75 protein-coding genes (1 of these 75 cut by a window edge) are annotated in these 50,911 nt (G+C 41.9%); 18 read left to right on the top strand and 57 right to left on the bottom strand.

Annotated elements, in window-relative coordinates:
• Both ACRHOZ_RS20065 and ACRHOZ_RS20060 read right to left on the bottom strand, forming a co-directional pair.
• On the bottom strand, positions 1-1,792 hold the 5' portion of the coding sequence (locus ACRHOZ_RS20065) for a hypothetical protein (protein ID WP_431129779.1). It extends 182 nt beyond the left edge of the window; 1,792 of the gene's 1,974 nt are visible here — the first part of the coding sequence; the start codon lies at positions 1,790-1,792; its stop codon lies off the left edge, out of view.
• 163 nt (positions 1,793-1,955) lie between these two features.
• Positions 1,956-2,291 (bottom strand): hypothetical protein, encoded by a 336-nt coding sequence (locus ACRHOZ_RS20060; RefSeq protein WP_431129776.1) that lies wholly within the window; start codon positions 2,289-2,291, stop codon positions 1,956-1,958.
• A gap of 78 nt (positions 2,292-2,369) precedes the next feature.
• Between ACRHOZ_RS20060 and ACRHOZ_RS20055 the strand changes: the two genes are divergently transcribed.
• The gene (locus ACRHOZ_RS20055; protein ID WP_431129773.1) at positions 2,370-2,612 is read left to right on the top strand and encodes a hypothetical protein; all 243 of its coding nucleotides are present in this window, start codon (positions 2,370-2,372) and stop codon (positions 2,610-2,612) included.
• Here ACRHOZ_RS20055 and ACRHOZ_RS20050 read toward each other — a convergent pair.
• The 13 genes from ACRHOZ_RS20050 to ACRHOZ_RS19990 form a co-directional block, all read right to left on the bottom strand.
• Entirely contained in the window at positions 2,559-4,697 is a 2,139-nt protein-coding gene (locus ACRHOZ_RS20050) for a hypothetical protein (protein WP_431129770.1), read from the bottom strand. The genes ACRHOZ_RS20055 and ACRHOZ_RS20050 overlap by 54 nt on opposite strands.
• Entirely contained in the window at positions 4,694-6,910 is a 2,217-nt protein-coding gene (locus ACRHOZ_RS20045) for a hypothetical protein (RefSeq protein ID WP_431129767.1), read from the bottom strand. Before ACRHOZ_RS20045 ends, ACRHOZ_RS20050 begins: the two co-directional genes overlap by 4 nt.
• Entirely contained in the window at positions 6,910-9,663 is a 2,754-nt protein-coding gene (locus ACRHOZ_RS20040) for a hypothetical protein (protein ID WP_431129764.1), read from the bottom strand. Before ACRHOZ_RS20040 ends, ACRHOZ_RS20045 begins: the two co-directional genes overlap by 1 nt.
• On the bottom strand, positions 9,653-10,228 hold the full coding sequence (locus tag ACRHOZ_RS20035) for a hypothetical protein (protein WP_431129761.1): 576 nt from the start codon (positions 10,226-10,228) through the stop codon (positions 9,653-9,655). Before ACRHOZ_RS20035 ends, ACRHOZ_RS20040 begins: the two co-directional genes overlap by 11 nt.
• The gene (locus ACRHOZ_RS20030) at positions 10,225-10,686 is read right to left on the bottom strand and encodes a hypothetical protein (protein ID WP_431129758.1); all 462 of its coding nucleotides are present in this window, start codon (positions 10,684-10,686) and stop codon (positions 10,225-10,227) included. The genes ACRHOZ_RS20035 and ACRHOZ_RS20030 overlap by 4 nt, the downstream gene beginning before the upstream one ends.
• A 132-nt stretch (positions 10,687-10,818) precedes the next feature.
• Complete coding sequence (locus ACRHOZ_RS20025; protein WP_431129756.1) at positions 10,819-11,712, bottom strand: hypothetical protein; 894 nt, start codon at positions 11,710-11,712, stop codon at positions 10,819-10,821.
• A 10-nt stretch (positions 11,713-11,722) separates the two neighbouring features.
• Complete coding sequence (locus tag ACRHOZ_RS20020; protein ID WP_431129753.1) at positions 11,723-12,241, bottom strand: hypothetical protein; 519 nt, start codon at positions 12,239-12,241, stop codon at positions 11,723-11,725.
• Positions 12,238-12,828: a hypothetical protein gene (locus tag ACRHOZ_RS20015; protein WP_431129750.1), complete on the bottom strand. Its 591-nt coding sequence runs from the start codon at positions 12,826-12,828 to the stop codon at positions 12,238-12,240. The genes ACRHOZ_RS20020 and ACRHOZ_RS20015 overlap by 4 nt, the downstream gene beginning before the upstream one ends.
• Complete coding sequence (locus ACRHOZ_RS20010; RefSeq protein ID WP_431129747.1) at positions 12,828-13,856, bottom strand: hypothetical protein; 1,029 nt, start codon at positions 13,854-13,856, stop codon at positions 12,828-12,830. Before ACRHOZ_RS20010 ends, ACRHOZ_RS20015 begins: the two co-directional genes overlap by 1 nt.
• Before the next feature lie 101 nt (positions 13,857-13,957).
• The gene (locus ACRHOZ_RS20005) at positions 13,958-14,770 is read right to left on the bottom strand and encodes a hypothetical protein (protein WP_431129744.1); all 813 of its coding nucleotides are present in this window, start codon (positions 14,768-14,770) and stop codon (positions 13,958-13,960) included.
• Between the two features lie 3 nt (positions 14,771-14,773).
• Complete coding sequence (locus ACRHOZ_RS20000) at positions 14,774-15,031, bottom strand: hypothetical protein (protein WP_431129741.1); 258 nt, start codon at positions 15,029-15,031, stop codon at positions 14,774-14,776.
• Positions 14,976-16,703 carry a hypothetical protein gene (locus ACRHOZ_RS19995; protein WP_431129739.1) on the bottom strand — a complete coding sequence of 576 codons (1,728 nt, stop codon included), beginning with the start codon at positions 16,701-16,703 and terminating at the stop codon, positions 14,976-14,978. Before ACRHOZ_RS19995 ends, ACRHOZ_RS20000 begins: the two co-directional genes overlap by 56 nt.
• A gap of 158 nt (positions 16,704-16,861) precedes the next feature.
• Positions 16,862-17,041: a hypothetical protein gene (locus tag ACRHOZ_RS19990; protein ID WP_431129736.1), complete on the bottom strand. Its 180-nt coding sequence runs from the start codon at positions 17,039-17,041 to the stop codon at positions 16,862-16,864.
• Between the two features lie 84 nt (positions 17,042-17,125).
• Here ACRHOZ_RS19990 and ACRHOZ_RS19985 point away from each other — a divergent pair, with 84 nt between their 5' ends.
• Entirely contained in the window at positions 17,126-17,578 is a 453-nt protein-coding gene (locus ACRHOZ_RS19985) for a hypothetical protein (RefSeq protein WP_431129733.1), read from the top strand.
• Here ACRHOZ_RS19985 and ACRHOZ_RS19980 read toward each other — a convergent pair whose 3' ends face one another.
• The 15 genes from ACRHOZ_RS19980 to ACRHOZ_RS19910 all read right to left on the bottom strand — a co-directional run bounded on the left by ACRHOZ_RS19980 (position 17,579) and on the right by ACRHOZ_RS19910 (position 24,733).
• A complete protein-coding gene (locus ACRHOZ_RS19980; protein ID WP_431129730.1) occupies positions 17,579-19,066 on the bottom strand; it encodes a terminase large subunit domain-containing protein in 1,488 nt (495 codons plus the stop codon). It abuts the gene before it with no gap.
• A complete protein-coding gene (locus ACRHOZ_RS19975) occupies positions 19,050-19,580 on the bottom strand; it encodes a terminase small subunit (protein ID WP_431129727.1) in 531 nt (176 codons plus the stop codon). Before ACRHOZ_RS19975 ends, ACRHOZ_RS19980 begins: the two co-directional genes overlap by 17 nt.
• 227 nt (positions 19,581-19,807) lie before the next feature.
• A complete protein-coding gene (locus tag ACRHOZ_RS19970) occupies positions 19,808-20,092 on the bottom strand; it encodes a hypothetical protein (RefSeq protein ID WP_431129724.1) in 285 nt (94 codons plus the stop codon).
• Between the two features lie 33 nt (positions 20,093-20,125).
• Positions 20,126-20,458 (bottom strand): YegP family protein, encoded by a 333-nt coding sequence (locus ACRHOZ_RS19965; RefSeq protein ID WP_431129721.1) that lies wholly within the window; start codon positions 20,456-20,458, stop codon positions 20,126-20,128.
• A 35-nt stretch (positions 20,459-20,493) separates the two neighbouring features.
• A complete protein-coding gene (locus ACRHOZ_RS19960) occupies positions 20,494-20,697 on the bottom strand; it encodes a hypothetical protein (protein WP_431129718.1) in 204 nt (67 codons plus the stop codon).
• Between the two features lie 4 nt (positions 20,698-20,701).
• Positions 20,702-20,953 carry a hypothetical protein gene (locus tag ACRHOZ_RS19955; protein ID WP_431129715.1) on the bottom strand — a complete coding sequence of 84 codons (252 nt, stop codon included), beginning with the start codon at positions 20,951-20,953 and terminating at the stop codon, positions 20,702-20,704.
• Between the two features lie 11 nt (positions 20,954-20,964).
• Positions 20,965-21,114, bottom strand: a complete 150-nt coding sequence (locus ACRHOZ_RS19950) for a hypothetical protein (protein WP_431129712.1) — start codon at positions 21,112-21,114, stop codon at positions 20,965-20,967.
• Positions 21,115-21,446: 332 nt separating this feature from the next.
• Positions 21,447-21,800 (bottom strand): hypothetical protein, encoded by a 354-nt coding sequence (locus ACRHOZ_RS19945; RefSeq protein WP_431129709.1) that lies wholly within the window; start codon positions 21,798-21,800, stop codon positions 21,447-21,449.
• A 245-nt stretch (positions 21,801-22,045) separates the two neighbouring features.
• A complete protein-coding gene (locus ACRHOZ_RS19940; protein ID WP_431129706.1) occupies positions 22,046-22,318 on the bottom strand; it encodes a hypothetical protein in 273 nt (90 codons plus the stop codon).
• A 184-nt stretch (positions 22,319-22,502) separates the two neighbouring features.
• Complete coding sequence (locus ACRHOZ_RS19935; protein ID WP_431129703.1) at positions 22,503-22,883, bottom strand: hypothetical protein; 381 nt, start codon at positions 22,881-22,883, stop codon at positions 22,503-22,505.
• 200 nt (positions 22,884-23,083) lie between these two features.
• Positions 23,084-23,377 (bottom strand): hypothetical protein, encoded by a 294-nt coding sequence (locus ACRHOZ_RS19930; protein WP_431129700.1) that lies wholly within the window; start codon positions 23,375-23,377, stop codon positions 23,084-23,086.
• On the bottom strand, positions 23,352-23,564 hold the full coding sequence (locus ACRHOZ_RS19925) for a hypothetical protein (RefSeq protein ID WP_431129697.1): 213 nt from the start codon (positions 23,562-23,564) through the stop codon (positions 23,352-23,354). The genes ACRHOZ_RS19930 and ACRHOZ_RS19925 overlap by 26 nt, the downstream gene beginning before the upstream one ends.
• Positions 23,557-23,853 (bottom strand): hypothetical protein, encoded by a 297-nt coding sequence (locus ACRHOZ_RS19920; protein ID WP_431129694.1) that lies wholly within the window; start codon positions 23,851-23,853, stop codon positions 23,557-23,559. The genes ACRHOZ_RS19925 and ACRHOZ_RS19920 overlap by 8 nt, the downstream gene beginning before the upstream one ends.
• Positions 23,854-23,926: 73 nt before the next feature.
• Positions 23,927-24,226, bottom strand: coding sequence for a hypothetical protein (locus ACRHOZ_RS19915; protein WP_431129691.1), 300 nt, complete (start codon positions 24,224-24,226; stop codon positions 23,927-23,929).
• 63 nt (positions 24,227-24,289) lie between these two features.
• The gene (locus ACRHOZ_RS19910) at positions 24,290-24,733 is read right to left on the bottom strand and encodes a hypothetical protein (RefSeq protein ID WP_431129688.1); all 444 of its coding nucleotides are present in this window, start codon (positions 24,731-24,733) and stop codon (positions 24,290-24,292) included.
• A gap of 55 nt (positions 24,734-24,788) precedes the next feature.
• Here ACRHOZ_RS19910 and ACRHOZ_RS19905 point away from each other — a divergent pair, with 55 nt between their 5' ends.
• On the top strand, positions 24,789-24,917 hold the full coding sequence (locus tag ACRHOZ_RS19905; RefSeq protein WP_431129685.1) for a hypothetical protein: 129 nt from the start codon (positions 24,789-24,791) through the stop codon (positions 24,915-24,917).
• A 40-nt stretch (positions 24,918-24,957) separates the two neighbouring features.
• Here the strand turns inward: ACRHOZ_RS19905 and ACRHOZ_RS19900 are convergent, their stop codons facing one another.
• From ACRHOZ_RS19900 to ACRHOZ_RS19815, 18 genes are all read right to left on the bottom strand, one after another.
• Positions 24,958-25,245 (bottom strand): hypothetical protein, encoded by a 288-nt coding sequence (locus ACRHOZ_RS19900; RefSeq protein WP_431129683.1) that lies wholly within the window; start codon positions 25,243-25,245, stop codon positions 24,958-24,960.
• 113 nt (positions 25,246-25,358) lie between these two features.
• On the bottom strand, positions 25,359-25,649 hold the full coding sequence (locus tag ACRHOZ_RS19895; RefSeq protein WP_431129680.1) for a hypothetical protein: 291 nt from the start codon (positions 25,647-25,649) through the stop codon (positions 25,359-25,361).
• Between the two features lie 18 nt (positions 25,650-25,667).
• Positions 25,668-25,829, bottom strand: a complete 162-nt coding sequence (locus ACRHOZ_RS19890; protein ID WP_431129677.1) for a hypothetical protein — start codon at positions 25,827-25,829, stop codon at positions 25,668-25,670.
• Complete coding sequence (locus ACRHOZ_RS19885; RefSeq protein ID WP_431129674.1) at positions 25,826-26,461, bottom strand: hypothetical protein; 636 nt, start codon at positions 26,459-26,461, stop codon at positions 25,826-25,828. Before ACRHOZ_RS19885 ends, ACRHOZ_RS19890 begins: the two co-directional genes overlap by 4 nt.
• The gene (locus tag ACRHOZ_RS19880; RefSeq protein ID WP_431129671.1) at positions 26,442-26,750 is read right to left on the bottom strand and encodes a hypothetical protein; all 309 of its coding nucleotides are present in this window, start codon (positions 26,748-26,750) and stop codon (positions 26,442-26,444) included. Before ACRHOZ_RS19880 ends, ACRHOZ_RS19885 begins: the two co-directional genes overlap by 20 nt.
• Positions 26,747-26,947, bottom strand: coding sequence for a hypothetical protein (locus ACRHOZ_RS19875; protein ID WP_431129668.1), 201 nt, complete (start codon positions 26,945-26,947; stop codon positions 26,747-26,749). Before ACRHOZ_RS19875 ends, ACRHOZ_RS19880 begins: the two co-directional genes overlap by 4 nt.
• Positions 26,944-27,252, bottom strand: a complete 309-nt coding sequence (locus ACRHOZ_RS19870; RefSeq protein WP_431129665.1) for a hypothetical protein — start codon at positions 27,250-27,252, stop codon at positions 26,944-26,946. The genes ACRHOZ_RS19875 and ACRHOZ_RS19870 overlap by 4 nt, the downstream gene beginning before the upstream one ends.
• A complete protein-coding gene (locus ACRHOZ_RS19865) occupies positions 27,252-27,887 on the bottom strand; it encodes a DNA cytosine methyltransferase (protein WP_431129662.1) in 636 nt (211 codons plus the stop codon). Before ACRHOZ_RS19865 ends, ACRHOZ_RS19870 begins: the two co-directional genes overlap by 1 nt.
• Complete coding sequence (locus ACRHOZ_RS19860) at positions 27,884-28,426, bottom strand: hypothetical protein (RefSeq protein ID WP_431129659.1); 543 nt, start codon at positions 28,424-28,426, stop codon at positions 27,884-27,886. Before ACRHOZ_RS19860 ends, ACRHOZ_RS19865 begins: the two co-directional genes overlap by 4 nt.
• Entirely contained in the window at positions 28,411-29,034 is a 624-nt protein-coding gene (locus ACRHOZ_RS19855; protein WP_431129656.1) for a recombination protein NinG, read from the bottom strand. The genes ACRHOZ_RS19860 and ACRHOZ_RS19855 overlap by 16 nt, the downstream gene beginning before the upstream one ends.
• 3 nt (positions 29,035-29,037) lie before the next feature.
• Complete coding sequence (locus ACRHOZ_RS19850) at positions 29,038-29,409, bottom strand: DUF3127 domain-containing protein (RefSeq protein ID WP_431129653.1); 372 nt, start codon at positions 29,407-29,409, stop codon at positions 29,038-29,040.
• Positions 29,409-29,723 carry a hypothetical protein gene (locus tag ACRHOZ_RS19845; protein ID WP_431129650.1) on the bottom strand — a complete coding sequence of 105 codons (315 nt, stop codon included), beginning with the start codon at positions 29,721-29,723 and terminating at the stop codon, positions 29,409-29,411. The genes ACRHOZ_RS19850 and ACRHOZ_RS19845 overlap by 1 nt, the downstream gene beginning before the upstream one ends.
• Positions 29,723-30,349, bottom strand: a complete 627-nt coding sequence (locus tag ACRHOZ_RS19840; RefSeq protein WP_431129647.1) for a YqaJ viral recombinase family protein — start codon at positions 30,347-30,349, stop codon at positions 29,723-29,725. The genes ACRHOZ_RS19845 and ACRHOZ_RS19840 overlap by 1 nt, the downstream gene beginning before the upstream one ends.
• Positions 30,346-30,837, bottom strand: a complete 492-nt coding sequence (locus tag ACRHOZ_RS19835; RefSeq protein WP_431129645.1) for a hypothetical protein — start codon at positions 30,835-30,837, stop codon at positions 30,346-30,348. Before ACRHOZ_RS19835 ends, ACRHOZ_RS19840 begins: the two co-directional genes overlap by 4 nt.
• A 299-nt stretch (positions 30,838-31,136) precedes the next feature.
• The gene (locus tag ACRHOZ_RS19830; protein WP_431129642.1) at positions 31,137-31,427 is read right to left on the bottom strand and encodes a hypothetical protein; all 291 of its coding nucleotides are present in this window, start codon (positions 31,425-31,427) and stop codon (positions 31,137-31,139) included.
• The gene (locus ACRHOZ_RS19825; RefSeq protein WP_431129640.1) at positions 31,388-31,525 is read right to left on the bottom strand and encodes a hypothetical protein; all 138 of its coding nucleotides are present in this window, start codon (positions 31,523-31,525) and stop codon (positions 31,388-31,390) included. The genes ACRHOZ_RS19830 and ACRHOZ_RS19825 overlap by 40 nt, the downstream gene beginning before the upstream one ends.
• Positions 31,522-31,734 carry a hypothetical protein gene (locus tag ACRHOZ_RS19820; protein ID WP_431129637.1) on the bottom strand — a complete coding sequence of 71 codons (213 nt, stop codon included), beginning with the start codon at positions 31,732-31,734 and terminating at the stop codon, positions 31,522-31,524. The genes ACRHOZ_RS19825 and ACRHOZ_RS19820 overlap by 4 nt, the downstream gene beginning before the upstream one ends.
• The gene (locus ACRHOZ_RS19815) at positions 31,734-32,048 is read right to left on the bottom strand and encodes a hypothetical protein (RefSeq protein ID WP_431129634.1); all 315 of its coding nucleotides are present in this window, start codon (positions 32,046-32,048) and stop codon (positions 31,734-31,736) included. Before ACRHOZ_RS19815 ends, ACRHOZ_RS19820 begins: the two co-directional genes overlap by 1 nt.
• Positions 32,049-32,149: 101 nt before the next feature.
• Between ACRHOZ_RS19815 and ACRHOZ_RS19810 the strand changes: the two genes are divergently transcribed.
• Entirely contained in the window at positions 32,150-32,614 is a 465-nt protein-coding gene (locus ACRHOZ_RS19810; RefSeq protein WP_431129631.1) for a helix-turn-helix domain-containing protein, read from the top strand.
• On the opposite strand, the gene ACRHOZ_RS19805 is transcribed toward ACRHOZ_RS19810, so the two are convergent.
• The 3 genes from ACRHOZ_RS19805 to ACRHOZ_RS19795 all read right to left on the bottom strand — a co-directional run bounded on the left by ACRHOZ_RS19805 (position 32,611) and on the right by ACRHOZ_RS19795 (position 34,052).
• A complete protein-coding gene (locus tag ACRHOZ_RS19805; protein WP_431129628.1) occupies positions 32,611-32,889 on the bottom strand; it encodes a hypothetical protein in 279 nt (92 codons plus the stop codon). The two genes, ACRHOZ_RS19810 and ACRHOZ_RS19805, sit on opposite strands and share 4 nt — an antisense overlap.
• Positions 32,861-33,505, bottom strand: a complete 645-nt coding sequence (locus ACRHOZ_RS19800) for a hypothetical protein (protein ID WP_431129625.1) — start codon at positions 33,503-33,505, stop codon at positions 32,861-32,863. Before ACRHOZ_RS19800 ends, ACRHOZ_RS19805 begins: the two co-directional genes overlap by 29 nt.
• A gap of 301 nt (positions 33,506-33,806) precedes the next feature.
• The gene (locus ACRHOZ_RS19795) at positions 33,807-34,052 is read right to left on the bottom strand and encodes a hypothetical protein (protein ID WP_431129623.1); all 246 of its coding nucleotides are present in this window, start codon (positions 34,050-34,052) and stop codon (positions 33,807-33,809) included.
• 314 nt (positions 34,053-34,366) lie between these two features.
• On the opposite strand from ACRHOZ_RS19795, the gene ACRHOZ_RS19790 reads away from it, so the two are divergent.
• Together ACRHOZ_RS19790 and ACRHOZ_RS19785 are read left to right on the top strand one after the other, a co-directional pair.
• Positions 34,367-34,516 (top strand): hypothetical protein, encoded by a 150-nt coding sequence (locus ACRHOZ_RS19790; RefSeq protein WP_431129620.1) that lies wholly within the window; start codon positions 34,367-34,369, stop codon positions 34,514-34,516.
• Entirely contained in the window at positions 34,517-34,768 is a 252-nt protein-coding gene (locus ACRHOZ_RS19785) for a hypothetical protein (RefSeq protein WP_431129618.1), read from the top strand.
• Positions 34,769-34,799: 31 nt separating this feature from the next.
• Here ACRHOZ_RS19785 and ACRHOZ_RS19780 read toward each other — a convergent pair whose 3' ends face one another.
• On the bottom strand, positions 34,800-35,267 hold the full coding sequence (locus ACRHOZ_RS19780; protein ID WP_431129615.1) for a GIY-YIG nuclease family protein: 468 nt from the start codon (positions 35,265-35,267) through the stop codon (positions 34,800-34,802).
• An 829-nt stretch (positions 35,268-36,096) separates the two neighbouring features.
• Between ACRHOZ_RS19780 and ACRHOZ_RS19775 the strand changes: the two genes are divergently transcribed.
• The 6 genes from ACRHOZ_RS19775 to ACRHOZ_RS19750 all read left to right on the top strand — a co-directional run bounded on the left by ACRHOZ_RS19775 (position 36,097) and on the right by ACRHOZ_RS19750 (position 38,520).
• Positions 36,097-36,240, top strand: coding sequence for a hypothetical protein (locus ACRHOZ_RS19775; RefSeq protein WP_431129612.1), 144 nt, complete (start codon positions 36,097-36,099; stop codon positions 36,238-36,240).
• 11 nt (positions 36,241-36,251) lie between these two features.
• Positions 36,252-36,395: a hypothetical protein gene (locus ACRHOZ_RS19770; protein WP_431129611.1), complete on the top strand. Its 144-nt coding sequence runs from the start codon at positions 36,252-36,254 to the stop codon at positions 36,393-36,395.
• A 414-nt stretch (positions 36,396-36,809) separates the two neighbouring features.
• Positions 36,810-37,151 carry a hypothetical protein gene (locus tag ACRHOZ_RS19765; protein WP_431129609.1) on the top strand — a complete coding sequence of 114 codons (342 nt, stop codon included), beginning with the start codon at positions 36,810-36,812 and terminating at the stop codon, positions 37,149-37,151.
• A 12-nt stretch (positions 37,152-37,163) separates the two neighbouring features.
• Positions 37,164-37,442 (top strand): hypothetical protein, encoded by a 279-nt coding sequence (locus ACRHOZ_RS19760; RefSeq protein ID WP_431129606.1) that lies wholly within the window; start codon positions 37,164-37,166, stop codon positions 37,440-37,442.
• A gap of 156 nt (positions 37,443-37,598) precedes the next feature.
• The gene (locus ACRHOZ_RS19755) at positions 37,599-38,099 is read left to right on the top strand and encodes a hypothetical protein (RefSeq protein ID WP_431129604.1); all 501 of its coding nucleotides are present in this window, start codon (positions 37,599-37,601) and stop codon (positions 38,097-38,099) included.
• 1 nt (position 38,100) lies between these two features.
• Complete coding sequence (locus ACRHOZ_RS19750) at positions 38,101-38,520, top strand: phosphohydrolase (protein ID WP_431129601.1); 420 nt, start codon at positions 38,101-38,103, stop codon at positions 38,518-38,520.
• A gap of 414 nt (positions 38,521-38,934) precedes the next feature.
• On the opposite strand, the gene ACRHOZ_RS19745 is transcribed toward ACRHOZ_RS19750, so the two are convergent.
• Positions 38,935-40,083, bottom strand: a complete 1,149-nt coding sequence (locus ACRHOZ_RS19745; protein WP_431129598.1) for a hypothetical protein — start codon at positions 40,081-40,083, stop codon at positions 38,935-38,937.
• A 243-nt stretch (positions 40,084-40,326) separates the two neighbouring features.
• Here ACRHOZ_RS19745 and ACRHOZ_RS19740 point away from each other — a divergent pair, with 243 nt between their 5' ends.
• Genes ACRHOZ_RS19740 through ACRHOZ_RS19725 form a run of 4 tightly spaced genes read left to right on the top strand, consistent with a single transcriptional unit; the run spans position 40,327 to position 42,242 of the window.
• Positions 40,327-40,845, top strand: a complete 519-nt coding sequence (locus ACRHOZ_RS19740) for a DUF6452 family protein (RefSeq protein WP_431129595.1) — start codon at positions 40,327-40,329, stop codon at positions 40,843-40,845.
• Positions 40,826-41,584 carry a DUF6048 family protein gene (locus ACRHOZ_RS19735; RefSeq protein WP_431129592.1) on the top strand — a complete coding sequence of 253 codons (759 nt, stop codon included), beginning with the start codon at positions 40,826-40,828 and terminating at the stop codon, positions 41,582-41,584. Before ACRHOZ_RS19740 ends, ACRHOZ_RS19735 begins: the two co-directional genes overlap by 20 nt.
• Before the next feature lie 11 nt (positions 41,585-41,595).
• On the top strand, positions 41,596-41,937 hold the full coding sequence (locus ACRHOZ_RS19730) for a VOC family protein (RefSeq protein ID WP_431129589.1): 342 nt from the start codon (positions 41,596-41,598) through the stop codon (positions 41,935-41,937).
• An 8-nt stretch (positions 41,938-41,945) separates the two neighbouring features.
• Complete coding sequence (locus ACRHOZ_RS19725) at positions 41,946-42,242, top strand: antibiotic biosynthesis monooxygenase family protein (protein ID WP_431129586.1); 297 nt, start codon at positions 41,946-41,948, stop codon at positions 42,240-42,242.
• A 25-nt stretch (positions 42,243-42,267) separates the two neighbouring features.
• Here the strand turns inward: ACRHOZ_RS19725 and ACRHOZ_RS19720 are convergent, their stop codons facing one another.
• Positions 42,268-43,425: a THUMP domain-containing class I SAM-dependent RNA methyltransferase gene (locus ACRHOZ_RS19720; RefSeq protein WP_431129583.1), complete on the bottom strand. Its 1,158-nt coding sequence runs from the start codon at positions 43,423-43,425 to the stop codon at positions 42,268-42,270.
• A 56-nt stretch (positions 43,426-43,481) separates the two neighbouring features.
• On the opposite strand from ACRHOZ_RS19720, the gene ACRHOZ_RS19715 reads away from it, so the two are divergent.
• Together ACRHOZ_RS19715 and ACRHOZ_RS19710 are read left to right on the top strand one after the other, a co-directional pair.
• Positions 43,482-44,171, top strand: a complete 690-nt coding sequence (locus ACRHOZ_RS19715) for a ZIP family metal transporter (protein ID WP_431129581.1) — start codon at positions 43,482-43,484, stop codon at positions 44,169-44,171.
• Between the two features lie 144 nt (positions 44,172-44,315).
• Entirely contained in the window at positions 44,316-45,479 is a 1,164-nt protein-coding gene (locus tag ACRHOZ_RS19710; protein ID WP_431129578.1) for a hypothetical protein, read from the top strand.
• A 56-nt stretch (positions 45,480-45,535) separates the two neighbouring features.
• Here the strand turns inward: ACRHOZ_RS19710 and trhA are convergent, their stop codons facing one another.
• The 3 genes from trhA to ACRHOZ_RS19695 all read right to left on the bottom strand — a co-directional run bounded on the left by trhA (position 45,536) and on the right by ACRHOZ_RS19695 (position 50,703).
• Entirely contained in the window at positions 45,536-46,168 is a 633-nt protein-coding gene (trhA, locus tag ACRHOZ_RS19705) for a PAQR family membrane homeostasis protein TrhA (RefSeq protein ID WP_431129575.1), read from the bottom strand.
• Between the two features lie 3 nt (positions 46,169-46,171).
• Entirely contained in the window at positions 46,172-47,512 is a 1,341-nt protein-coding gene (locus ACRHOZ_RS19700; RefSeq protein ID WP_431129572.1) for an amidohydrolase family protein, read from the bottom strand.
• 62 nt (positions 47,513-47,574) lie between these two features.
• Entirely contained in the window at positions 47,575-50,703 is a 3,129-nt protein-coding gene (locus ACRHOZ_RS19695) for a TonB-dependent receptor domain-containing protein (RefSeq protein WP_431129569.1), read from the bottom strand.
• Between the last annotated feature and the right edge of the window lie 208 nt (positions 50,704-50,911).

Genomic DNA, 50,911 nt, shown 5'->3' with positions numbered 1-50,911 from the left:
GCTCGCCGTTCACGGTAAGGTTTGAAAATGTTATCGTAGCGGCATCATTGGCCCTATCGTCCTCCCTCTGGTTCCCGTTCGAGAAATCAATTGTCGCACCGCCCGCATCGGTCAATGGCGCACAATTGCTACAAAGAACAAACTGTCCAGCAGATGGGTCGCCGTCCGTTGTCAGTTGTGCCGCGGTCTGTTCCATCATTGCGGTTATGGCATTTCCGGTTCTTCCCGTAATCGTGCCAACTATATTATCGGGGTCTACACCATCTACTGTGGTTAAATCAACAGTATTTCCTGTCTCTATGGTAAGGTCTTTGTTCCCTGTTCCAGCCAATGATAGGGTCTGGTCGTCGGTTCCGGCACCTGTTTGGTCATCCACTAATTTGAATCCCCCTGTACCATCAAGAGCGATCAGTTTATCGGCTGCGGAAGTTCCAGAGTTTACGTCCAGCTTGCTTTCGGTAATGGAGCCGTCGCTTATCTTATTGGTATCTACGGAATTCGTGGCTAAGTCAATGGCCGCTATGGAACCGTCTTGGATTTCCGATGTGCCCACAGCACTTGCCGCAATCTTTGGGGCTGTTACAGCATCAGCGGCAATCTTGGCCTCTGTCACTGCCAAAGCGTCAAGTTTATCGGTTCCAACGGAATTTGATGCAAGATCACCAGACCCAATCGATGCGTCCTGGATGTTTCCTCCCGAAACCGTGTTTGCGGCAATATCACTTCCTAGGATCGTCCCGTTGACTATCTTGTTTGTGTTCACGGTATTGTCATTGAGTGCTGCCGTATTCCCGCTATTGCTGACCGTGAAAAGTCCAACATCCCTGTCCGAGCCAAGGCCGTCCGCGCTTCCCCCACTCAAAAGACTGGATCCGTTCCACAATACATCTGTAGGCGTAAAAGTCAAGTTTTGGTCTGTGGTAAGTCCTGAGAAATCCAGTCCAAGCCCAATTGCTTGGTCCACCCTCTTAAAATAAGCAATGTCCCCTGTCTTGAAACTGTAGCTGTTCTTTCCAACTGTTGACCCTATCGCATTGTCAGGTGTAAGCCTAACTTCATTGGCCCCGTTCAAATAACCTGAAAATGAAAAATTGGCTACGTTCCCGATATTGTCCGTATCGTCTATCGTGATACCACTTTCCTGTACGTTCTTGGAATTTGCACCGTCCGTCCGTAACAATCTTTCATCAGCGCTGAAGTTTCCGGCAGTTGCAGTTACGTCACCTGCCGATCCAGCAACAGCAGCATCCACATACTCTTTATCGGCCAAAGACTGTGGAACTGTCGGATCCCCTGAAAATTCCAACCTGTATGACCTATCCAACATGGTTCCTGGATCATGAACCCCAGATTCAAACTTCCTGAATATCATGTAATCTGCCCCCTCGATGACCTCGAACATTGTATCATCACCGTTCTGATCTAATTGGATAGAGTTGTTAAAAACAGTTCCTGAAGAGTTAAATGTTTTTACCCCTGTAATTGTCTGTAGACCGGAAAGGGTAACATCATCCGTCGAGTCCTCGTCAAGGTTGGCGGGCTTGTTGGTAATTGAGGGCCAATCGGCTGAGCCTGCTGAACCTGTATCCACCCAAATTGTTCCGTTGTACCACCATATAGTCCCAGTATCCGAATTCCTTACCTCTGCGCCAATGGCCAAACCTTGTGCAACCGTAATGGCGTTCATTTCCGCCGTTGTCTTTGGCTCTTTTACGATCATGTCAGCTCCTATCACCTGGGCGTTCATATACCCCGTGACCAAAACTGCAATTATCAATAATATCCTTTTCATGCCCTGCTGTTTCTTAATATTTCCGAATGCTCTTCGAGCGTTTTCTTCGTTTCTTCATTTGATTTCCTGTTCTTCCAATTGAACCTCAATGCCCATATCCCAACTCCAAAGGATATTCCCAAGCTGATAAAACTGATTATTAGGGATGCTGTTTCTGAGTTCATTAGAATACCTGATTGTTGACGTACCTGTCAAATTTTGTGTTGTCACTTAAATCCGTGGTTGGATTGAACGGTGTATTTGTCACCTGTCCAATGGTAAGTACCTTTCCAACCCCATCTATGTGCTGCACCTCATCCCCTGACTCCCATGCTGTAAAATCATTGTTGCCTGAAGCCTTTTTGTTCCTGTAACCGTTTATAATTGGGTAAAGCGAGTCAATAAGTGCGTGCCTTTGGGTTCCCGATAAAGCGTCTGGGGCCAATGTTCCTGCCAAAAAAGCGGCGAACTGTGTTTCAAGGTTCTGTATGCGTGCTAATTCTTCCGGGGTCGCTGCCATATCTCAAAATTAATTTATTTTAACTTAGTCTAATTCTAAATTACTGTTTCTTAGCCTCTTATTTATTACCTTTAATCCGTGATCGGACTAATTATCATTATCGCTTTTATGGCCCTTTTTGGGATAGCGGGATATCTCATTTTTGATGGGCTGTTCGGACTTTTTACAAAATCCCATCGTGATGACTATTACCCATCATCGGGCAAGTATGTTGACAAATCCGTTCACCATCACCACCATTACCATGATAACAGGAGCGTCACCTACTCAGACGGACACAAAATCACCTCCAACGGTGACGAATCCACCATCGATATTTAACCTTGTCTTGCCGTCATAACTTGGCAGGGCCGCTGGTTTGCCCGTGCTTCCACCTCCTACAACGCCCGTACTTGCATTCAATACCAATTCATCTGGCTGAATAGCGGCATTGTTGGCCCCAAGTGCATAATCACATTTTAAGGTGAAATAGTTGCTCTCGCCCAATGGCTCTACTTCCACCTGTCCGTTCTGTTTCAAGGATTCGCCATTTACCTTGAACCCGTCCGTCATACTTGCGACGATAAGCTGATAAACTTCCCTTGCCGTTAACCGTTCAAGCTCCAATCTATAGTGCTGGAAAAACTCTTGGTCTAACGTATATGCACGCGAATCCCCTTCCACTATCTCCGAGTTGTTGGGGAATATCGGCCTTAGCTTGCCCTTCATTCTTTTCTGGAACTTCACTCCGGACATAAATACAATGTCGCTCTTGTTCTTGCTGCTGCTCCATTGAATCAATAGGTCGTCGTCCTCGTTTTCCTTTACCTGTTGCAGTTCACTTACAAAAGGATCGCCAACAATTGTGGTGATGCCGTTATCGTTGAAACCCTTCTCTATTACTATCCTCGCCCTGTCCACATTTGAAAAGGGAACATAGCACTCAAATGTGTTGTATACCTGTACGTTCCATGTGACCTGGACAAGCGCGGATTCAGCCGTTGTAAGGGCAAAGGGGATCACGAAATACCCTCTTTCTAAAGTGGAATCATACCCCTGTTCCTCAATCGTAAAAGCCCCTTTACCGTCAATCGAAACAATCTGCCCCTCAACTGCCCACGATGGAAGGAACTGTGTGTACTCAGAGCTTCCCAAAACCGTTGTGGTATCTGGTTCGTATTCATTGCCGCCGTCAAAATAGACCCCTGTCTTTCCGTTTATCGGAAACAGTTGGCAATCCACTTTTTCCTTAGCACCCCTGTTGTTGGCAATCTCCACTATGGGAAGATCCTGTTTCGTACCATCGCTCTTGTGCAGAGTCACTACATGGAAGGGATAGCTTGATTTGAACTGTATAGGCTCAAAATCACTTGCATCCCAATACTGCACGACACTGTACCTTATTCCTGAAAGTTCGTTGAACGACAATGTGTTGTTGAAATTGGGCTTTATATCCTTGTCAAAGGATGTGCATTCGGAAAGGATTATGGAATTTCCCTTCATCACGGTAAAAAATCCCGGATTCTCCTCCTCACTGGCATCCTCCAGCTCCCTTACCTGTATAGTCTTGGTGATCTCACACCCGAACTTGTCCTTTACGAACAGTTCATAAAATCCAGGAAGCACCCCAGGAAAAACATTGTCGGTCTGATATGCCCCACCTGAAGTTGCGCCCTGTGCGTCCAATAAGTATTCGATTGGCGCAGTCCCGTTGACGGGATTGACCTCTTCAATGAGTATGTCGGACGAACCCACATATTGGGTTGCACGTATCTTGAATTCACCTGTCTTCAGTTTTCTAGGCACAATAAGTGTCACTTCGTCTAAAAGTGCGAGGCTTGGGGATGGCTCCCTTAATTGTATCAAGTGCTGTATCTCGTCGCGTGCAAGATTGACCTGCTGTGCCGATCCGTCCCAATTTGTATTGAGTACGTTGAGTCCGTTGCTGAGCCTCCATGGCGAACCGTCGCCCGTGGCCGTTATCTCGTATTGAACCGTATCACAGTCTCCCACTCCTGTAGCTGTAACACTCAGAACCGGGGTCTTGTTCACGGCCACATTGGTTATAAAGAAGGATACCCCCAGGACATCGCCCGTATATGTGGACTGCCCTACTGGGAAAGTCCCTGTCTGGGAGGTGATGGTGACCACGTTCCCAACGATGGTTACCGATAGGTTGTTCGTGCCGCCGACGTTCCTGTAATCACGGTAGAACGCCCCCCTGTATTCCAACGCCTGTAGGTCACTTTCAAGGGAAACCCCGTCCACATAGGGAACAAGGCTAAAAGTCCCGGACACGGACACCGTTCCCGTAAGTTCAAGGGGCAATGAAATATCCATATTGCCGTCATTGTACACAACAATTATAGAACCCCTGATTGCAGGGCCGTCCGGTAATCTATCTATTGTAATCTGTATACTGCTCATGTGTACGCCTCTACTAGTTTATGTTTGCCCTCTTTGTTCGTGTCTACTTTCACAAGTCTCATATATTCCACACCTCCACCAGTTTCCACCGCTACAAGCCCGAACCAATTCGGAATCCCGTTCGTGCTTCCGGTGATAAGTTCCTCCAGTTCGTCATCAACCTCCAAATCAAAATCAACGCTTGTGGGCCTTATCCTCGGTTTGTCCAGCCTTGAATGTGGGATTGGTGCGTCCTCTGCAAGTTCATCCTCGCCAACTTTTTTACTTATAAATGAACTGTTGCAGTTGCTTGAATTGAAGTACACTTTCTCGGTACTGTTATGGAAAAGTCCAACATTTATCTCGCTGCTATGGTTCAAAAAGAACTTGGCAGGGGTGAAATCCAAGTTGAAAGCAGTGTCCACACGGTAGACGTTCTTTGGCGGGTATTCAAAATTGAAATCGTCCAGTTTTTTGAGATAGTAGCCATTCCCTACGATTTTACAGTCCATGACTATTTTCCAATTGTCATATCGGGTATCGACATCTGGAAATTGGGTAAATGGCTTTCTTCTTGGTATTTCAAGGTCAATGTCACCTAGCGCATAAGGTGTCAATCTCTTGTATTCTGCTTTGTTCTTGTTGTTTATCGTTGACCAACTGGCCTTCCCAGAAATTGACTGAAGCCCCGCTACCTCTTCATAACCCTCTCCCCCAAGTTCACTTCCAAGGGTGATTGTTGAATAGAAATTGTCCTTCAGGGTCTTTCGTTTTACCTTGGAAGAAGGCTGTATGTAAATGACGCTTTTCCGTCCGTTCTCATCCTCATGGAAAGTGGCGTACTTGATGCCTATGAAATTCTGTTGGGTGTGTGTCAACAGTTCAATCCTAAGAATCTCTTTGTTTCCCTTTTTCTCCGTCCACCATGCTATGGGCTTGATTGCATATAGATGTGCCAAAAAGTCATTCAGTGAAGTAGTGAACTGTATCTTTCTCTCTTCATCCGTACCTTCTTGTATGATATCAGGGAATTCCCTTGCCCAAAAACCCTGGGTAACCACATGTCCCGCCCATAGACCGCCACTTTCAAACAAGGTGGAATCAATGCAATCACTTTCCCCTGTTATCTTGGCGACCAATCTTTCGCCCAATGTATTATAAGTGACCCCCAATACGTTTGATGCAGGGTAAGTGCTGTCCTCCCTTACCTCCAATTGGGTGTTGTGCCATTCGTACCACACTCCGTCATCTGTATCTGTGAGCACTCCGAACGCAACAGATTCACCCTTTTTTATTGGAAGTTCATAATCAACAAAGTCATAGGCGATTATGTTGTTCGGGATATTTGGGTCACCTGTTACTAATGTTTCATGGATATATGGGTCGCTCTGGTCAATTCCATTCTGGTACTTTACCACATCCAATGACAATGTTCCCGGATTTGCGTTGGCGGGACGTATACGAAGCTCAATCCTTCCGTTTATTTTAAGCACGGTGTCCAGGTCGGCGTTATAATACCAGGTATTTGATGTCTTGTCAAAAGATAGTGTCGCATAAGTGCCGCCCGCAGCACTCAGTTGGTCACCAAAATTTCCGTTGATGTGATCTGAATCGGAGTTTTCAATAATGTCGAATGGGGGTGTTCGCGCGTTAAGCCCGTCAACCCCGGTAACCACTGCTTTGGTAAGGGTTCCATCCTCGACCTTCATTTTGCTGATACGCAGGATATCCCTACCGTCAACAAGAACACTGACACGGTTCAACGCCCCGATATCGGCCCCATTGATGGCCGTGGTGTCCATTAGGTCGAACTCGTCCGATTTCTTGGTATCCAATATCTTGAAAAGCCCTCCTTGGGTGGCTTTCATTTTTGCTGTATGCTCATCGTACTGGAGTTCCCCTAGATCCAAGAAGGTTTCCGAGACCGTCTTCAAACGCTCATCTTTTCGATATGGGTCTTTTACCTTCTTCCTTAGAAAGATATCCTCTGAAAGTCCTTTTGCGGCTTTTTGAAGTATCAACCTATCCTTCCCCTCATTGTGGAATTCCAAATCATTGGATTTCGTCTTGAGGAACCCCTTGGAATCCTTGTCCCGCTCATAAATGTTCCCTATCCCCTTTTTATAATTGACAGGTTCGGGGATAACAAGGTCGTCCAATGCACCCGACTTGACCATCGACAACAAAGTGTCCGAGACCAGTTCGTATTCATGTGTATTTGAGTAACCTACCATTAGTATTGAGTGTAATTATCGGGTTGTTCTAACTTGATCGTTGCGTTCACAGGTCTGTTGGCGTATTTCATCATCACACGCTCCATTACCTTCTCAATGCCTTGAGTATCAATAGAAGCTGATTGTGTTTGGATGAATTTTACCCTTTCTTTCGTATCGGTATCCAGCCTTCTAGCTAACCTTTGGCTCACATCTGATTCAGGGTCTTTCAATTGCTTATCGAAAGTTGACATACTTGGCACGATGATATCATCCTTTCGTACATATAAGGGGGTTGTTTTGTTGGGGGATACCGTAATATTGCCTTGTTTATCAACCAATACCTCGCGCCTTCTTTCTCCCCATGTCGCCAACCCTTCGAAACTATCAGTAGCTTTTTTTCCTTTAAAGAACTGGGGGAGCGGCTGTGATGCCACAAAAGCGGCTTGTGCAAGTCCAAGAGCAACGATTGTTGGAATAACAGCAGGGGCAACAATGCCTGTTTGGGCCAGAACTTTGGCTACTGCCGCCGCTGTATCAATTCCAATTTGTATCAATACCGCATTCCGTTCAGCTTTGGCCTGTTTGGTTCTTATCTTTTTTTGTTCTTCATCAAATTTCTTTTGGGCAGCAGCCTTTTGCTCCTCGGTGGCCCTATCATCATTGAGAATTGCATTGAGCCTTTCTTGGTTGGCCACAATCTCATTCTCAAACCTTATTAGTGAAGATTCCAGAATAGCGCCTCCTATACTTTTGGACAGGTCGGCATAATCATCAAAACTTGCAGTCTTGCCTACAAGTAGTTTTTCAAATGCCTCCAGGTCAAGATTATAGTAACTCGCAAAAGTTGAGAAAAGCCCATTGTATATTCCTTTTAACTCCTCCGCTGATAACTCTGCTTCTTCCTTTACTTTGTCAAACCCCTTTGAAATATCATTTAAAGCAGCATTGATCTGATCTGTGGAGGGGGCAGTAATTACATTTTCAGAAGAAAAATCAAGCGTCTTTTTAAAAGCTTTGAATATATTTTTTGCTTTTTCAAATTCTTCTTCAAAAACGTTGGCAACCTTTTTCACTTGAGGGGTTAGGTCTTCTAAAGTGTCTCCTGTTTCGTTTGTGGTTTTCCTAATATCTTCAATACCCTCAATTTTCGGTGGTTCAAAATTGAGTGCCTTGTTGTACCCTTCGGAAAATGCCTGGGCAATATTTTTTCCCCCAAGAACAAACTCGTCCTTTGCGTTGGTGAAAAAAGTCTTGATGTTCTTGAAATTCTCGATTGGATTGAGACTGAAATCAATATCCCCGAACCTGGCCAATGTGCGTATAAAGTTTATAGCCTCGTCTTTTACCGCAACAAAGGCACTTCCTAATCCTGAAAGTACAGCTCCTAATTGAGTGAGGGCTTGGGCAAAAACAGTTATTCCTGGAGTTGTTATTGCCTCAAAGAAATCTCCTATAAAATCTATAGTGTCCTTAATGAACTTATTTAGCGTAGGGAATCTTTCCAATAACTGCCTTATAGGAGCAATGAAGTTATCAAGACCCCTTCTAACAGCACCTAAAGAAGCGGTAAAAGCTTTTATTCCGGTATCAATTTTATCTATCCTGGTGGATAGCGCACCGAAGAACCCAAGTCCGTTACTCTGCAATAATTGGCCAAAACTTTTCTTGGTGTTCTCTATTGAGGCATTGAAACGCTCTTGTGAGTTGGCGGCCTCATCAATAATACTACCAGCTTCAGCCACTTCCCTTTTTGCAACGTTGGCAACGGCTTCAACAAAATTTGGAGTCTTTTCAAGCTCAGAGTTCAAGTCTGAAGTGGAAATCCCAAGGTTGTCTATCCTTAATAGGGATTCTTTAGAAAGACCCTCTACCAATGAATCTTTCAACTTATCTATGCTCTGTCCGGTCTGGGTTGCCCTAACCGTAAGGAACTCAAATAATATTCCAGCTTGGTCAAGGCTGATGTTAAAATTGTCAAGCTCTACAAGTGAACGCTGAATATCTAAATCGGACAACAGTCCACGTGTCGCTTTCTTTACATCAGAAAATGCTTTGACCCCTACATCCCCAAGTCTACGGAAAGCGAACTCTATGCCTTTTGCCTCGCGGGCAAGCGCAAGAGACTCTTTTGTGATGTCGAGTGCAATCCTAACTCCCTCAAGCAATCCGAATACTCCGACCAACTGTCTTAAAACTCCAATTGCCGGTTTTAGGGCTGTAGGATAATTTCCAACGGTTCTACCAAACTGGCCTGAAATTGCATCAGCTCCTTTCAATCTTCTATCGAGGTTCTGAACCTCGACCGATGCCTTTCTGGTTGCGACCGCATTCTCACCTTGGGTAAGAACCAAATCCTTAAGCCTTCTCCTTGCTTTCGTCAGTTTTACACTGAGCTTTTCATAGGCAGTGGAAAATCGGGAAGTAAGTATTGCATTTTCTTTATTTGCCCTGTTGGCTCTTTGAGCCTCCAGTCGTTGTTTGGCCAACTCAACGGAAGTTTTGGATGTAACCTGGTTGTTTTTAGCCTCCTGTCTTTCAAGTGCTTTTAACAATCGGGTTCTTTCCTTTAACTCTGAATTCACCTTACCGTCCAATTCGGCCCGCTGCTTGACAATCTTATTCCCTCCAGAAGTGGTTGTGAACTTGGATGCTTCCTTTTTAAGCTGTACATAGGTGGCTAAAAATTCCTTCAGACGTTCGTTGGATTGTTTTATCTCTTCCTGAACGTCCGTTAAGAGTTCTTTTCCGGTAAGTGCGCCGTTAGCTGGCATTCTTCCTTGATTTTTCGATTAATACTTCGTTCCAAGCCTCATATTGTCCGTAGGTGAACGTGCTGTAGTCCGGTATGGTGGCCCCGTTCATTTCCATTGCGGCCAGTGATTTGTTAAGTTGTTTTATGGATAGTTTGTTGCTTGTGGTATTTTCCCTCCTTTCCTTGATCTCATCTTCCCGTTTTTTAAGTTTGGCCGTGTATATTTCAATCAACTGTTTGGATTTATCGACCTGTTTTTTAAGATGCTGCATCCTTTTTATCGGGTCTTCGATGTATGGGATTCCCGCCGCTTCAAAAAATTCCCGCTCTTCTCCTTCGTGGCCTATTAAAAAATTCAAGAGACAAATGTTCTTATTGAACTCTATGCTTTCCCGAAGCAGTTTTTTGTGTTCACGTATCAACTGCTTCAGTTCCACACTTGGGTTCCTCTCTTGATAATCCTCTTGCAGTTTTTCCCATAACTTGATATTGTCAACTTTGGTCGGCTGCCCCAACAGGTGGATGTTGCTATCATCTTCCATAATCAGAACAAGGTTCTTTATCGGGATCTCATCGAGTGTCATATCTTAAGGGTGCTTCTTATGTGTGTGAGCAGGGCCGGAACAATGATGTTCTTGATAGATAGTTTCAGGTTTTCGTCATCAAGCCCGAAAAGGTCGCCGTATTTCTGAACTAATAAAGGTGTCTTAGAGTCCTTGCTGTTCCATTCGGCTTGCCCATTGCTTATGTCCAGAAAGAAACCGTCCAAAAAATCGCCCTGGTCTTCGTAATTATAGGGTTGTCCTTCTATTTTTGGTTTTCTAGGTCTCGGCCCTTCTCCGAACCTATATTCAATCTCGGTCGCCCTGGAGTATGTGCCTGTTATATTTCCATGAACGTCCCTTCCTTCCCCTAACTGTTGTTTGTTAAGACTGAGAAGTGTTTTTTCATTCTTCCGAATTGTCTGGAACAGAATTTTTTCCAGATTTTTCGGCCTGTCCAGCTTTTGAAACCTTTCTTGAAGTTGGAATAGATTTGCCATGTAGTTTGCAATAGGTTTCCCTGGCCTCCTTTTTCGTGGTTCCGAACCTTGACCTCAGTTCGGATATAAACTTCTCCTCCGACATCGCTTTGAAATCAGAGGAGAGCCTATATTTTCCTATCTCATGTCCCATTATACACTGGCTCTAACCTGTTCAGAGACATAATTGATACTACTAACCTGTTGTACGCCATCAATGTCAACATCCGCTACCGTTTCCGCAGTAGTTATATCTACAGAGTACACTCCGGTACTTCCTGTTTCTGGCATTGTAATAGCCCCTCCAAAGGCTGCACCGTTGGCATCCAAGAACCTTACGTGGCTCGTGGTCAATCCGCTTAGTGGAGCATCACTGCAATCCTTGGTTGCGGTCAATGTAAATGTCAGGTTCGACCCGTTGGACGCTACCGAACTGATTGCAAACTCAGCGTTGAATATCTGGTCAACCTGACTGAACTCAAAATCAATGGAATCCTCGAAAATGTCCTTATCGTCGTCCACTGGGGTCTCATAAGTAACATCAATTGGGGTAAATGCAGGGGTCTCGGTGGTCGCGGCGGTCTTAAGCCCTACATCAAATTGCGTGGTCTTAAAGCCCCTAACCGTGCCGTCACTTTCAATCCTTGCCCTTAAATAACCATTGGAAGTCCTTACGAACAACCTTCCGTTCTGTCCATCAAAAGACAATAAGGCAGCGTGGGTACATGCGCACTCCACCAATCGGTACTGCCGCACCCGCTTGGCATTGGCGGTCTGTAGCCTTAGATTTCCGTTTGCGGACTCGTAAAAAGTAGGCTCCGTGTCGTTGGAATCAAATTCCTCGATCACCCCTATGTAGTACAAGTTCCCGGCAGCTACCGCTGTGTTCCATGCGGCTTGGCTTACTGCATCGGTCTTGTTCGAAAAGGAAAACGTGTTAGGAGACCAGAAAAGCTCCTGATCTGCACCCGCTTGGGATTTCCCGCTTCGCCCAGTACCTTTAAGCCTCCCCGCCGCTGCGGCATCACATACTGTTGAATAACTCATTTCTTATGTTTTAACAATTATTTTTAATCAAACTATACTCTATATTCATTTTAACCATGAACACGTGATAAGGGTGTATATCGGAATATTTGAAGTTGCCTTGAATGGAATCCTCCACTACTCTCTTTAGGTTCTCCATTCCGTATTCGAAACCGATGACCTTTGAAAGAAAATTGGTTGAAAGAGATGTCATGATTAATTCATGTGCTTCCTCATCTTTTCTGAACTCGTCAGAATCCAATTTCGCTATAACGACCATCCATAGGTCATTGGTAGCAGTTCCGGAAACGACATCTGGAGATGTTCCTTGTACAAAAAAGACCTTGTTGCCCTCGCTGAACAGGACTGGCTTATAATTACCATTGCCAGCGTAACGCTGCAATTCAACCCGTTCCTGTTTCTGGATTCGATAGACCCTTCCGTAAACATCGACATTTCCCCATGCAGTTTCCAAAGGGTCGTGAACAATATTCTGTATTCTGTCAATGACCTTATCTATTCCAACTGGGTCGGTCTTGGGGTGGATCATAGTAATATAGTTTCCGTATCGTTGTAATTAGGAAGCTTTAACGTGTCCACGTCCAATGCCCTGACCTGTTGTAATGAATCCCTTAACTTTTCGATTGCCGCCCCATACCTCGATTTTAAACCAACATAGTTGGGAAATTTAGGGTTGCCCTCGTTGCCGTTGACCTCAAAGAATGTTTTTTGCTGGAGTTCCTTATTGACCGTTTCGGTATGGTTCGAACGTGTGGAATTGATTATCAACTCCCCTACGTTTATCGCCATCCGCTTACCAATGGCATCATCAAAAATGTTCTCCCTTCCCGTCAAAATGTTGTCATCAATGTTCGAAACCTCGAAAACATCGCCAACAACTTGGAGGCAAACTGCTTTTGTAAGATTTTGCAAAAAGCTGTTCATGCCTGTGTCATCGGTTATTATTTCTTGGCTCGAAGTCTCAATGTTCTTTATCGTGACCACGGGATGCACATCTTGAAAATACCTTCCACTGTCTGTTTTGATAGTGGTGGAATCCAAGGTAAAAGTGGAGCTGGTGGGCTGTCTAAAGCCCACTCTGTCCACTAAAATATCTCTAAGCTCAACGTGCGTCATTATGCCGGAGTGTCTATAATTCCAACCTCGAAGATTGTAGTCTCGCCAGCAGCCGTCAACGGTGCCTTGTTGAAACTAAGGTCAACTGAGATTTCCCACTCTTGCACTTCGTCCTGGGTGTCACCACCACTGGCTGAAGTATCCGCTCTTTGTGCATAACTGTGAACGGCAAACGTCAACCCGGAAATCGGATCAACGATGGAACCGTAACCGCCCAACACAGAGTCAAAGTCGCCTTTGCCCTCCCTGTTCTGACGTGGAATCCAATCAACGACACCGATTGTCCCTTCGGGAACAAAATAACCTGCCCCGATAGGATAGTTCGCATCGGAAAGCCCAATGGCCTCCCAAATCTGAGCGCCCAAGGAAGCTTGGTATGCAGTGTTCACACTGTTACCGGAACCTTGGTTCAAATAATGCTCTGCCTCCAAGAAAAGGGCTGGGTCAAGAATCGCATCAGCGGAACCTGAGTAATAGTTCTGTCTCAACATGGACTTGCCATGCTGGATGAAACGTGCAATGTTCGCGGTTGCAATCTCGAACACATCGTTGGTAGCGTCAAAAACACCGTTCTTGGTAGCTCCGTTCACGGTGGTCTTGTTTGTCCCTAAATAGGTCAAGGCCGCGCCGTCAATACCTTCATAAATGTTCTTGAACATATTCTCCAACTCGTTTGCCAATATCTGCGCATCGGCAAAGACGTTGTTATCGCTTCTCTTTAAGGAAGTCTGTGCCTTGTCCCCATAGGTGGCCCAACTGAAAGCTACTTCAGTGGAATCCGCCACTGTTCCAGTATGGTCATAGGTTCTTGAAGTGATAACACTTCTTTTGGCACGGTTAAAGAAATACCCGTTTTCAGGTCGTTCTTCCTTGGTACGAAGGGAACCAACGTTGGGTATTGCAATGTCCGTGTTCTTACGGAACGCTCCAAATACGCCCGGAGACTTTAATCTTTTTTCGGGAGCTGCGAAACGTTCGGCTAGAATCAATTGTGCTTCTGCTAGTACGGAAGCTGCGTAATTCGCCATTTTGTCTACAATTTTTAATTAATAAATCTTGCATTGTCCTGCTGTTTACTCCCTTGCCTATATCTCGGCAAAAATTTAATCTTGTGGCCTATGGCCTATTTTTAAGCTGCCTTGGATTTGTTTCTCCATTCGGCATAATCTTTCTGATATTCCGGTGAACCAGTGGATTTTCCAGGGTTCTGGGACTTCCATTGGTCTTGGAAACTTTCCAGGTCTTTGGCGACATTGCCACCGCTACCGTAATCGTTTACTCCTCCCCTTCCGGACTGGCCTTTTGAATACCCCTCTTTCTCGATGTACTCATTGAATACATTTTGAAGCTCCAATGGACTCGCTGTCTTGGAATCCTTTAAGGTCTCACCGTTCTTTTTGACCACCAACACCCCTTCTTCCTCTTCAACTTGGTATTCACTTTTGAAAAGTGTCACAATTGCATCCGGTTTGATGGTCGTCTCTTTGGGCATGATCGATAAAAGGGTGTTCCTTACCGTTTCTCCCCTGTACTTTCCGGATAGTTCCGCCAACTGCGTTTTATATCCGGTAATCTCTTCCTCATAGGTTTCCTTTTGTTTGGATAGGTCTTTTTCAAGCTCCTCAACACGTGAATTGGAATCCTTTGAGTATTTTGTTTTCAACTGGCTATCGTGATGGGACATAAATGATTTTACGTCCTTTCCATCAAACTCATAACCATATTCTTTCTTAAGGTCTTTGACGAGCATTTCAGATCCCGCTTCCTTACCTTCCCTGTACTTTGATGAATCCCTTTTGGAAAGGTCGTCATCCGTAAAAAATTCTCCTTGAGGCTTTTCCAGTCCTTCCTCGTTCCCGCTTTCAATCTTTGCGGTAATATCCTCCGCTTTTACCCCTGTCAGTTCAGCGATCCAAGCAAGGGTTTCTTTATTGAGTGCCATTGTTTATTTTTTTTCTTCTTCTTGCTTTTTTGGTGCTTTTGGGTTTGGCTTTTTCTTACCTTTGTCCTGTGCAACTTTTGCAGCTTTGGTTGTTTCAATATAAACGGTCAAAGTGCCATCCTTTTTAGCTTCCTGGGCCTGTTCGCCATCGGTAACTAGATTGTCACCGATTGAATCGACAACAGCGATGATTTCACCCTTTTTTTCACTCTTGACCTTCCCCGCCTCCAGCGTTCTGGTCACCTTTTGTAGATACTTCATTTTCTTGTTTATTATTGTTCACAAATTCTTCAAAGTCTTTTTTTAGCTGTTCAAGTTCATTATCAAAATCAGCATCGCTGCTCCATTGACTGAACAAAATCTTGCCCTGCATCTGCTCTTGTGTGGCGACTCCCTTTAAATCAGAAACCGAGTAATGTACAAAAGGCTCCAGATTGAATTCCTTTACCTTTCTTTCCATCATGGTCAGGTCATTATGGTACTCTGCCATCAAAAACTGTTCGTACAAATAATCCAAGGTCGATACGGGAGCGTTCTTTTCCTTTGCGGTTATGTACTTTTCCCAAAGCACGTCCGGGGTCTCTATAAGGAACCGTTTGCCATATTTGATCTTTGATTCCTTAAATGATTCCGGGAACATGGCCTCTCCCATGAACTTAACAAGCTTGTTCTCCTTGTTCTCGGCAGTTTTGCTGATCTGGTTGAGCTTATCGGTAATTGGCTGGATGTTCAAATAGGCTTCGGTAGCAGTCTTTTCACGCCCTTGGTCTTCAACAATGCTCGTTCCCCAAAGCGAGAAGAACATATCCTTCTTCATTTCGTGCATTTCCTCCACTTGCATCTTCCATGTTTCGAGGTCTGGGGCAACAAACCCTGCTAGGTCGGGTGCAAGTTTTGGGTCTTCGCTGCTTGTAGGGATCGGTAGAGTGACACCATCCGATACATCCCTGGTGACCTTCAGTCTTTTTCCTTCACAAGTAGGACATTGGATTTTTGGTTCATTGTCCGCACTTATCGGCTGTCCCGAATCGTATCTGGGATTATTGATTTTGCCTTCTCCCGAGCAAGTGGTACACTTCATGGCGTACCTCCAAAAAATAGGGAACCCGTGTAGGAACTTGTAGATGCTGTGTACGGATGAATCCCTGAGATATTCCTTAAGGATCTCGTCTATTTTCTCGATCAAAGGCTTTTTGCCCCCGTTCTTGTTGACAATATCACTTGCAAGCACCGCGGGGACATAGCCTTTCTTATGGATGAAAATATGTGATTCGCCTACTTCGGTTTCAGTTCCCTCATCGCCATATTTCTTGAGTCGCTTATCCTTTACGTAATAGAGCGCGTCCTTTTCTTCGTCATAGACCCTATAAATCTGCACTTCCTCTTCATCTATCCTTACTTTTTTGTGCAGAAAGATGATGTACTCAAAATCATTCCATTTAAGGAGATAGTCATGTACCGTATTGATGGATTTATATGTGGGATAGCTTTTTATCTTGTCAGCAGAATTGTTCTCCGGTTCGCTTTCCACCAATAGAACCCCATTCGGGTCTGAGATATATGCCTCCAGCCAGTAGGTCTTCATCCAATCACGCATCGACATGCCCTCTGGCAATTCTTCAAGATGTTCAAAGAACTTTTTTTCGGCCGCTTCGGTTCCCAATTCGATTTCTTCATTGAAACCATTGGCACTGAATACCTTTTGTACGGGGTTCAGTAGATAGGAAAGTAGATCCTTTGTGCTTCTGGCAATCTTTTGCCGTAGCTTTTTCTGCTCATCGTTCTCGAAGTTCTTTACCTTTTCCAGTAAGGGAGCAACGTCCCCGCCATTGAGATAAATGTCGAGGGTGTTGTGCTGATCCTTCCATTCGGCAATCTGTCCGTTGGAAGGGGTTTCGATAAGCTCTAAAATCTTGTCTTCGTCAAGTACCATTAAAAAAACCCTCTACTTAAGGCCTTACGGTGCCAGGGAGGGTCTTTATCTTGTCCATAGAATAAAAAAGTCCATATCTGCCACCCTGTAAGGGAAAACATCTATGGACATTACAAATGTAAGTTATTTTTATTTAAACTAATTATAAATTGAAATGGTTACCGAAACTTTATCTTGTAGATTTTGTATTCCTTGTACTCATACGGGAAGGTGGATTTCTCCCGTAGGTAATAATAACTGAAGCCGAGGTTCTTTTCGCACATGTCCTTCACACTGCCATATACCCCTACTGGCTCCCCATTTTTCACAAGTACTATGACATTTTCCCTCTCAGGCATAATAAAGGTAGTATTATTTTAGAAATACTTCCAGTAAAACAGAACTTTTTATTATATTGTCCGTTCAACCAAAATCAATCAAATATGAAGAAAATTTTACTATTCCTCAGTTTAGTTGCAATGTCCTGTTCAACTGATAGTGAAGAAGGGAATTTAATGGAGAACGACCCAATTGTAGGTGATTGGGAAATAATAGAAAGTGGTGGGGCGTTGAGCAGCGGTGAGACATTTGTTGACACAGACCCATGCAGCAATACCCAGAAACACAGCTTTTATCCAGACGGTACATTTGATTCGGAAATATGGTGGGGTGATTCGGATACTTGTGCATTTGATCAAATAAGAACAGGTGAATGGTTTAATTCCCCCTCCAATGTGAATCCGAAGGCAAACTACAGATTGGTATATCACCAAATACCGTCAGATGACGAAGAGGTAGGGTTTCCTGAAATAACCTTTTCCGGCAATACTATGCGGATAGAATACGATCACGACAGTACTTTCGACTATACTTATCGAACTTATCAGAAACAATAATTACATCACGATAAAGTAATCTTCTTTCTTTATATCCCTTATTCGTTTCATCATAAAGGAGTCCAATAAGTCGGGGCTGCTCCCGCTTAGGTATTTTTCTTTCATTTCATCCTTTGGGATCAAGGCAAGCGCCTCTTCATCGCGCTTGGGCTTTTTCTTTATTGCTTTTCTCTCATGCATCAAACGTTGTCTTACGGTCATCTTGTCATCGTACATGGTATTGGCCACTTTAGGGGATATGTACTGCTCTTTGTCCTCCCCGTCAACGATATAGCACTGTGACTTTAGGTTTTTGAATTCCCTTTTATCCTTGGTCTTTTTTTGTTTGCCGTTATTGAAGAATGCTACGCTCCCAGGAATGAACGCATTATTGGCCCCTCCAATGAACCCGCCAACACCGCTGGCATCATAAATAACTGCGGAATTTCCAACCCCATGCCGCCTCTGCATTTCCTTGGTTTCATCCACAACATCTTTCCCGCTACTCTTATCCACGACCTTTACATCTTCCCACCTATTTCCTGAAAAGTAATTTATTATAAGTTTGTCCGATCCCTCAAGGGCTACATCAACCGTTATACATTTCTCTCCTGGACTTACCCAATCATTTGTAAAATAGTCTTTGAATACATTGTAATCATAAACATCCATTGGATTTATTGCGACCTTCCAATTACCATCCAATAATTGGAGTCTTGTGTCCTCATCCTGTGCCGCCAGATTTCCCAAGTATTCCGGGTTTGCCTCCAAAAGTTCCTTGTTATCATAAATGGATCCTCCAATAAAGGTCATTGATTTAACATAGGTCTCAGCGGGTATGTCCGAACGCTCCACCATCGGTTTAAGAAAGTACCACGCCTTATCTATGCATTCCTGTTTAGTATCTCCCCAAATAAAGGACTCCCCATCACGCACAAAATATCTGAGAGTTCCCTGCCTTTCAGGTATCGGAAACCCGTCATCATTAATCCACCAATCTATCAGTTCAGATACCCAGCTATCCGGGTCGGGGTTGCACGTCGCCCTTACATAAGGCTTTACCCCGCAAGTTGAACGGTTTCTAGACAATAGATAAAAGAACATCTTTTTGCTGAAGTGAGTAAGCTCATCAAAGCATATCAATGGTATTTCGGCTCCCTGCCAATCATAAATATCCTTTTCGTGCTGTAAATGGGAAAATTTAATCTTGGAACCTTCTCGGAAATGCCATTCAAGTATACTTTCTTTTGCTCTTGAACCATCTATCAGACCGTAAAGATTGTTAGATGCGTCCCATAGTCCGCCTTCGGCCCTTATCTGTGGGCTTGTCCTTCTGAAGAAAACTGCCCCGAAGTCCTTGTTGTGTATATGTCTTATTGGTTCTAGTAGTAGGCTGAAAGTTTTTCCTGCTCCCGCCGCGCCTCCACCAATGACAATATCCGCACTTGAAGATAGGGCGGACATCTGATATCCTTCTTGGGGCTTTATGACATTAACCTGTTCTTCCATTTTCGGGTAACTGGAACAAAGTAACCTGTGAGCTTCTTTGGTTGTTGTCCTTCTCGTATCCCCCTAAGTGCCTCATCAGTTTTTCAAGGGCATCCAATTTGTTTATTATCTTCAGCTCCTTGATATCGCCTATCCTTTCCCTTTCCTTTCCCTTTCCAATAAATTCCTCGTATGTCTTGATGCCTGATATTGAAGTTCTGATCTCAATTGGAATATCGTGTATAGGTTTAAGTGAGCCATCCTCATTGTAGCATTGTGCGATATCAAAGGTCGCTATGTCTGCAATGGACTTTACCACGCCATCAACTGTAATTTTATTGCGTTCCCTTATATCCTTTTGAAGTTCATGGATATAATTTTGAATGTTAAGTTTTGATAAGTTCTGTGAAGCTTGTTCCCGTGCGGTTTTCTCGCTATATCCCGCCCTAATAGCTGCTTGCGTGGCATTAAGGTCAACCATGTATTCCTCGCAGAATTTCCTTTGTTTGTCCGTTAAGTTACTCGGATTGGACATTAAGATATATTGATTTCAGGGTTAAGTTTCCTTGCCTCGTTTATGAGGATTGCCTTTAATATGTCCGCTTCTCGCTGGTTGGCGTATTGGATCGTTATACCAACATCGGGACATATTTCGAATATGTTAGCTACTTTAGGCATTCAAGTTAAATATTGTAGCTTCTTGCTACAAATATAGTGATAATATGTAAGTGTTTGACATTCAATTCAAATTGATAAGTCTTTTCAAGACAGTTTTAGTTGTTCTTTAAAAGTCTCCCGGATATCCTTTAGCTCTGTTGGTGACTGTCCAGGTGTCATAAGGTGTACAAGTTCATGCACTATCCCTGTGTCCGACAGACATAGATATGTCGGTATCTCTTTAAGGTAGCACACCATTATCGCGAAATGTGCCGCATCAATAATGTTCGCTAAAAAGGTGTCGTCATCCATTTCAATGAACTCCTGATATCTGTTCTTTAGGTTTTTGTACGACAGTCCGAACTTTTTTCCATCTACTAAGTATTCCATATTACTCTATCGCTATGCACATTGTTTGGAATATCATTGGCTGTTGTCCTCTATTTCTGCTTTAGGGGCGTTGGATTTGACGCTTGCAATTCCCTTTTCCATTGCCGAAACACTACTGTACATCCGGCTCTGGCCTATTACCTGGACGTTCCTTGCTTTTAAGTTGAAGTATGGGCTTCCGTCACTGGCCGTCCTTCTTTCATACAAAACGTCATCTTGGGAATTCTGCCTAACGGATTCTATCCCATTCTCACATGCCGCCTTGGTGGTGTATCCACCGCTTTGCAGTATAGATTGCCCATTTCCTGCTCTTAAACAGAAACGGAACATTTTTCCTTTATCTTTTCTTATTTCAAATTTTCCCATAATACTAACCTTTTTGTTGGGGCCAACAATATGGTCTACCCCCTTTTGTTGGTTCCGTTTTCGCTGATTGTAAGCTCACTGTTCGGGTCTTCCAAATGGTCTTTCCATGGGTCGTTTTCAAATAGAAGTTCCCCTTCAAAGCTCCAGTACTGGGTAATTATCCTAAGTGGGCTTCCTTCAATTCCCTTGCCCCTTCTCAGTAGCTCGGTTTTTATTAACTGTACAACTTCGGCTCCCATTATTTTACCTTTTGTTGGTTCTGGCCTTTATTTCTGCTAGGTCTACTGTGAGCTGACCAATGTATTTTTGCTTTCTGGATATCTTTCTTCGGATAAGTTCCTTTCTCATTTCCAGATGTTGCAGTCTTTTTGGCCAACTTTCAATTTCCTGATGTAGTTTATTGGCATCCCTGTTCAACTGCGCAATGTCGGATTCGGTTCTTCCAATCTGCATCAAAAGGTCGTCTGGATTGTTGCGGTCTATCTTCTCTTCCATCTTACTTTATTTTACCATTCTTCAAATTCCTCATCATCCCATGATTCACGGCAGTTTTTACAATGCTGAACCTCCTTTTCGGAATTACTGATTCCATGGAAGCAATGGGGGCAAAATCCTTCTTCCAATGCTTTTTTCTGTTCGTAATTCAATTGTTCCATTTACTTTATTGTTTTTAGGGATTGTATTAGTGCTTTTTCCACTTCTTCTGGACTTCCGTACACCCATCCTCCAGGCATTGTCTTATAACTTTTTAAACCCTTTCCCACCATCCATAGTTCCAAGTAGTGTCCTCTATCCAATATTTCCGCCCACCAGTCATTTTTGGGATGCTAGTAACATCCTTTGTTTCCTAAGCTGGGCTTGAATCCAAAATATTTCAGGATCTTGGTAAAGCTTGACAAATGCCGTTTTCTCCGGTTCCTTTCTTTTTGGATAAGATGGATTTGCTCAGGGGTAAGTTTTATCTCAACGTTTTCAATAAACACCTTCATTACTTTGTTCTTTGTTCGTATAGTTGCTTGGCTTTTTCAAATGCCGCTGTTCTTGCTTCGTTGATTGATCCATATTCTTCTGATGTCTCTACATGAAAAAACGGAGCCATACAATCTTCCGTGAATATTTGGAATACCCAAGTGTTCCAGTCGTCCACCGTTCTTATTTCAACCAATAATCTGTTTTCTAGGAAGAAATCTTGGAGTATTCCCCATTGCATTGATAGGGGCATTTCATCCCATCTGATATAAACTTGCCCGACCCTTAGTTTCAACACTTTTCTAATGTTGTAAGTGGCATCATATTTTATTCTACAGTATTCTGCGAAATATTCCTCAAACTTCCTTTCCATGGCTTAATATTGATGGCTTAAACCGTTCCACTCACTTTCTGTAATCAAATATTTACAGCTTACACATTCATGCACATAAATTGGCCACGGTAAAGTCATAATAACTTCGGCTTGTTGGACGTGTTCACAATTAGGGCATGATATTGCCTCCATTGTCTTTGGGATTTTATTTAATCTTTCTAAGACTGTATTACTCTTCCTTTCCATTGGATAATGGTTTAGTGTTCAATAGTTCCCTTTTCTCTCTACTCATCTTTGTGGGGTTTAGAAGCCTTCATAGCTTTGTTGTATTCCGTTATGTGAACCAGAGATTCAGATAGGTATTTAATTAGGCTTCTGGCTGCGGATTCGCTCAGATCAAAATCATAATCACTATCCCCTTGATTGAATGTCACAACGATTTCTTTCGTCTCAACATAGAGGTCTACATCATAGGGGTCTACATCATTGGTGTCGCAAATCCAAAAACTCAAAGACGTTCCCTCTTCTTCTTGCAATTTGTAAATCTGGTTTTCCATTTTATATTCTGTTTCTAGTTTGATTCAATCAACTCTGATTATCCTGCCAACAATGGCCTGTGAGGGAATGTTACCCCTGTTCTTTGCTCTTTTCAAAGCTTGTTCGGGGCTATTAGCTTTTTGTGTGATACAGCTTTTCAATTCAATTCTATAAGTCTTGTTCATCTTCAAATTGTTTTTGTTTCTATGCTTTTGTGGGGGTGGTCAACTGAATTACCGATATGTCCAAATAATATTGGCTGTCCTCAAATCTTACCCATTCCCCATGCTTATCCCCACGGTTTAAATCGATTACATAAGAGTGTCTATTACCTGGCAAGATTGAATAATGAAAAGTTCCATCAGGTTTTACTCCGATTGGCTTTCCTGTTAAATACTCATGGAAATCCTTTATCATTTCCTCTTCTGGTTTAGGATTGTCCACCCAAGGGACAGCTACTAAATCAAGGTCTCTGCCCATACTTCCGTGGATTAGAAGGGCGTAACCATATTCTTTGGCTATATCCTTCATTTGCTCAAAAATCATGGCGTAAAGCCCCGGTTTGATATGTTTTGGCTTACTCATTTTCCTTGTCGTATTTCTCCCGTTGTTCCTTTGTCCAGAATTTTCTATAGTTAAAGCACTCTGTTACCTTAAATGGATAATGGCACTTTTCTCTAATTTCACATCCGTTGCATGTCATCCTTCATTGTTTTTGGTCAGACCCTCTAATAGTTGCTTTGCCCTACCAGTGTCCAATTTTGTATCGCTCATTGTTTCTTGGTTTATTTATCAACTACAAGGTATTCCCCTCCCATTTCCGATGGGTCATATTCTTCATCCTTCCAATCATTGTATAATTCAGTGTCATACTCTTTCATGTCCTGTAAATCGGCCTCATTTGCGAGTGGACAACTCCAAGAATAACATTTACCATGAGGCTTTTTGGTTTCGTTATCCGTGTCAACTTCCTCTTGGTCGGGATGTTTGCACCCATAACCATTGTTTACCGTTGTGCATGTTGTGAAAAACCCGCACTTCTCAACCATTTCATCAATGTGAATTATTTTTCTTTCCATTCTCTTGCTTATTGGGTTGGTCAATTACTATTTCATTAATCCAGTTTGAAATTTCAACATCCAAATTGACTACGATAAATTGCTGTTCATCATCCAAATCATCAAACCCTTTTAAATATTGAGGAGATATTTTTTCTATTTTTTTGATCATAGAAATGTATCCCTTGATTGTTTTTGGATTATACATGCTTGACTAATTTTCCGTCTTCGTAATAATTGACAAAATTCCTTACCCCTAATGCCAGTTGGTCAATGGTATTAAAGGTTCCTGCTATTTGAATAATGTTCTTGGTTTTTAGTCTATCCTTACCTTCCTCAAAAACGCTTACGGAATCAATTTTAATGGTTGGTTCGTACATTCCATATCCAAATCCATGGAATCTTACATTATCTCCAAATGCTTTTCTTACCCAAGGTTTGAAATTGCCTCCCTTTTCAAAAACATCACGGTGGTATTTGTAGGTTATGTAAATCATTGTTGAATATTTTAAACGTTTATATTGATTTTGTTGATATTGTAGGACAATGATGTTCAGTGACAATGAACACCTATATTTTTTGAACACCTATAGGTTCACAAATTGTGAGCATACCTAAGCATATATCTCTATTTTCTGCTATTTGCTTTGCCCACGCGATAGCGTGTTCTTTCTCCTTATACCTTTTTGACCAAGCAGGAACATCCACTCCCTTATAGGAGACCTCTATGATGTGTCCCGATGAATCGCCCAAAACCATTATCCTTCTGTATTTACTTAAATATTCAAAGTAAATAGGCTTAGCGTCACCCTTTCGGAGATTAGTTGCGTAAACATTGTCTAACTCTGGTATGTAAACTCCTCTGCTCATAATAATTGATTCTTTTAATATTATATTACAAATATATACAATATATATGATATATACAATATATCAGCGTGATAAAATGGCGTTTTTAACTTTTTCTATGACATCATCAGGAACACCGCCCCTTTCGAAAACCACCTTTCCTATCACATCCTCATTGACCCCGCACAGTTCTTTCACTTCCTTGGCACTATTGAACTTTGTCAGGAATATTCGTAAAACCTCTTTCTTTCCGTCCTGATAATCCGGGTTCGACATGAAATTGAACAATGGCCTGAACTTTTCGATATATTGCTTCTCCATCAGCAACCTTTTCTTTTTGGACATTTCAAGGATTGTGTAGTGGCTAAACCTCATTCTCCTATTTTTAGAATGCATTCTAATCCTTGAATGCACATCTCTGCCACTACCTATGTAGATTATCTCTTTTTCCCTTATCAAGAAGTAAACACCGGAAACAACAACTTTGTTCTTGACCGACATTCCAACAATTTCTTCCTTTTCTTTCATAGTATATATTGTATATATGGTATATTGTTCTTAAATTTACCTCCAATTCTAATCCATGAGAAAACTAATAGACATCCCGGAGGAAATAGTTAAAGACCTCAAAATACTTGCGATCCAGAATGACAAGGATTTAAAAAACTATATTCAAGACCTATTGGTGCAACATGTTGAGGACTCCAAATAACCATTTTCAGCGGCTTGTTTGATTCCATCGTTTTGTTTTGTTAATCAATTGCCTGTAGGCGGTCTATTTCAGCAGCCAGCATTGCTCCTGCAATAATCAGTCTTTGCTTATACGGCTTATCGTGCATTTTTTGCCACAGTTCCAAATTCCATTCCGTCGGCGGTTCATTTCTACAATCAATTTCTTCAATTGCCTCGTAACAAAGACAACATGCGGCAGTTCCTAATTGAAAGTCCGTGTTAATCTTAACATCCATTTCAATGGATCTACCATGCTTTTCGATTTGCTCTTTTCTCTCTTCTGCGATTAATTCAATTCCTGTTTTCATGTTCTTGTTTTGTTAAATGGCATTCAAAATCAGTTACTTATATTTCTGTTTTAACCTAGGCAAGCACTTAATTCTTTTTTCGACACACGCGGAATGCCATTTGGTTCAATGTCTTAATTCCTTAATTGGGTGTTTTCTTTGTTAGGGGGTTGAAATTCTCTTTGTAAACTTCCTGTCAAGCAATATCCTGAACCGTCAGGCATTCCGGTTGTTTCGCTCCATATCATTATCAACTCGATTTTTCCCGCGTATTTCAATCGTTTCAGAAGAACGGTCAAAATATCCTCTGGAATTTCTGTTTTCTCGGAAATGGCCCATTTTCTATAACCATATCCAGGCTCCAATTTTGTAAGCACTTCTAAAATCGACCTTTCCATTTCATTGAATATTCCAGCATACTTCATCCTACTGTTGCTTTAGTTTTAAATTTTGTTCCCCTTTTTTAAATAGTCCGCTTCACCGATTTTTACAGTCCATCCCCTCTTTTCCCCTTCTTTTTTCAATCTAAGTGCGTCCTGGTAGTCCGTCTTTCTGTAAAAGACAACATCAACCATTGTACTGGGGTCGAGTTCGTGTTTCTTCAAACCAGAAGCTCTTTAATGTGGACTTTCAGCTTTTCGAAAAACCTTTCCAACAGCATCACCTTTCCCTTTTTCTGCTTCTTTTCCCTGCTGTAACCGGGATAGGTTTCCCTTAAAAATTCGTTCAGGGATTTCTTTTCTTCATCGCTCACCTTCAATAGACCCTTTTCCTTCAAGGTGTCATATACCCAATGGTAGTCCATGGGAACCTCTTTGTCCTGTTTCCATTCGTCATAGGCATAAATCACGTTCAGGTATTCGTTCTGGGATTTTTCCTCTTCGGAAATCTCATGTTTGTAGGCTTCGCTCTTTTTGGGCAACTGTCCCTTATAGGCAGTGATAACACTTGAAAAAAGTATCCCGTCCAGATAGTTGCTCTTTGGTGTAAGCCCTGGAAGCTCATGGTTCACGTACTTTACAAAAGCCTCCTTTATCTGCTCGAAGGTCATCGAGTAAGCGGATTTTTCTATCATCAAAAGGATTGAAGGCAACCTTTCCACGTTCTTGTCAGAATCATCGAGCGACAAGAGAGCCTTTAGGAACGGGTAAAGCTCATGCTCAATCTTACGTGACCGCTCATCAATCGGAATTCCCCGGAAGGGAACCGTATCCCCTTTAAGAACCTGTAACTCCATAGTTGTTCCTCATTTTATCGAATACGCTTACGTGTTCGGGTTCGTTTACAGGGATGACCTTCGCCCTGTTGTAATAGATTATTTCGTCCTCCCAAGAATCATTGTTGAAGAATGTCTCTGGGTTCTTCCTGTACTTTTTATTAGGCTGGGCCTCCTTGTACTTTGGGATGTAGTCCATTATTTTGAGCTTCGTTCCCAAGCTCAGTTTGTTCCACTTGGCCTCTATCTTTGATTTTTTGCCCACCTTCTTGTCATAGGCGTTCCAGAAGTCTTCAAAAGTTGGGTTCATGCCGTTTTGTTCATGTTTATTTCCAAATGCCCGCATTGCAGGATGTTCTTCTTGAAATATTCCTTTTCGGATTCAAACAAATGGTGGTCTGGTAAAAGAATGTTGTTCTTTATGACCACCTTTACTTCCGTACCCGTATCCCTAAAAATGAAATGGGTATTCGGTTCGTTCTCGCTCGGCACCACCCAAAACTTCATAATGCCACATGAGCCATTCTAAGAGCGTCGTCATCATCCCTGATCTTTCGAGTGGCCTTTGCCAATCCAGAAACCCTTAACTCCTTCATTCTTCTCTCAACTGCTACGTAACTCAGTTTCTTGATGCGTTCAATTCCATTGACCAGTTCCTTGTAAAAGGCTTTTTTGGCTATACCGTAAGCGGTCAGTTCCCCATAGGTCTTTAGAACCCATACAATTATTTTTTGGTCGCGTTCCTTTTTGCCGTCCGCTTTGTATTTTGCGTAAGCGATGGTGCTTGTGCTTTGTTCTCTTACTTGTTCCATTAGTCAAAGATGTCTAGTTGTTCTACATTCTGTTTTCTTATAATTTCCCTTGCGCAGTCAAGGATGTAAAGTCCCGTTTCGGGGTGTACACAATTGCGGATTATCTTATCCTTTCGTTGTTTTCCTTTGTAACCATGAATGCTTATGCCGTGTATTTTTTCCATTTGGGCAACAGTGTTTCCGCTACAATCGGTCTGGATATGGTTAAAATGACCAATAGGGAAGTTCGTCCAGAATAAATGCCTTCCAATCTTCTTGGTTGGTGGGATTAGCGGTTTGTAGTATGGATCAACATTCTCCAAAGAGTACTTGCCACTGTACCAATGGTCTAGGAATATTTTGTACATGTATAGGGTCAAGTCCGGGTATTCATCTGAAACCGCATCATTTCCTTTGGCAGACCAAAACCGGGGCCGTGAATTCTTAGGGCAAGGTGGGCTTCCCCAGATGAAATCAAACCTTTTATAATTTTTCAGAAGATACTCGTCGGCATCACCTTCTATAACCTCATCTTCAGGAAAATCTTCCTTGTACATTCTTACCAATTCTGGATCAATCTCCACAGCGGTAACCTCAACCCCTTCCCAGAGTTTACGGTTTCCTCCCCTTCCCGCATGAAGATTCAATACTTTCATTTTACAGTGGTATTGCTATTTGACTTGTTAAATATTTGGTTCATTCCCATTTCTATTCTTGTATTTCCCCTCCATCCCTTCTTGAAGTGAAAATTCCCGACACTAAATCCAAATGGGAAATCAATCAGTGTCCCGCTTCCAAAAACCGCTATACTGTGGATACCTCCATATTCATGTATCATATCCATTATTACCTGTCTCTGAAAAACCTTGTTCGTAGGAACCAGATAACTCACGTTGTCGGCTATGTTGAATGAATGCTCCAAAAACTCTTTGAATATTGAGTAAGGGGGATTCCCTATTATCCAATCACACTTCTTTTTGAAATCAAAGAAATCCTTGCCGTCATCCAGTTCACAGAACTCTTTCCCTGCAGGGAGGAAATCATAAAAAGCGCCGTCCCCTTTACATGGATCTAAACAAATTCCCTCTGGTTTCACAAAATCAATTATCCATTTAGATACATGACGGGGTGTATAAACAACGTCCGCTTCCCTTGTGATAGAATCGACCTTAAAAAGCATTAGCTGTTCTTCCATTCCCTTAATAGTTTTTGGTGCTTTGTTTTTATTTCCTTCAGTTCTTCCCTTGAATACTTGTACTTTCTTAGGGAATCGGCTATTTCCTCCAGCTCTTTTACCGCATTTTCCCCGTACTTTTTTACCAGCCCTTTCCTATAACCGCTCTCATTTCCATCTAAAAAAGTGTTGCACTTCTCACATTGCTTGTTGACGTTCATTTCATGGAAAATCAGCCCCGTAAAAAGTTCCGCCTTGAAATAATGCCCCGCGTGCCAAATCTTGGCGGTTGTGGTTCCGCAGCTTATACATGCATCGTTCGCGTCCCTCAGTTTTATCCACTTCTGAAAGGGAACCCTTGTTTCCTGGACGAGCCTTGCTATGCTCTTTAGCTTTTCCCTTTCCTCTTTTTTCTTTTTCCTGATGGTTGCCTTGGCATTCTTCTGCACCCTCGGCACGAATTTTTTGCTGTAATGCTCGTTCCCTTCCGGTGTTGACTGCATCCATTCCCAAAAACAGTACGGACATAATCCGTACGTCCTGTCGTAGACCTCTTTCCCGCATCCGGGAAAATGGTTGGAATTATGGTTGCCCTTGCATGGTTTTGGTTTATGGAGAATTCTGGTCATTGCTTAAAATGGCATATCATCAGGATCTTCTTCAGTTAAATCCCCAGCAGGCTCAAACACCTCTTTGGGTGGAACTGGCGGCACCCCTTCAGATGCAAATCCAACCTTCTCTATTCTCCAAGCCTGTATGCTGTTGAAATACTTTGTCTCTCCCTGCGGATTGACCCATTCCCTGCCCCTGATATTGATTGACACCTTTACCTTTTCACCTACAGCGTACTTGTCCAGTATGGAGCATTTGTCCTGCACCAGTTCAATCAATACGTGCTGTGGATATTGCTCCTCCGTGGTCAATACAAATTCCCTCTTTTGGAAACCGTTGTTCCCAAATGTTCCGGTATCCTCGATAACCTTGATAATTCCTTCTAGTTCCATTAACTTTCTTTTTTGATTATTGATAGTTCTGAGCGCATAGACCAAATCACATGGTCTACCGCCTCCATTATTTTTCTGATCATCCTGAGTTCGGGTACTTTCTCATCCGCCAAAATTTTCCCTGAAGCCACGCTTCCCTTGTGTTTGAACTGTACCGTGTTATGTTCTTGATAGGCCTCTATATTGAACTTGGTCAGATGATAATTGCTGCTGGTCAGTTCCCTGAGCATTTCCCTTAGACTATCCTTGCTCTTCCATTCACCACCCTCGTAGGTGTCGATTATTGACGATATTTTGTCCAAGACCTCTTGCATCAGATATATTTCTTTTCATCTTCTACTAGTTCAAGGAATTGCTCTAGCCTTGGTTCTATCTTGGCAATGTCATCCTTATAATCTTCCTTTAAGATTCTATGGATAAAGAGCTTGTTGTTTTCAGTGCATGTATAGCCGTAACTGATAAAATCGCAATAGTCCCAACCACAGAGCCATATATTTCCAAGCTTCTGCCACTTATAAGCAGGGTCTAGGGAGTTTCTTCTAATGTTCTGTCTCTGAGTCCAGGCGATTACGGATTTTATCTCTATTCCACCATTGTCTAACAAGATCCTTCCGTCTGGTGAGCCGCCAACGTTTTCATATTTTTCACTTTGGCAGAACCCGCCATTGGACACTTCGCTGAAAGTCTCATGTTCGTAGGCCTCCTTTGCTATTGGTTCCCAAACATGCCCTTCCTCCATGTATCCGTTACTGAACCCTGCGCTTTCCTCCTTCGCTCCCGTAACCTGTTCATAAGCTATCTTATGGGCATATTTTTTGGCGGTATCTGAAAACGCCTTTCCGTAGTTTGCCATTATCACGCCAAACTTTGAGGTAGTGGCCTTGCCTAGCCTTAAAGCGTCCCATTGTGGGCTGTTCTGCTCGACATCGTGGAAGATCATGCTTCTAGCAATTTTTTGTTCTCCACGGAAATATTGAACTGTTTCAATACTGCGTCAAGCCTTCCATCCTTTGCGGCTTTCTTTGCGGCTTCCCATCTTTTATGGTCGGGCGTTAGTTCTGGTTTTTCCATAACTGGCTGTACGGGCCTTATCCGTACACCTCCGACCTTTTCGCCCTTCATCGTAACATTGGGGTCTATGTAAAGCTCTATCCATTTGTTGTTCCAGTCCTCTATAAAGGAACTTCCCTCGGAAAACTTCTTCATGATCTTGGAGTTGGTGGCGTTCAGTACCAATGGTTTATGGTTGCCCTCGAAATAAGCGATGTTGTGGTCGCCCTCCCTTCCAGCCACCTTAACTCCATACTCCTGTTTAACCTCTTTCACCTTGAAATACAGAGGCTCCTTTTTCTCTATCATGTCCTCCAGATCAGCCACCCCTAAATGGTCTGATTTGAATACATTTCTATAGTGGGTTTTAGTTTCCATTCCGATCAGTTTTAGTTTATTCCTTGTTGTTGATTTCAAACATTATCCTGGATAACAGCATCGCCATTAGGTACATTGCCAATACGATGATGTAGTTCTCCATTTTATTTTTGTTTCCTTGTTTTCTTGGAGTCCCATCTTTCATAAGCGAAAAACACTATCAGAAAAATGATAAATGATGCTTTTATGAATGTCTCTGGGTTCATTGTTCTTGGTTTATTGGTTCCTTAAGTAGTGCTTTGTCAGGATAATTCGGGATGTTGAAAAAGAAGCTCCATTCATCCCATTCCATCCGATTATCAGGCTTTATCACCTTTACTATTTTCATTGGTTTCATTCTCCTCTTTTCTTTGGTTTGATAGTTCTATGGTCTTGTGTGATTCCAGAAAGTTCTTTCCTATTATCACCGCCCCTTTGATCTTGTACTTTGAATAGGAGCGTTTGTTCAGATAGTTGGTGTTGAGGGTGTGCACATTCACATCTATGGCACCCGCTACTGTCTCTAAAAACTCCTGTTTCACGTTCATTTCCACAGCCTTGCCGTGTTGTCTTATAAACTCGTCAATAGGGCGTACGCTCTCTTCCACCATGATTTTTGCTCTTTAAATTCCGTTTCCGTCAATACCTCTATCACCCCATTGTTGTTGGTGGTGAAAATCTTACCGTTGACTATTCTCTTGTAGATCATGCCGCAACGGTTTTCAGTTCTTCCAATTCCGATATTGCTGTGTTCACTTCCAATAAGTCCTCGCCCCAGCTTTGTATCAAATTGGAGAATGTTTCAATGTCCTTTTCGTTCTTTGCGAATTCTGCGAACGCCAACTTCTGTTTGTACTCCTCTATTATTGAGGCTCGGGTGTTTCTTACCTCCCGCAGAATCTTCAATGCAGTTTCCATTATTTAAAAGTTTTGATGATTTTGTTCCTTAGTATTTCCTTCTCGGCATCGGAAATCTTTATTTCCTCCTCCAATCCGTAAAGTTTGAGTGCGTACACGTTGGCCGTTTTCTTACCGTAGTTTTTGGATTCAACGGTCAGGTGGCACACTATAAGATTGTCACCTATATATATATGCTCCTCTGTGTTCTCGTACCTGTGGATCTTGTTGCCGTGATCGTCGAAGTCCTCTAACCAGTCATCCACCTCGATTTCAGGGACGTGGAGTTTTCTTACGTCAACAATTTTAATGGGCATTGTTAAGGTAGATTCCATATATTTGGTTGCTTTTGTTTTTTAAATACAATCAAAGATATGCAATAATTTGCACACAACGCAAATATTTTCATACTTTTATACGCAATTTTAACATTTATATGAAACCTTCAGAGATTAGGAACTTAAGAGAGGCTTTAGGTCTGAGCCAAGGGCAGCTTGCACTGAAAATAGGCAAAAGCCTAAGGACGGTTCAGAACTATGAGGATGGTTCAACCTCTCCAAACTCAAAGGTTTTAGAAAAGATAAGGGCGTTGAATACGCAAAATATTTCGTTGGAACCTTCCAGTTCAGATTCCAACATTCCATCCAAAACAATAGTGTTTAATTCCGAATTAATTAAAAAGGAAGACGAGTTGGATGTTATTGCTGGCTATTTATTCCGAAATAGACATAATTTTAATGAAGATTCCGCTATATCGGCTTTTATTGGGAAGTTAATAATGGAGGGTGAAAATGAATTTATTAAAAAACTACTTCAGGCTGTGGATGGTAAAAATGATGACAGGGCAAAATATCTTCGGGAAATGGTAGTCTCTTTAAAGGTTTCTTCTTCGGACGATTAGATTCTTACAACTTCTATCAACAAACATTCAAGGTCATTGGGCATTTGCCCAGATTTGATTTTACCTTCCAGCTTATTTAAAGAGCCTGATTTGTTCAAAGCCTGCCACAAATCATTTTTCAAGCGTTGGTTTGTCGTTTTTTCTTTTTCAAAACTCCTCATCAATTCATCTACTGCCTCATCATACCATACCCCGCCAAGTTCCTCTGGAACTTTGTTTCCCTGGGCTGGCTTTTTCCATATTTTACTAGTCAATGAGTTCTTCGGCTTTTTCATAAAGTTTCTTTTGAAAGTCGTCTGAATCCTTTTTTATCTCATCAAGCACTTCAGCTTTTGCCTCGCCAAATAAACTTGGCTTTATAGCGTGCTTCATCATTTTCTTATAATCCGGTTTCAACGATACAAGAAAATCTATAAAAGAGGCTTTAAGTTGTCTTATATTGGTAATCTCCCTTGTTAGGTACATTAAGAAGGGTACGTAAATTGATGTAGCCACGGCTGCAAAACCTATTGCGGCATATATTTCGGCAGGCTTGACCATATATTCTTGGACAAAAATCCACCCCATAAAATAAAACCCGATGCCAACTATGAAAAATGAAAGTATCCTAAAAACTGTTTTGACAGGTGACTTCTTTATTAGAAAGAACTTGGTGGAAACAAAAATCAATGTACCAATGGATATGGTGAAAATTTCATTGCCCATTGCCCATAAAAAGTGAGACAGGTATTCGTAGGCGAAAATCTTAAATTTCTCCCCACGCAACCTGTCTCCAAGGTAAAAAACATAAGCGAACTTGGAGAAAATCCCCAAGAATCCGCAAATACTAATTATTACCGCTTCCCGGTGGCGGGGTTTGTGGGTCTGGCCCGAAGAGTTCGACGTTTTCATCTACTGAATCTTTTTCGCAACTTACTACAAATGCCAACGTTGCTACTGCTACTAGCGCAATTAAAAATACTTTTTTCATAATTATGAGAATTTAAAATGATTAATACATTTTAAGTTATCTCATATTCAACAACTTGTAAGCTACGGGGGACAGAACTTATCAAGTTTTTATGCACGGCAAGGGGCGTACAATTTATGATATTCCAACGGAACTATCATTATAGGAAATCCTTAAAAATTCTGGGGATTTCCGCAATTCCCGCCCTATTTTTTCCCTTGCTTGGATGGGGGTTTTGTTCAATCAGTTATTAAAAATCAAAAAGGCAACGTATAGCAACATTGCTATGAAGCATACCGTCCAAAAGTTTACCAGAACAGCGGTATTGCTCCTTACCTTTTCCATTTTGTCCAATAATGCCTTTTGTGCGCTCAGATGTTCCAACAACAGTTCCTTGTCGGTATAGTCATTTCGTTCCTCAAAAAACTTCACCGCCAATGGATTTCTCTCATAAGGTTTTCTGTTATCAGGTTCTTTTTGTTTTTTCATTTCGTTGGTTTTTGGTTCTGTTGTAAATGTAATCCTTCTTTTTTATAGTACCGTTCGTACAGTATTGTAGGTCATCGGCACTAAATTTCGGTTCATCGAATAGTATTGCAATACTGTAACAATTGTTGGTTTTTACGTCTAATAAAGTGATACAAAAGCTGTTATTTATTAAAAACTGGCACTATTTATGCTATAGATACGTTATAAAAGTTCAGTTGAGTAATATTTGTATAGTATTATTATTACAACTACTTTTGTATTGCAATACAGCATTGTATTTTAAATACTATTGTTATTAACTAAAATCCTTAATTATGAAAGTGACAACGATTGACATGAGTAAGCTGAAGGATAAAAGCAAGCCCTTCAGTAGTGCGGTTTGGTCTAAGCCAACTCCGGCGCAAGAGCAGAAATTTATGGGCATGATTGCTGAAATAACGAAAACACGCAAATCTGCATCATAAATGGCATATGATTATATTAGAGAAGAGTTCTATGATAGGACTCTTTTTTCTTTTGATAAAGACGACCAACCAATAATAGTTACGTTTGATGCCGATCCAGAAGTTGAAGATAAATATCTTGTTATAGTTTTTGCTGAACTAGGGGGTTCCATCAACAACCCACATGATCCAGAATTCGCCGAAACATTGGACAACATCACTGCCGAGTTTGCAGATGGTCGTGATCTTTTCTTAGAGGCCGCCGCCGTTTAACCAACAATTTCAAAGAACTTATAAGGATAACCTAAAATTCGTGCAAATGCACCTTTAGCATCCCTTCTATCTTGAACCACTCCCCGTAGGTGTTGTGGTCTGAAAATCTCATGTGATACCGGGTCTCGTTTTCAGTGTTCCCGCTTTCCATTTTCAACAATTTGACCTCAAACGGACAATTCGTCTGTATCTGCCTTAACCTGAGTTTTGGATTTTTAGAATAGCCTATCTTCACAAACCCAAGATCCCTGTTCCCGATGAAGTAAACAAAATCGTTTGCATTTACCATTGTTTTATTGGTCACAGATTCTTTATAATCCTCGGCCAGTTCGGTGCCAAACTTTCTCTTGTAAAAATTACTTAACCTGATATAGCTAAGTACCTCCACCGGAACGCCTTTTTTGAACCTATAGCCGTTTTTCACCAATTTTTTGATGCCAAAACACTTTTCACGGTAGTTTTTGTTCCTTATAATCTTTCTTTTTTGCTTTTCCTTCACTATATATATTATTATTAAGATATCAAATATTTAACCTGCAACACAAAAGCAATAGGAAACGGTCGCATACAGCAATCCCAAGGGAAAAGGCCGTAAAATTGACCTGATCCATTGGGAACCACCTTTTAACTTGCACGCACAATAACCATGAGGTTTCCGTATAGCAGCCCAAAAGGGCACCAGCTCTTATTGAATGCCCTAAGGCAATCTCAAGGAAAGCGGGTCTGGTCTCAGCTCCGTGTTGCTATCTTTCCTATCCCCTAGCTAACGCTAGACTCTCTACAACTTTTAAAGGATTATCCGAAACGTGATTTCAGACGCATAAAATAACCCCTAACGCTTGTGTGAGTCACGCTAGGGGTTTATGTGGTGTTATGAAACGCACCTTAATATCTTCCCTCGTTCTCACACAACGACAGTACAAACTTATGTAATTATTTTCATATTCATGCAATTTATTTCTTGTTATATGCAATTTATTTCATATCTTAGCCTCAGAATCACAGTTGGGGCTGTGAACTTACCACAGCAGAAAGATTAGGTTTAGTTGGTTTTCATGAGAGTTGGTTTAGCCCCGGATTCGCCCCAATAAGGATCCGGGGTTTTTTGTTCCCAAGACGGTAAGGAGGCTTGGGGACGGCCCTCCAAGGCAACGTGAGAGCTGCGGAGGGTTTTTAAGAGCAAACAATTAAACACCAAATAACATGGAAACAACTATCAAGGAAATCGAATGTACAAGATGTGGGGAGAGTAACCCTGAAGATTTAATGTGGGCAGGTGATCTGTGTGATTGCTGCCACGATGATATGAACCATTAAAACCAAATAACATGAACTACAAAAACTGGATTATTGAGGAAGTGGACTGGCCTGGATATTACGAGGCTACAAATCCCGATGACTGCGACGCAAATGTAATTACTGGGTTTGGCCTTGAATCGGTTCAAACTCAAATAGATGAATTAACCCAATAAAACCAAATAACATGGCAACAAAAGAGTTTAAGTGGACAGTTTTATTCAACGATATAAATATTGGAAAGAACTATTTCACAAAAAAAGAAGCGAAATCAGAGTGGAATAGGCTTGCAAAACTAGGTCTATTTGGCTATACAATCGCAAAAATCTGATTCAGCAATATCCTCTGCTTTAGGGGAGTAAACAAAGGTTATGGAAGATATCAGTATTACATATAACCCCAACATCAAAAATGATTTAGACCATTTCAAGGGGAAAAAGTTTCAATGCAAGATCATAATCACCGATGTAAAGGATGAAAAATATGAATGTGAATTAAACATGCCATCTGATTGGACATTGGAAATGTTCCAAAAAATGATAACTCAAAGTTTTTTGCTGTGTGACAATTTACCAAAATCAGTACACATTGATTACATCGGGTTGAACTTGGAGATAATGAATTGACCCACCAAAACAGGAGAGTAAAGAACAGTAATATGAAGAAGGAGGAATTTGAAAAATGGCTTAAAGGCGCTGTAAGCGATTGAGAATCTATTAAAAATGTCAAACTAAAACCAAACAAGATGGCAACAAAAGAGTTTAAGGGGGCAAAGGGGGAGTGGACAATATTCAATGAATCGGAAATCCTTGAAGGTAACGAGACTTTAGGAATCGAATCAGGTAAAGGTAGTGTTGTTCAATTTACTGAAACCACAAGTGATTTTTCGCCAGAAGAAGAATTAGCCAACGCTAAACTAATTGCATCCGCACCAAAACTATTGGAGGCTTTACAGGAAATACAATCCACGATTCACAACCACACCCACAATATTACAGATGAAAACCAAAACAAATGGGAGGTTATTGAGGTTTCGGACATCAAAGAATTAGTTGAATCAGCAATATCCTCCGCATTGGAGGGGTAAAGGAAAAAGGATATGGAAGTGATAGAGCCAAAAAGCAAAGTTTACAAATCATGGATATATACCACCAAAGAAGGTAACTGGTTGGTGGAGCGTGACCATGCTGAAAACTTCTACACCTACAGCCTACCTGATGCCTATGTGAATTCACCAAGAAGGGTACTTTACTCGGTTGCGGTTGAAAACGTTGGTCATGAATCCAGGAATGAGGATAGGTGGTTTTATGAGGGAACCTTCGACACCTTGAAAGAAGTTGAAGAATACATTTTTAAAGACCAGAGTAAAGAACAGTAATATGAAGAAAGAGCAAAGAAAATTCTCGTACCAATGTTTGGCCTGTACTGGCATTTGCATTATAGGAGCATTAATAGCCCCGCATGTTACAATTTTCTGGGCTGCTGGGGGAGCAATGTTCGCACTGTTTCTACACAATTATCAAGCATCTAGAAAATGAAAAAGACCAACACCATACTGATAATACTTGCCTTGGTTTTCTGGGGATTGTTTTTCTCCTTGACGGCTAGAGCGCAGTTAAATATCAATATGGGTGTTACCGACCTAAAGTCACAAAGGGAGGGCGAACACCTTGTTTGGGGAGTTGGATATACCCAATATCTCGAATCGCGATTTGCGATAGCCGCTAATTACAGATGGACGGCCACAGAGATTCAATCTTTCAGGGCATGGGAATTTTTGGGAAGGTACGCTTACAGGGAAAGGAACTATAGAATGGAACTCTCCGCAGGTATCAACCACAACCGGAAGGATTGGAAGGTAAGGCCAATGGTAGGAATGAGGAACAGTTTCAGGCTTGATGAAATCGTTTGGCTGACCCTTGACTTCGACCATGTATTTGACAAGGGAACCTATCTCACCTTCGGGGTGGCACTTGATACTAATTTGTTCAAAGAGCTTTTCAGACCTTTTGAAAGCTCACCTAGATTTTTTTGATATGAACGAAGATTTGGCATTTAAGATTGTTAACCATGCATTTCAGCATAAAAAGGATTTGGCTGGTGAACTATATGTAAAGCACCTGGAAAGGGTGGCATCAAAATTTAGCGGTGAGATAAAAGTAGTGGCAATACTCCATGACCTTTTGGAAGACTGTCCAGAATGGAACGAGGAAGCGTTACGGGCCTTGTTCTGGAAAAATATTGTCGATTCAGTTGTTGTCTTGACCAAATTAAAAGGTGAGGATTACGACAAGTACATTAAGCGTGTTTCAAAAGATTCTTGGGCAACAAGGGTCAAAATAGAGGACTTGAAGGACAACATGGATATTACTCGCTTAAAGAACATTTCAGATAAAGATGTAGAGCGTTTGAGAAAGTATGTCAAGGCATATGAATATCTAACTGCGAGGAACTAGAAAGAAAAAGCACAACAATTAAAACTTAGTTGATATGCCAGATATATCCATGTGCAAGAACGGTTGTAATGACAAAGAAAAGTGTTACCGATTTATGGCAACCCCTTCATATCATCAACTGTTTTCAGATTTCAAACCAAAAGAGGGTGAGGATAGATGTGAATATTTCTATGAAATGAATTCTTGATTACTTACAAATGACCAGAGAGGAAGTAAGGGATATAGCGCAAACTGTTTTACAGGAGAACTTGGATCTGACAAACAAGTTGCTCAAGCGCGTTCCTACTTCAAATGTACGTGAGGCGTGCGACCTTCTGGAGTGTTCAAGAAAGTGGCTATATGAAAATGTCCACCAACTTAAGGGCAAGAGAAAAAACAAAAGGGGGGATTGGGAATTCCCTACCATAGAACTTGTTAAATACCGGAACCGTCTAAATTGATTATTTTCTCATGGGCAGCGTCCCTTATGTGATAGGGAAACTCGTCCTTATAAACAGAATGTATCGTGTTCTGTGAATGTCCCACCAACGAAACAACTATCCTTTCATCTATCAACAAATTCTGCGCCCTGGTTATAAAGGTATATCTAGGAGCTTTGGAATAAGGTAAACGGCTAAGTTTTAAGTCATTTTTGATGGCTCCGAACCTTCTACTCATATTTGGAATGAAACCCTCATATTTTAAGTCCAACGGAATCAATAGGTCGCTACCTGTATAAATATCCAAAATCTCCTGTGCCTGTGGAAAAATCTTGTTGGACACAAAAACATTGGTTCCGCCTTTGGTGCGGTTGAACTCTATCCTACCATCAACTATGTTTGAACGTCTTAATTTGACCAGATCCCCTAAGTCAATACCTCCAAGGTAAAAGCACAGCATGAAATAGTTGAGATAGTTCTTAACGCCCCCGCCTGTCGAGTTTTTATGTTCAACATAATCGTTGTTGGCGATCTTGACCATATCCTCGTCCGTCATTGCCTTGCTTCTGGTCTTTACGGGCATCGGCCTGACACCGCTAAATGGATTGTTCGGTTTTTCCAGTTTGTTCCAGATAGCTGTCAATGTGTTCATATAACTGATCACCCCGTTGGGACTTCTCTTATTGCCCCTTACGGGGGTATTGAGAAGGATGTCCACATATTCCTTTGCAACGGATTTCGTAATCATATCAAAAGTGTACCCTGGGAAATATTTGTTGAAACTGTTAAGTGCGATCCCATAAGTTCTGGAGCCTTTTTCCTTGATCCCCTCTTCATAAAATATATCGCTGCTGTTCTTGGTAAGTATTTTTTCCGCAAGATGGAAGTTCATTGGGCCATGCTTGGCGTCGTCCAAAACCTTCCTTAGAACTATCTTCTTTTTTTCTAGATAGTTCAAAAGGTTGATATAATCCGGATGGCTCTTGTTTGGCAGTGCATTAACATTGTCCCAGTCTTTTTTTAACGCCCTGTACCCGGTGCTTATCAGTTTTTCTTTTCTATCTTTGGTCAGATAGATTACTATGGGAAAACCTTCTTTATTGAGTACGTTCTTCCGTCCGTCCAGTCTGAATTTGCCCCTCATTGGTTTTGCGGATTTTTTGCGGATAATTGGTTCTAAAAGTAGGTGTTTTTTAGAAACTTTAGTAACCTATGGAGCAATTAAAATTACATTAAATCTTCAGAAACCCTTTAAATACTAGGGTTTACAACACATACAAGAAATGGTCAAAAATCTACCCCTGTTTCCCCAAACACATCACGTTGAAAATGTTGTACTTTTGGAGAAACGGGTATAATTTTTGATAACCTTTGTTTTAAACTTTGAATGAAAAAAGTATTCCCTAGCTTACTCATCGCCTTCTTATTGATCTATTCTGCATCCTGCGAAAAAGATGATATCTGTGTGGATGGCGACACCCCTTTGTTGATCATTGGTTTTTACGATGCCGAGAATACCGAAGAATTCAAGGAAGTACCTTCGATACGAATCAATTCTTTGGACATAGACAGTGTACTGGAAAATGATTCCTTCACGGATCGTTCAGATTCTCCAGATTCCCTTTTGGTACCCCTTCGGATAGCAAACACCTCAACCACTTACGAACTCATTATGGACTCTGCCGCTGATGCGGACACTGGGGAGGAAACAGGAAACAGCGATGCCATCACCATAAATTATGGCGTGCAGGAAACCTATGTCTCCAAAGCCTGTGGGTTTGTTGCCAATTTTGACAACCTGACTGTGACCTTGCCCGATAGTGATACCAATTGGATACAGAATATCACCATAGAACAAGAAACCGTAGCAAATTCCAATAGCATCCATGTCAAAATATTTCATTAACCTGCTTTTCTTAGGTCTCCCTTTTTGGGGAATCTCACAGGATGAACCTGTAGATCTTCAACCCAAAGACACGGTGGAGTACAAGCAACAATACGGTTTAAGGGTGGGTGCAGACCTAAATAGGCTTGTGTTTTCCTTTTTGGATGAAGATTACACCGGTTTTGAGGTTGCCGGCGACTTCAGACTTACCCAAAAATTGTATCTGGCCGGGGAACTGGGAAATGAGGAAAAAACTTTGTTTGAGGACTTGGGCAATACCCCTTTGTACAATTACACTTCCAAGGGTAGTTATATTAAACTGGGAGTTGATTTGAATACCTACGAGAATTGGTTTGGTATGCAAAATTCCATCATCATAGGTGGTAGGTACTCCTTTGCCACATTTAGCCAAACCTTGAACGATTACAAAATTTACGATACCGATCGTTTTTTCAGCCCCACTGACCTTCTGAACGGTGCCACACCTGGTCAAGAATTTAGCAGCCTCAGCGCCTCTTGGTTGGAATTTGTTGTTGGGATAAAAGCTGAACTTTTTGCCAATATATATGTAGGAATAAGTGCTCGGTTGGGATTCTTGGTGACCAATACAGAGGATGAACAATTCCCCAATTTATGGATTCCGGGATTCAATCGGGTGACGGATGGAAGCAACTTTGGTGTAAGCTATAATTACACCTTGTCCTATTTGATTCCATTTTACAAAAAGTCCAAGAAACAAAAAGAGCAACCCGCAGAATAAATACGGATACTATGGAGAACAGTCGCATCAACTACGTTGAACTCAAAACCAATGACATTGAAAAAGTAAAGGCTTTTTATCAACAAGCGTTTGGATGGACTTTTACCGATTTTGGTCCTACATATACCGCTTTTTCTAACAGTGGTTTGGAAGGAGGTTTTGAACTTACTGAGGACCAAGTTATCAACGGTGCTTTGGTGGTACTTTATCATGAAGATCTATCTGAAATTCAGGATAAAGTGGTTGAAGCGGGAGCTGAGATTTGCAGACCCATTTTTTCCTTTCCTGGAGGACGTCGGTTCCATTTTAGGGATCCAGCAGGCAATGAATTGGCCATCTGGTCAGATAAATAGCAGAATCCATGATTGTAAGAGTTTTTACTGCGGAAGTTCCTCATAACCTTCATGCGGAGTTTGAATCCAAGTTCAAGGAAATTTCCGTCCCCTTGGTGCAAGGACAACAGGGTTTAATACGTTTGGAAATTGCCAGGCCAACCCAGTGGAATCCCGATACCTTCTCCATGATATCGTATTGGACAAGTGAAGAAGACATCCGTCTTTTTGCTGGAGAGCAATGGAATCAGGCCCATATTCCTGCTGGAATGGAGAAGTATATCCAATCCTGCAGCGTTCAGCATTTTGAACAAATTGGCCTATAAGCAGGGGACGGGCCAATAAAATAGCTTAATCCGTTGGCCTATGTTTCTTACTGCCTTCGTACATTTCATATTTCACCAGTCTGGACTCCAACTTGCCATTAAAGGTCTTGATTCTTCTCGAAGTCTTTAGCCCTACATGTTTGAGCGCTTCCAAATTGGAAGTGATCAACCACGCATTCGTTCCAGGATAATCCTGCTTTAAGGTATCTCCAATTCTGGCATAAAAGGCATCTGGGTCAATTTGAAGTCGTTCCCCATAAGGCGGGTTAAACACCATATGCAATTTGGAATCCGTAGGTTTTTCGGTTCGGAAAAAATCCTTCCGCTCAATGCTGATATAATCTGAAAGATTGGCATTATCCACATTTTCCTGGGCTTTTCTTACCGCAGATGGTGCCTTATCGTATCCAAAAATCCTATGGTGAAACTCCCTGGTTTTGTTCAAACTGGCATTTACAATCTTCTCATGTAAGTCCGCATCATAGTCGTTCCAATGCTGAAAAGAATAGAATTCCCTGTTGATGTTCGCTGGAATATTACAGGCGATCATCCCTGCTTCAATCAAAAATGTTCCACTACCGCACATCGGATCCAAAAAATCGGTCTGACCATCCCATCCACTATGCAATAGCAATCCCGCGGCCAAAACCTCGTTGATAGGGGCAATATTGGTAGCAATTCGGTAACCGCGTTGGTGCAAGGATGGCCCGGAGCTGTCCAAAGAAACCGTACAATTGTTTCGATACAAATGAATATTGATGCGGATATCAGGGTCGTGGGAATCTACATTGGGTCGTTGCCGCGTCACGGCCCTAAACTTATCCACAATCGCATCCTTAGCGCGTTGGGAAACAAACATGGAATTTCTAAAAACATCGGAGCTCATGGTCGTATCAATGGCAAAGGTCTTGTCCTCTCCAAAAAGGCTGGGCCAATCCATTTGGTATACATTACGGTACAGCTCCTTTTCGTCATGTACCCTAAATTTGGAGATAGGTTTCATGACCTTCAAGGCGGTGCGCAGGCAAAGGTTGGCCTTGTACATAAAGCCCGTGTCACCTTCAAAGGACACGTTCCTGACCCCTTCCTCTACCCTACCTGCACCCAAGTTGCGAAGTTCTTCGGCCAACAGCGGTTCAAAACCGTATAAAGTTTTGGCCAACATTCTAAAATTTCCTGCCATCTCCTATGAAAATCTTTCGGCAAAAATAGGCTATTTTTATGCCTTCAATCCAACCTATGGAATTCCCCATTGTTTTGATTTATGTAATACCGATTTTGGCGGTTTGGGCAGGATTTGCCTTTGCGCGGCTCACGCAGACCAAGGATAAAAAGAACGTACGCCTATTATTGGCCTTTAGCGGTGCATTTTTATTGGCCCTGACGTTTTTTGAACTCCTTCCCGAAGTCTACGAGCACCAAAGTCCAAGAACCACAGCCATATTTATATTGGCCGGGATTTTGCTCCAGATATTTCTGGAGTTTTTTTCAAAGGGGGCGGAACATGGCCACATGCATTTAGATCTGGAGAAAACCGACTTTCCCTTGCTTCTTTTTTTGAGTTTGTCCATCCATGCCTTGATCGAAGGCACCCCCATTCATGGCAATGAACCGATTTTGTATGGCATCGTAATCCACAAAATTCCTGTGGCCATTGTATTGGGTTTTTTTCTATTGAACTCCAAAATGAAAAAGGGATGGGCTGTTCTGTTCATGGTTGCTTTTTCACTGATGACACCGCTTGGCAGTTTCTTGGCGCATCATGCAACTTGGCTGGACAGTTACGGACATTGGCTCACCGCCCTGGCCATTGGGGTGTTCCTTCATATCTCAACCATCATACTTTTTGAAAGCTCCCAAGGGCATTCCTTTAATCTTAGGAAATTAGTGGTCATTATCCTAGGTGTGGGCTTGGCCTATTTTTTGTAAATACTCGATTTTCTTAAGGGGCTAAAAAATCCGTCAACCCAAAACGGGTATCCGTCAATTCAAAACGGTGTTCCGTCCATTGGCACTATTTCGGGAAGGGTTCGCCAATTACATTCGCGCCATAACCCTTAAAACCTTTTACAAATGAAAATGAGAAAATTAGCCCTTTATGCCTTGTTGGTAAGTTGGGCATTTGTACAATTTGGCTGTGGTAAAGATGATTCCCCTAGCAACCCGGATGATGGTCCAACAGAAACTTTTTACAACATTACCCAAGCCACTATCAATACTGATGGCTTTACCGCTCCTGGGGAGCTATCTTTTTGGTATTCCATTGATAATGGAGAATCCTATACCATTGAAAAACCAGAAGATTTATCCAAAGGCGATGAGCTTTGGGTTAAAATCAACAATGGCGAAGTAGACATTTACGAAGAAGACTTTTATTTTGATTGGTCCGGTTCTTCTTTGGTACCCGCTGATACTGAGAGTGATCTGGCCAAGTTTGTGGTCAAGGAAACTGATATCACCCTAGAAGCCACAGTTACTGATAAAATCGAGCTTTTGGTTTCCAACCGAAATACAGGGCAGTTTTATGTTTTGGATTTAAGTGATGGAGGATTGACTCCTGCCTTTAATATTACGTTGAACGGCAACAATGTCACCGATATTAGAGGTATGGTCTATAATTACAACAACCACAAAATTTATGCTTCGTTAACCGAAGAATCCGTCCCTTCTGGTGGGCTTTTACAAGTTGAACCCAACGTGCTAACTACCCAAGTTATAAATGGCAATGAAAACAATTCTTGGAAGGGCATTTCTGATTTAGTGGTTACCAATGATAACACAATATTGGCCACAATTGGATTTGGTGGAGGACAAAACCCTGCTCTAATCGAGTTCGAAATAGATGGTAGTATGTCAGAACCCAAATTGTTCTCTGGAGACAACATCCCATGCTGTGGACTGGGTCTTTCCAAAGGCACCAATGATGAGGAATATTTGATAGGTGATGGTTTTTCCGCAATGGTGCATAAATCCAATGATTCTGGTGAAATTTCCGAAACCATTGAATTGGAATTGGTAGGATTTGCCGAAGATGCCGATCCAGCTAATTTCTTTATTAAAAACTTAGTGCAAACCTCAGATTCTTATTATGCACTTTGCTTGGAAAAAATAGATAATGAAACTCAATATACCCATATCGTCAAGGTAGATTTGGAAAACGCACAGTTAGTTTATTTATCTGGAGCTTTTTCAACTCAGTATAATGCCTTGGTACAAATACCAGCCTATGCTTTTTAATTAAGTAATAGATGAGATAGAATTAAGGAGAGGGACCATTCCCTCTCTTTTTTTGTTCATTGTAAAATCCCATAAATCATTATCCAATGACTAATGGCCCCTCCCAATACAAATAGGTGCCATATCAAATGGTTAAAGGGGATACGTTTCATGGTATAAAAGAAAATCCCTAGGGTATAAAAAGCACCGCCCACGGCCATCCAAAACAAGCCTGTAGAAGATAAATTTTGAGAAAGGAAACTGTAATCAAGAATGACCAAATAGCCCATTACGGCATAAAGCAAGAGGGACAGTTTTTCAAATTTTCCGGTAAAAAATAGTTTTACTACAGTCCCAAAAAAAGCAATTCCCCAGACCAAGTAAAGCAACAACCATCCCTTGGACTGTTGCAAGACCAATAAACAAACGGGAGTATAGGTACCTGCAATCAAATAATAAATACTGATATGGTCCAGAATCCGAAGTTTTGCCTTGAGTTTGGGTTCTCGAGCCGCATGATACAAGGCGGACGCCATAAACAATAAAATCAAGGAAAGACTGTAAACAAAAATACTGACAGTTGCGTATTTGGCCGAAAGGTCTCCTCGAATTAAAAAGAAAAACCCAACCACTGCCAATACCGCACCCACACCATGGGAATAGGTATTCCATTTTTCTTCCAGAACCAAAAGTCTTTCCTCTCGATCCAAAGACTATTTGTATTGCTTGCCGTGCTTGATCACCATATCCACGTCTTGTAGCAGGCTAATATATCGAAGTACATCTCCATCCACGGCAATAATGTCTGCATATTTTCCAGGGGTAATGGTGCCAACTTCATCCGCTACACCCGTCCAAAGGGCAGGCCAATAGGTGGCAGCTCGAATGGCGTACATGGGATCAATACCAAACTCGTTCACCCATACATCCAGTTCATTCCAAGTGGATTGACTGTGGAACTTCATAGGGATGCCACTGTCCGTACCCACCAATAAAACCACCCCAGCATCCAAAAGCTGTTGGATCTTGGTTTGCAAGGTCGGTCTCCTTGAAGGAGTCAACTGAAAATATGGTAAGCGATCAGGATGCTTAAAACTATTTTTGATATCGGTGATCACACTGTCTGGTAATCCCAAATGCCAGGAATCATTGTCCAATTTTTCTGGATTGTCCCTGGTATACTCATAATTGTAAAGTCCTTCCACAGTGGGGCACCAAAATAAAGGCCCTTTGTTCATTTGAGCCGTCCGCTCCTTGATCATTTCCATGACATCATCAGGATATTTGGGTGCAGAGGACAGTCCTGTATGCTCAAAACAATCAACACCCACCTGCAAACCTCTCCGTATTTCCTCCGGGCGATGTCCGTGAGCCACAACCTTTAAATTGTGTTTATGAGCTTCATCAACCACTGCCCGAAGTTCTTCCATCGTCATTTGATCGTGATCAATCAGTTTGATCACATCCACCCCGGCGTCTGCCAATTTTTTAATTTTCCGTTTGCCATCCTCTGGGCTATTGACTCCCCATCTAAAGTCCTCAGTTCCTGGATAGGGTTTATGCTGTATAAACGGACCAGATACATACAGGGTCGCCCCTGGAATCTCACCATTGTTTATCCTATCCCGCACCGAAATACTCTCCTTTAGTGGAGCTCCCAAATCCCTTGCACTGGTAACTCCTGCCATCAACAGTTGATGGGCGGAGGAGGGCATGATCACATTCTCAAACAAAGGCGGATAGGTCTTGTCCCAATAGGTGTAATTGGCATGGCCATTGATCATGGTATGCACATGCATGTCCCATAATCCCGGTAGCACGCTCATCCCTTCCGTAGATATAATTTCGGCCCCTTCGGGAACTGGAAGGGTTTCCACGGTGCCAACTTCCTTGATACGTTCCCCTTCAATAATGATGACGCTATTTTTAATCGGGTCGGAACCAAAACCATCAATGAGGGTTCCACCAACAAGGGCTTTTATTGATTTTTGTTGTGCTAAGATGGACATGGGCAGTGAAAGTACCAAAGCCCACAGGAGTGTTGATTTTTTCATAATCTTAAATGTACTAAACATCTGATGAATGTAAAAGGTCGATTCTCTTTATGGGAAACGGCTTAAAAGCTAAATTTTAACCCCAACTGTGCTCTCCATCTGGAATTTTGGAAATCGACCACCCAGGGAGTTTCATTATCTGAGATATTGAACTGAAACTGCGGTACATTGTTCTCGATTCCAACAAAATTCAACAAGCTAAAACTGGAATTGACCACATTGGGCACAAAGACCAATCGCCCCCAATCTCGATTAATAAAATTCAAAACATTCAACATGTCCAAAGAAACTGTCAATCTTTTTTGGATCCCCAAATTTTTACTGAATTCAAACTTAGCGTCCAATTCATGGTTCCATGGGGTTTTGGCGCCGTTCCGTTCCACATAATTGCCCCGTCTTTCACTGAGATAGGAATTACCTTGGATATAGGCATCCAATCGTTGCCATTGCTCAGTGGCCGAAACAGTAACGTTACCGCTGCCGTCCGTGATATCCACCAAAGCTATTTCACTTTGGTTTTGAGGCACATAAATCAGGTCATTTCTAGAAGAACCATCTCTGTTTAAATCACCTTGATAAATAAAGGAATATGGACTACCGGAACGACCATTATATAAGAGGGAAACAAAAAAGCTATCATCATTCCCAAAATCGAAACTGTAGGCCTGGGTAGACACAATTTTATGCCTTAGATCAAAATTGGAGAACGAAAGTCCGGGGTCATTCCCAAAAATTGCTTGATTCCATTCATAATTGGCGGCTGGTGAACTTCGCACAGTACTGGACACATCCTTGCTTTTTCCATAGGTATACCCTAAATACGAACTGTAACCATTAAATCGCTTACTAAGCCCAAGTGAAGCATTGTAACGATATCCTCCATTGGTGTTGGTCAACAAAAATACGTTGGTGAAATTCGGATTAATTTTGATGGCATCACCCGTTTCAAGAAAATAGGGTCTGTTATCTGCGCCATCAAATTGACCCAATTCATTCCGTCTATTTATAGACTGAAAGAAAATACCCTTGACAACTTCAGTATAGGTTCCTTCCAAATGTAGTTTCCATTCGTTGGGCAAATCTACGTCCAAAGCCAAATTGGTTTTCCAATCCCTGGGAAATGTAAAGTCCTGATCAATAAGGTTAATTTCGGCCAAGTTGGGTTGCTGATTGGTTAAATCGGACAAATTTTCCGTGAGCTCCAATTCAGTATCTGGCCGTAGGTCAATATTGAAATACTCCGTACCGGAAATGTACTCGGCATAAGCAAACCACAAATACGGTAACCTTCCAGAAAACAATCCGGTTCCCCCACTCAACCGCAAATTTTCATTTAGATTATAGTTGAAGCCCAATCTTGGATTCAGCTGTGGTTTTCTGGTGATTTTGTTGTCAAATCCTGCAAATTCAGGCGTACCTAATACTTCTTGGGAAATGGGAAGATCTTCTGTCAGATATTGACCATCCAACCTTAATCCCAATGTAACGGAAAAATCATCACTTATCCGAATTTTATCTTGTGCATATAATGCCGCTTCCAGCACTTCTATGGTCGCTGAAGGCCGATTGCTCACAAAACTGAAGTCGTTATCATTAATATTGTAAACACCCCTAACTCTTCGGGGTCTATCGGATAAAAAGTCCTCCACAGATCTATATTCCCATCTTCCGTTCCAAGCGGATAGAAATCCATAATCCACATTGTGCATCTGCGCTAGCCCACCGAAGGTAAATACATGGTTGGGCATTACGTAGGTTAATTTGTTGGCCAATTGCAAGGTGGAGAAATCCGTATTATAGACGGAAGCCTCCCTATACGTTCCTGCAAAAATCCTATTGGTAGAATTGGAAGCTATCTGAATGTGTGGAAATACCCTACCATCGAAATCCCTATTTTCCTTTACCGTGTTATATCCAAGGGTAAGATTATTGGACAAATTGCTCTTAAAATTGGATTTTAATTCCAAAGCAAGGCTATTCGCAGTACTATTATGCCTGTAGCCTTGATTTCCGAAGTTAAAAATACTGGCATTCCATTCCAGGTTATCGGCATAACTATCCACATAATTGTTCCTCAGCGTTAACTTGTGTTTGTTGGAAATATTGAAATCCAAACGGGCAAATAGCTTACTGCTGGAGGTTTCCAAATCTGCGCTGCTAAACGTGCCTGGGTCATAATTGTAGTTGGTGATCAAATGCTCCCTAACCCGAGTTACATCTTCCAAAGGAATGTTCGAGGTTTCACTTCCAGGGGCATTTAAAACTGGAATACTGGATAAAGCCTGTTCAAAATTCACATAGTAAAACAGTTTGTCCTTAACAACTGCTCCGCCGAAGCCAGCACCAAATTGCAGGTCATAAAAACTAGACTTGTTTTGTTCTTGTCCATCAGCATACTTACCAATAAAAGCCTGATTATTACCATAGGCATAGACTTCGCTCTCAAAATTGTTAGTCCCATTTTTGGTGACAATATTGAGATTGGCCCCATTAAAATTTCCAATACTAACGTCAAAAGGAGCGAGTTTGACCGAAAGCTGTTTTATAACCCCTAAACCAATGGGTTGAGATCGGGACAAACTGCCAGGAGTGCCGTTGGCCGAAGAGCCAGAAGCCCCACTAGCCGGTTCTTGGAATCCAATGACATCATTGTTGGCAATACCATCAATATTAAGATTATTGAATCTGTTACTTGCACCGGCAAAGGAGTTTAGATTGTTTTCGGAAAGGTTCCTCGTTAAATCCTGAATACTCCTATTAATGGTTGGGGTTCTTTTGATTTGGGTCTCGTTAACCAGTGCCTCATTTCCACGTTTGGTTTCGCCGTTGGTTGAAATGACTACCACTTCATCCAATTGTAGGCTTTCTTCTTTTAGATTAAAGTTTTGATTGGTGGTGTTTCCCAATTTTATGTGGATGTTTTCGATAACTTCTGTATGATATCCCAAGTATGAGACCACCAATCTATATGTGGAAGAAGGAGATAGATTGGTAATGATGTAATATCCATTTTCCTGGGTTGTAGCTCCAAAAATATAGTTGGTGGAAGTATCTTTTATAACTACTGAGGCAAAGGAAATAGGTTCGCTGTTTTCATCCATCACCTTACCTTGAATGGTACCGGTAGTAACTTGCGCGTTTATCAGGTTTGAAAAGATAAAAACGATGAAAAGCGCAAATGAATATCTCATAATTAATTTACAGTAAACTTAATGTAACTATGACGTTAGCTCCAACTATTTCTTACAGTTAATTGGAAGATTTTAGGAAGAAATTTTTGGTGTTTGCGGGGTATAAAATAAAAAACCCTCCGAAGTCGAATAATGACTAAGGAGGGTCAAGGAAGGCGGCGACCTACTCTCCCACCTGGTGTGGCAGTACCATCGGCGCAAACGGGCT

The sequence above is a fragment of the Flagellimonas flava genome (assembly GCF_050617915.1).
GTDB lineage: Bacteria > Bacteroidota > Bacteroidia > Flavobacteriales > Flavobacteriaceae > Flagellimonas > Flagellimonas flava_A.
Note: the sequence above shows the minus strand (reverse complement) of the source record. Positions and strands in the feature narration are given on the sequence as shown.

Coding starts and splice junctions, on each gene's coding strand:
- ACRHOZ_RS20060 (WP_431129776.1), bottom strand. CDS start 2,291: ATGGCAGCGACCCCGGAAGAATTAGCACGCATACAGAACCTTGAAACA.
- ACRHOZ_RS20050 (WP_431129770.1), bottom strand. CDS start 4,697: ATGAGCAGTATACAGATTACAATAGATAGATTACCGGACGGCCCTGCA.
- ACRHOZ_RS20045 (WP_431129767.1), bottom strand. CDS start 6,910: ATGGTAGGTTACTCAAATACACATGAATACGAACTGGTCTCGGACACT.
- ACRHOZ_RS20040 (WP_431129764.1), bottom strand. CDS start 9,663: ATGCCAGCTAACGGCGCACTTACCGGAAAAGAACTCTTAACGGACGTT.
- ACRHOZ_RS20035 (WP_431129761.1), bottom strand. CDS start 10,228: ATGACACTCGATGAGATCCCGATAAAGAACCTTGTTCTGATTATGGAA.
- ACRHOZ_RS20030 (WP_431129758.1), bottom strand. CDS start 10,686: ATGGCAAATCTATTCCAACTTCAAGAAAGGTTTCAAAAGCTGGACAGG.
- ACRHOZ_RS20025 (WP_431129756.1), bottom strand. CDS start 11,712: ATGAGTTATTCAACAGTATGTGATGCCGCAGCGGCGGGGAGGCTTAAA.
- ACRHOZ_RS20020 (WP_431129753.1), bottom strand. CDS start 12,241: ATGATCCACCCCAAGACCGACCCAGTTGGAATAGATAAGGTCATTGAC.
- ACRHOZ_RS20015 (WP_431129750.1), bottom strand. CDS start 12,828: ATGACGCACGTTGAGCTTAGAGATATTTTAGTGGACAGAGTGGGCTTT.
- ACRHOZ_RS20010 (WP_431129747.1), bottom strand. CDS start 13,856: ATGGCGAATTACGCAGCTTCCGTACTAGCAGAAGCACAATTGATTCTA.
- ACRHOZ_RS20005 (WP_431129744.1), bottom strand. CDS start 14,770: ATGGCACTCAATAAAGAAACCCTTGCTTGGATCGCTGAACTGACAGGG.
- ACRHOZ_RS20000 (WP_431129741.1), bottom strand. CDS start 15,031: ATGAAGTATCTACAAAAGGTGACCAGAACGCTGGAGGCGGGGAAGGTC.
- ACRHOZ_RS19995 (WP_431129739.1), bottom strand. CDS start 16,703: ATGGTACTTGACGAAGACAAGATTTTAGAGCTTATCGAAACCCCTTCC.
- ACRHOZ_RS19990 (WP_431129736.1), bottom strand. CDS start 17,041: ATGCCTGAGAGGGAAAATGTCATAGTACTTGTGAAAAATGGGGAGCCA.
- ACRHOZ_RS19985 (WP_431129733.1), top strand. CDS start 17,126: ATGAAGAAAATTTTACTATTCCTCAGTTTAGTTGCAATGTCCTGTTCA.
- ACRHOZ_RS19980 (WP_431129730.1), bottom strand. CDS start 19,066: ATGGAAGAACAGGTTAATGTCATAAAGCCCCAAGAAGGATATCAGATG.
- ACRHOZ_RS19975 (WP_431129727.1), bottom strand. CDS start 19,580: ATGTCCAATCCGAGTAACTTAACGGACAAACAAAGGAAATTCTGCGAG.
- ACRHOZ_RS19970 (WP_431129724.1), bottom strand. CDS start 20,092: ATGGAATACTTAGTAGATGGAAAAAAGTTCGGACTGTCGTACAAAAAC.
- ACRHOZ_RS19965 (WP_431129721.1), bottom strand. CDS start 20,458: ATGGGAAAATTTGAAATAAGAAAAGATAAAGGAAAAATGTTCCGTTTC.
- ACRHOZ_RS19960 (WP_431129718.1), bottom strand. CDS start 20,697: ATGGGAGCCGAAGTTGTACAGTTAATAAAAACCGAGCTACTGAGAAGG.
- ACRHOZ_RS19955 (WP_431129715.1), bottom strand. CDS start 20,953: ATGGAAGAGAAGATAGACCGCAACAATCCAGACGACCTTTTGATGCAG.
- ACRHOZ_RS19950 (WP_431129712.1), bottom strand. CDS start 21,114: ATGGAACAATTGAATTACGAACAGAAAAAAGCATTGGAAGAAGGATTT.
- ACRHOZ_RS19945 (WP_431129709.1), bottom strand. CDS start 21,800: ATGGAAAGGAAGTTTGAGGAATATTTCGCAGAATACTGTAGAATAAAA.
- ACRHOZ_RS19940 (WP_431129706.1), bottom strand. CDS start 22,318: ATGGAAAACCAGATTTACAAATTGCAAGAAGAAGAGGGAACGTCTTTG.
- ACRHOZ_RS19935 (WP_431129703.1), bottom strand. CDS start 22,883: ATGAGTAAGCCAAAACATATCAAACCGGGGCTTTACGCCATGATTTTT.
- ACRHOZ_RS19930 (WP_431129700.1), bottom strand. CDS start 23,377: ATGGAAAGAAAAATAATTCACATTGATGAAATGGTTGAGAAGTGCGGG.
- ACRHOZ_RS19925 (WP_431129697.1), bottom strand. CDS start 23,564: ATGTATAATCCAAAAACAATCAAGGGATACATTTCTATGATCAAAAAA.
- ACRHOZ_RS19920 (WP_431129694.1), bottom strand. CDS start 23,853: ATGATTTACATAACCTACAAATACCACCGTGATGTTTTTGAAAAGGGA.
- ACRHOZ_RS19915 (WP_431129691.1), bottom strand. CDS start 24,226: ATGAGCAGAGGAGTTTACATACCAGAGTTAGACAATGTTTACGCAACT.
- ACRHOZ_RS19910 (WP_431129688.1), bottom strand. CDS start 24,733: ATGAAAGAAAAGGAAGAAATTGTTGGAATGTCGGTCAAGAACAAAGTT.
- ACRHOZ_RS19905 (WP_431129685.1), top strand. CDS start 24,789: ATGAGAAAACTAATAGACATCCCGGAGGAAATAGTTAAAGACCTCAAA.
- ACRHOZ_RS19900 (WP_431129683.1), bottom strand. CDS start 25,245: ATGAAAACAGGAATTGAATTAATCGCAGAAGAGAGAAAAGAGCAAATC.
- ACRHOZ_RS19895 (WP_431129680.1), bottom strand. CDS start 25,649: ATGAAGTATGCTGGAATATTCAATGAAATGGAAAGGTCGATTTTAGAA.
- ACRHOZ_RS19885 (WP_431129674.1), bottom strand. CDS start 26,461: ATGGAGTTACAGGTTCTTAAAGGGGATACGGTTCCCTTCCGGGGAATT.
- ACRHOZ_RS19880 (WP_431129671.1), bottom strand. CDS start 26,750: ATGAACCCAACTTTTGAAGACTTCTGGAACGCCTATGACAAGAAGGTG.
- ACRHOZ_RS19875 (WP_431129668.1), bottom strand. CDS start 26,947: ATGAAGTTTTGGGTGGTGCCGAGCGAGAACGAACCGAATACCCATTTC.
- ACRHOZ_RS19870 (WP_431129665.1), bottom strand. CDS start 27,252: ATGGAACAAGTAAGAGAACAAAGCACAAGCACCATCGCTTACGCAAAA.
- ACRHOZ_RS19865 (WP_431129662.1), bottom strand. CDS start 27,887: ATGAAAGTATTGAATCTTCATGCGGGAAGGGGAGGAAACCGTAAACTC.
- ACRHOZ_RS19860 (WP_431129659.1), bottom strand. CDS start 28,426: ATGGAAGAACAGCTAATGCTTTTTAAGGTCGATTCTATCACAAGGGAA.
- ACRHOZ_RS19855 (WP_431129656.1), bottom strand. CDS start 29,034: ATGACCAGAATTCTCCATAAACCAAAACCATGCAAGGGCAACCATAAT.
- ACRHOZ_RS19850 (WP_431129653.1), bottom strand. CDS start 29,409: ATGGAACTAGAAGGAATTATCAAGGTTATCGAGGATACCGGAACATTT.
- ACRHOZ_RS19845 (WP_431129650.1), bottom strand. CDS start 29,723: ATGCAAGAGGTCTTGGACAAAATATCGTCAATAATCGACACCTACGAG.
- ACRHOZ_RS19840 (WP_431129647.1), bottom strand. CDS start 30,349: ATGATCTTCCACGATGTCGAGCAGAACAGCCCACAATGGGACGCTTTA.
- ACRHOZ_RS19835 (WP_431129645.1), bottom strand. CDS start 30,837: ATGGAAACTAAAACCCACTATAGAAATGTATTCAAATCAGACCATTTA.
- ACRHOZ_RS19830 (WP_431129642.1), bottom strand. CDS start 31,427: ATGGTGGAAGAGAGCGTACGCCCTATTGACGAGTTTATAAGACAACAC.
- ACRHOZ_RS19825 (WP_431129640.1), bottom strand. CDS start 31,525: ATGATCTACAAGAGAATAGTCAACGGTAAGATTTTCACCACCAACAAC.
- ACRHOZ_RS19820 (WP_431129637.1), bottom strand. CDS start 31,734: ATGGAAACTGCATTGAAGATTCTGCGGGAGGTAAGAAACACCCGAGCC.
- ACRHOZ_RS19815 (WP_431129634.1), bottom strand. CDS start 32,048: ATGGAATCTACCTTAACAATGCCCATTAAAATTGTTGACGTAAGAAAA.
- ACRHOZ_RS19810 (WP_431129631.1), top strand. CDS start 32,150: ATGAAACCTTCAGAGATTAGGAACTTAAGAGAGGCTTTAGGTCTGAGC.
- ACRHOZ_RS19805 (WP_431129628.1), bottom strand. CDS start 32,889: ATGAAAAAGCCGAAGAACTCATTGACTAGTAAAATATGGAAAAAGCCA.
- ACRHOZ_RS19800 (WP_431129625.1), bottom strand. CDS start 33,505: ATGAAAACGTCGAACTCTTCGGGCCAGACCCACAAACCCCGCCACCGG.
- ACRHOZ_RS19795 (WP_431129623.1), bottom strand. CDS start 34,052: ATGAAAAAACAAAAAGAACCTGATAACAGAAAACCTTATGAGAGAAAT.
- ACRHOZ_RS19790 (WP_431129620.1), top strand. CDS start 34,367: ATGAAAGTGACAACGATTGACATGAGTAAGCTGAAGGATAAAAGCAAG.
- ACRHOZ_RS19785 (WP_431129618.1), top strand. CDS start 34,517: ATGGCATATGATTATATTAGAGAAGAGTTCTATGATAGGACTCTTTTT.
- ACRHOZ_RS19775 (WP_431129612.1), top strand. CDS start 36,097: ATGAACTACAAAAACTGGATTATTGAGGAAGTGGACTGGCCTGGATAT.
- ACRHOZ_RS19770 (WP_431129611.1), top strand. CDS start 36,252: ATGGCAACAAAAGAGTTTAAGTGGACAGTTTTATTCAACGATATAAAT.
- ACRHOZ_RS19765 (WP_431129609.1), top strand. CDS start 36,810: ATGGCAACAAAAGAGTTTAAGGGGGCAAAGGGGGAGTGGACAATATTC.
- ACRHOZ_RS19760 (WP_431129606.1), top strand. CDS start 37,164: ATGGAAGTGATAGAGCCAAAAAGCAAAGTTTACAAATCATGGATATAT.
- ACRHOZ_RS19755 (WP_431129604.1), top strand. CDS start 37,599: ATGAAAAAGACCAACACCATACTGATAATACTTGCCTTGGTTTTCTGG.
- ACRHOZ_RS19750 (WP_431129601.1), top strand. CDS start 38,101: ATGAACGAAGATTTGGCATTTAAGATTGTTAACCATGCATTTCAGCAT.
- ACRHOZ_RS19745 (WP_431129598.1), bottom strand. CDS start 40,083: ATGAGGGGCAAATTCAGACTGGACGGACGGAAGAACGTACTCAATAAA.
- ACRHOZ_RS19740 (WP_431129595.1), top strand. CDS start 40,327: ATGAAAAAAGTATTCCCTAGCTTACTCATCGCCTTCTTATTGATCTAT.
- ACRHOZ_RS19735 (WP_431129592.1), top strand. CDS start 40,826: ATGTCAAAATATTTCATTAACCTGCTTTTCTTAGGTCTCCCTTTTTGG.
- ACRHOZ_RS19730 (WP_431129589.1), top strand. CDS start 41,596: ATGGAGAACAGTCGCATCAACTACGTTGAACTCAAAACCAATGACATT.
- ACRHOZ_RS19725 (WP_431129586.1), top strand. CDS start 41,946: ATGATTGTAAGAGTTTTTACTGCGGAAGTTCCTCATAACCTTCATGCG.
- ACRHOZ_RS19720 (WP_431129583.1), bottom strand. CDS start 43,425: ATGGCAGGAAATTTTAGAATGTTGGCCAAAACTTTATACGGTTTTGAA.
- ACRHOZ_RS19715 (WP_431129581.1), top strand. CDS start 43,482: ATGGAATTCCCCATTGTTTTGATTTATGTAATACCGATTTTGGCGGTT.
- ACRHOZ_RS19710 (WP_431129578.1), top strand. CDS start 44,316: ATGAAAATGAGAAAATTAGCCCTTTATGCCTTGTTGGTAAGTTGGGCA.
- ACRHOZ_RS19700 (WP_431129572.1), bottom strand. CDS start 47,512: ATGAAAAAATCAACACTCCTGTGGGCTTTGGTACTTTCACTGCCCATG.
- ACRHOZ_RS19695 (WP_431129569.1), bottom strand. CDS start 50,703: ATGAGATATTCATTTGCGCTTTTCATCGTTTTTATCTTTTCAAACCTG.